The organism is Pontimicrobium sp. MEBiC06410, assembly GCF_053601615.1.
Genome location: NZ_JBSHNT010000146.1, coordinates 1 through 46445, shown reverse-complemented (window position 1 = coordinate 46445; position 46445 = coordinate 1). Strand labels below are relative to the sequence as shown.

Annotated in this window: 46 protein-coding genes and 1 tRNA gene; 27 read left to right on the top strand and 20 right to left on the bottom strand. The window is 31.6% G+C overall.

All coding sequences use genetic code 11. From position 1 onward, the window contains the following. Window positions 1-250 precede the first annotated feature (250 nt). Window positions 251-811 (top strand): hypothetical protein, encoded by a 561-nt coding sequence (locus ACVC08_RS07305; protein WP_452601558.1) that lies wholly within the window; start codon window positions 251-253, stop codon window positions 809-811. Here the strand turns inward: ACVC08_RS07305 and ACVC08_RS07300 are convergent. Together ACVC08_RS07300 and rseP are read right to left on the bottom strand one after the other, a co-directional pair. Then, window positions 777-850: transfer RNA gene (locus tag ACVC08_RS07300), tRNA-Asn, on the bottom strand. The genes ACVC08_RS07305 and ACVC08_RS07300 overlap by 35 nt on opposite strands. Before the next feature lie 117 nt (window positions 851-967). Then, window positions 968-2308, bottom strand: coding sequence for an RIP metalloprotease RseP (gene rseP, locus ACVC08_RS07295; protein ID WP_452601557.1), 1341 nt, complete (start codon window positions 2306-2308; stop codon window positions 968-970). Window positions 2309-2477: 169 nt separating this feature from the next. On the opposite strand from rseP, the gene ACVC08_RS07290 reads away from it, so the two are divergent. The 3 genes from ACVC08_RS07290 to feoB all read left to right on the top strand — a co-directional run bounded on the left by ACVC08_RS07290 (window position 2478) and on the right by feoB (window position 5553). After that, complete coding sequence (locus ACVC08_RS07290) at window positions 2478-3152, top strand: SCO family protein (RefSeq protein WP_452598625.1); 675 nt, start codon at window positions 2478-2480, stop codon at window positions 3150-3152. A 72-nt stretch (window positions 3153-3224) separates the two neighbouring features. After that, the gene (locus ACVC08_RS07285) at window positions 3225-3461 is read left to right on the top strand and encodes a FeoA family protein (protein WP_452598626.1); all 237 of its coding nucleotides are present in this window, start codon (window positions 3225-3227) and stop codon (window positions 3459-3461) included. After that, a complete protein-coding gene (gene feoB, locus ACVC08_RS07280; protein WP_452601556.1) occupies window positions 3454-5553 on the top strand; it encodes a ferrous iron transport protein B in 2100 nt (699 codons plus the stop codon). Before ACVC08_RS07285 ends, feoB begins: the two co-directional genes overlap by 8 nt. A gap of 432 nt (window positions 5554-5985) precedes the next feature. On the opposite strand, the gene ACVC08_RS07275 is transcribed toward feoB, so the two are convergent. Next, window positions 5986-6414: a hypothetical protein gene (locus ACVC08_RS07275; protein ID WP_452598629.1), complete on the bottom strand. Its 429-nt coding sequence runs from the start codon at window positions 6412-6414 to the stop codon at window positions 5986-5988. Window positions 6415-6538: 124 nt separating this feature from the next. On the opposite strand from ACVC08_RS07275, the gene ACVC08_RS07270 reads away from it, so the two are divergent. The 8 genes from ACVC08_RS07270 to ACVC08_RS07235 are packed head-to-tail and all read left to right on the top strand — an operon-like array spanning window position 6539 to window position 13061. Further along, window positions 6539-7195 (top strand): metal-dependent transcriptional regulator, encoded by a 657-nt coding sequence (locus tag ACVC08_RS07270; protein WP_452601555.1) that lies wholly within the window; start codon window positions 6539-6541, stop codon window positions 7193-7195. Then, window positions 7185-7991 carry a transporter gene (locus ACVC08_RS07265; RefSeq protein WP_452601554.1) on the top strand — a complete coding sequence of 269 codons (807 nt, stop codon included), beginning with the start codon at window positions 7185-7187 and terminating at the stop codon, window positions 7989-7991. Before ACVC08_RS07270 ends, ACVC08_RS07265 begins: the two co-directional genes overlap by 11 nt. Before the next feature lie 6 nt (window positions 7992-7997). Beyond that, the gene (locus ACVC08_RS07260) at window positions 7998-8912 is read left to right on the top strand and encodes a metal ABC transporter solute-binding protein, Zn/Mn family (RefSeq protein WP_452601553.1); all 915 of its coding nucleotides are present in this window, start codon (window positions 7998-8000) and stop codon (window positions 8910-8912) included. Between the two features lie 7 nt (window positions 8913-8919). Next, the gene (locus tag ACVC08_RS07255) at window positions 8920-9591 is read left to right on the top strand and encodes a TlpA family protein disulfide reductase (RefSeq protein WP_452601552.1); all 672 of its coding nucleotides are present in this window, start codon (window positions 8920-8922) and stop codon (window positions 9589-9591) included. Window positions 9592-9610: 19 nt separating this feature from the next. Next, window positions 9611-10348 (top strand): metal ABC transporter ATP-binding protein, encoded by a 738-nt coding sequence (locus tag ACVC08_RS07250; RefSeq protein ID WP_452598634.1) that lies wholly within the window; start codon window positions 9611-9613, stop codon window positions 10346-10348. 52 nt (window positions 10349-10400) lie between these two features. Continuing rightward, window positions 10401-10760: a hypothetical protein gene (locus tag ACVC08_RS07245; RefSeq protein ID WP_452598635.1), complete on the top strand. Its 360-nt coding sequence runs from the start codon at window positions 10401-10403 to the stop codon at window positions 10758-10760. Between the two features lie 20 nt (window positions 10761-10780). Further along, entirely contained in the window at window positions 10781-11908 is a 1128-nt protein-coding gene (locus tag ACVC08_RS07240; RefSeq protein ID WP_452601559.1) for a metal ABC transporter permease, read from the top strand. Continuing rightward, window positions 11901-13061, top strand: a complete 1161-nt coding sequence (locus ACVC08_RS07235) for a metal ABC transporter permease (RefSeq protein WP_452601551.1) — start codon at window positions 11901-11903, stop codon at window positions 13059-13061. Before ACVC08_RS07240 ends, ACVC08_RS07235 begins: the two co-directional genes overlap by 8 nt. 15 nt (window positions 13062-13076) lie before the next feature. Here ACVC08_RS07235 and ACVC08_RS07230 read toward each other — a convergent pair whose 3' ends face one another. The 5 genes from ACVC08_RS07230 to ACVC08_RS07210 form a co-directional block, all read right to left on the bottom strand. Beyond that, window positions 13077-13874, bottom strand: coding sequence for a hypothetical protein (locus tag ACVC08_RS07230; RefSeq protein WP_452601550.1), 798 nt, complete (start codon window positions 13872-13874; stop codon window positions 13077-13079). A 100-nt stretch (window positions 13875-13974) separates the two neighbouring features. Then, window positions 13975-14514, bottom strand: coding sequence for a hypothetical protein (locus ACVC08_RS07225; RefSeq protein ID WP_452601549.1), 540 nt, complete (start codon window positions 14512-14514; stop codon window positions 13975-13977). A 174-nt stretch (window positions 14515-14688) separates the two neighbouring features. Beyond that, window positions 14689-16431: an energy transducer TonB gene (locus tag ACVC08_RS07220; RefSeq protein ID WP_452601548.1), complete on the bottom strand. Its 1743-nt coding sequence runs from the start codon at window positions 16429-16431 to the stop codon at window positions 14689-14691. 38 nt (window positions 16432-16469) lie between these two features. Further along, window positions 16470-16721 (bottom strand): hypothetical protein, encoded by a 252-nt coding sequence (locus ACVC08_RS07215; RefSeq protein WP_452601547.1) that lies wholly within the window; start codon window positions 16719-16721, stop codon window positions 16470-16472. 12 nt (window positions 16722-16733) lie between these two features. Next, the gene (locus ACVC08_RS07210; RefSeq protein ID WP_452601546.1) at window positions 16734-17276 is read right to left on the bottom strand and encodes an RNA polymerase sigma factor; all 543 of its coding nucleotides are present in this window, start codon (window positions 17274-17276) and stop codon (window positions 16734-16736) included. 119 nt (window positions 17277-17395) lie between these two features. Between ACVC08_RS07210 and ACVC08_RS07205 the strand changes: the two genes are divergently transcribed. Further along, on the top strand, window positions 17396-18148 hold the full coding sequence (locus ACVC08_RS07205; protein WP_452601545.1) for a UDP-2,3-diacylglucosamine diphosphatase: 753 nt from the start codon (window positions 17396-17398) through the stop codon (window positions 18146-18148). Here ACVC08_RS07205 and ACVC08_RS07200 read toward each other — a convergent pair. From ACVC08_RS07200 to ACVC08_RS07180, 5 genes are all read right to left on the bottom strand, one after another. Then, on the bottom strand, window positions 18145-18804 hold the full coding sequence (locus tag ACVC08_RS07200; RefSeq protein WP_452601544.1) for a peptidoglycan-binding domain-containing protein: 660 nt from the start codon (window positions 18802-18804) through the stop codon (window positions 18145-18147). The genes ACVC08_RS07205 and ACVC08_RS07200 overlap by 4 nt on opposite strands. Window positions 18805-18976: 172 nt before the next feature. After that, window positions 18977-20242, bottom strand: a complete 1266-nt coding sequence (locus ACVC08_RS07195; RefSeq protein WP_452601543.1) for an MFS transporter — start codon at window positions 20240-20242, stop codon at window positions 18977-18979. A gap of 49 nt (window positions 20243-20291) precedes the next feature. Beyond that, window positions 20292-20645, bottom strand: coding sequence for a DUF6686 family protein (locus ACVC08_RS07190; protein ID WP_452601542.1), 354 nt, complete (start codon window positions 20643-20645; stop codon window positions 20292-20294). A gap of 82 nt (window positions 20646-20727) precedes the next feature. Continuing rightward, the gene (gene recJ / locus ACVC08_RS07185; protein WP_452601541.1) at window positions 20728-22419 is read right to left on the bottom strand and encodes a single-stranded-DNA-specific exonuclease RecJ; all 1692 of its coding nucleotides are present in this window, start codon (window positions 22417-22419) and stop codon (window positions 20728-20730) included. A gap of 78 nt (window positions 22420-22497) precedes the next feature. Continuing rightward, window positions 22498-22920 carry an OsmC family protein gene (locus ACVC08_RS07180; RefSeq protein WP_452598646.1) on the bottom strand — a complete coding sequence of 141 codons (423 nt, stop codon included), beginning with the start codon at window positions 22918-22920 and terminating at the stop codon, window positions 22498-22500. 92 nt (window positions 22921-23012) lie between these two features. On the opposite strand from ACVC08_RS07180, the gene ACVC08_RS07175 reads away from it, so the two are divergent. Beyond that, a complete protein-coding gene (locus tag ACVC08_RS07175) occupies window positions 23013-23603 on the top strand; it encodes a carboxymuconolactone decarboxylase family protein (protein ID WP_452598647.1) in 591 nt (196 codons plus the stop codon). Window positions 23604-23695: 92 nt separating this feature from the next. On the opposite strand, the gene ACVC08_RS07170 is transcribed toward ACVC08_RS07175, so the two are convergent. Genes ACVC08_RS07170 through rsmI form a run of 3 tightly spaced genes read right to left on the bottom strand, consistent with a single transcriptional unit; the run spans window position 23696 to window position 26718 of the window. Then, the gene (locus tag ACVC08_RS07170; RefSeq protein WP_452601540.1) at window positions 23696-24277 is read right to left on the bottom strand and encodes a uracil-DNA glycosylase family protein; all 582 of its coding nucleotides are present in this window, start codon (window positions 24275-24277) and stop codon (window positions 23696-23698) included. Continuing rightward, complete coding sequence (locus ACVC08_RS07165; protein WP_452601539.1) at window positions 24277-26016, bottom strand: M28 family metallopeptidase; 1740 nt, start codon at window positions 26014-26016, stop codon at window positions 24277-24279. The genes ACVC08_RS07170 and ACVC08_RS07165 overlap by 1 nt, the downstream gene beginning before the upstream one ends. Window positions 26017-26046: 30 nt before the next feature. Beyond that, window positions 26047-26718 carry a 16S rRNA (cytidine(1402)-2'-O)-methyltransferase gene (gene rsmI, locus ACVC08_RS07160; RefSeq protein WP_452598650.1) on the bottom strand — a complete coding sequence of 224 codons (672 nt, stop codon included), beginning with the start codon at window positions 26716-26718 and terminating at the stop codon, window positions 26047-26049. A 95-nt stretch (window positions 26719-26813) separates the two neighbouring features. On the opposite strand from rsmI, the gene ACVC08_RS07155 reads away from it, so the two are divergent. After that, window positions 26814-30203: a DUF7933 domain-containing protein gene (locus tag ACVC08_RS07155; RefSeq protein WP_452601538.1), complete on the top strand. Its 3390-nt coding sequence runs from the start codon at window positions 26814-26816 to the stop codon at window positions 30201-30203. Here ACVC08_RS07155 and ACVC08_RS07150 read toward each other — a convergent pair. Then, window positions 30200-30937, bottom strand: coding sequence for a hypothetical protein (locus tag ACVC08_RS07150; RefSeq protein ID WP_452598652.1), 738 nt, complete (start codon window positions 30935-30937; stop codon window positions 30200-30202). The two genes, ACVC08_RS07155 and ACVC08_RS07150, sit on opposite strands and share 4 nt — an antisense overlap. A 117-nt stretch (window positions 30938-31054) precedes the next feature. Here ACVC08_RS07150 and ACVC08_RS07145 point away from each other — a divergent pair, with 117 nt between their 5' ends. The 12 genes from ACVC08_RS07145 (at window position 31055) to ACVC08_RS07090 (ending at window position 41944) form a co-directional block, all read left to right on the top strand. Next, window positions 31055-31702, top strand: a complete 648-nt coding sequence (locus tag ACVC08_RS07145; RefSeq protein ID WP_452598653.1) for a thymidine kinase — start codon at window positions 31055-31057, stop codon at window positions 31700-31702. Next, window positions 31695-32801: an alanine racemase gene (gene alr / locus ACVC08_RS07140; protein WP_452601537.1), complete on the top strand. Its 1107-nt coding sequence runs from the start codon at window positions 31695-31697 to the stop codon at window positions 32799-32801. The genes ACVC08_RS07145 and alr overlap by 8 nt, the downstream gene beginning before the upstream one ends. A 98-nt stretch (window positions 32802-32899) precedes the next feature. Continuing rightward, the gene (mscL, locus tag ACVC08_RS07135) at window positions 32900-33301 is read left to right on the top strand and encodes a large conductance mechanosensitive channel protein MscL (RefSeq protein ID WP_452601536.1); all 402 of its coding nucleotides are present in this window, start codon (window positions 32900-32902) and stop codon (window positions 33299-33301) included. A 172-nt stretch (window positions 33302-33473) separates the two neighbouring features. Beyond that, complete coding sequence (locus ACVC08_RS07130) at window positions 33474-34463, top strand: aspartate-semialdehyde dehydrogenase (RefSeq protein ID WP_452598656.1); 990 nt, start codon at window positions 33474-33476, stop codon at window positions 34461-34463. Between the two features lie 138 nt (window positions 34464-34601). Next, the gene (locus tag ACVC08_RS07125) at window positions 34602-36776 is read left to right on the top strand and encodes a prolyl oligopeptidase family serine peptidase (protein WP_452598657.1); all 2175 of its coding nucleotides are present in this window, start codon (window positions 34602-34604) and stop codon (window positions 36774-36776) included. Between the two features lie 81 nt (window positions 36777-36857). Then, a complete protein-coding gene (locus ACVC08_RS07120) occupies window positions 36858-37778 on the top strand; it encodes an ABC transporter ATP-binding protein (RefSeq protein WP_452601535.1) in 921 nt (306 codons plus the stop codon). Window positions 37779-37813: 35 nt separating this feature from the next. Next, window positions 37814-38434 carry a hypothetical protein gene (locus ACVC08_RS07115; RefSeq protein ID WP_452598659.1) on the top strand — a complete coding sequence of 207 codons (621 nt, stop codon included), beginning with the start codon at window positions 37814-37816 and terminating at the stop codon, window positions 38432-38434. Window positions 38435-38466: 32 nt separating this feature from the next. Beyond that, a complete protein-coding gene (locus ACVC08_RS07110) occupies window positions 38467-39063 on the top strand; it encodes a DUF4919 domain-containing protein (protein ID WP_452601534.1) in 597 nt (198 codons plus the stop codon). 116 nt (window positions 39064-39179) lie between these two features. Next, window positions 39180-39476 carry a hypothetical protein gene (locus tag ACVC08_RS07105; RefSeq protein ID WP_452598661.1) on the top strand — a complete coding sequence of 99 codons (297 nt, stop codon included), beginning with the start codon at window positions 39180-39182 and terminating at the stop codon, window positions 39474-39476. 41 nt (window positions 39477-39517) lie between these two features. Next, window positions 39518-40090, top strand: a complete 573-nt coding sequence (locus ACVC08_RS07100) for a Crp/Fnr family transcriptional regulator (RefSeq protein WP_452601533.1) — start codon at window positions 39518-39520, stop codon at window positions 40088-40090. Window positions 40091-40166: 76 nt separating this feature from the next. Beyond that, window positions 40167-40619, top strand: coding sequence for a carboxymuconolactone decarboxylase family protein (locus ACVC08_RS07095; RefSeq protein WP_452601532.1), 453 nt, complete (start codon window positions 40167-40169; stop codon window positions 40617-40619). A gap of 149 nt (window positions 40620-40768) precedes the next feature. After that, a complete protein-coding gene (locus ACVC08_RS07090) occupies window positions 40769-41944 on the top strand; it encodes a C45 family autoproteolytic acyltransferase/hydolase (protein WP_452601531.1) in 1176 nt (391 codons plus the stop codon). On the opposite strand, the gene ACVC08_RS07085 is transcribed toward ACVC08_RS07090, so the two are convergent. The 3 genes from ACVC08_RS07085 to ACVC08_RS07075 form a co-directional block, all read right to left on the bottom strand. Continuing rightward, window positions 41941-42486: an SRPBCC family protein gene (locus tag ACVC08_RS07085; protein ID WP_452601530.1), complete on the bottom strand. Its 546-nt coding sequence runs from the start codon at window positions 42484-42486 to the stop codon at window positions 41941-41943. The two genes, ACVC08_RS07090 and ACVC08_RS07085, sit on opposite strands and share 4 nt — an antisense overlap. 114 nt (window positions 42487-42600) lie before the next feature. Further along, window positions 42601-44322 (bottom strand): phytanoyl-CoA dioxygenase family protein, encoded by a 1722-nt coding sequence (locus tag ACVC08_RS07080; protein WP_452601529.1) that lies wholly within the window; start codon window positions 44320-44322, stop codon window positions 42601-42603. A 1-nt stretch (window position 44323) separates the two neighbouring features. Continuing rightward, a complete protein-coding gene (locus ACVC08_RS07075; RefSeq protein WP_452601528.1) occupies window positions 44324-46258 on the bottom strand; it encodes a CAP domain-containing protein in 1935 nt (644 codons plus the stop codon). Window positions 46259-46445 lie beyond the last annotated feature (187 nt).

Genomic DNA, 46445 nt, shown 5'->3' with positions numbered 1-46445 from the left:
CTTTTGCATAACTAAGCTCTACAGCTTTATGTTTAAATTCTTTGGTGTAAAAATTTCGTGGTTTTGACATTGTTATTTTATTAAAGTTTATAAATATATAAACTCGCTTCTTACTGTCCTGTCAAATATAGCATGTCCATTAACAGGAAGTGCTTCAAAAGGAAGAAATGGGAAGCGTCATTTCTATTATCATTGTCAGCCAAAATGTAAAGAACGGTTTAGAGCAGATGATGCTAATGGCTTATTTGAATTGCTTCTTCAAGAGTTTGTAATAAAAGAAGATGTAAAGAAGCTGTATAAAGAAATTTTAATAGAAACATTCAGTGGAGAAAAACAATCTAGAAAAACTAGATTGAGGCAAATTAAAATAGAGCTTGATAAATTAGATAAAAGAGTAGAATCAGTAGAAGATAAATTTTTCGATAACTTCATTGATGTTTCAACTTATAATTCTGTTAAAAATAAAACCAAGCAAAAAATAAATGATCTTAATGCAGAGGCGGAGAGTTTGAAAGGCTTAAATAATGATATAGAGGAGTATCTAAAATTGGGGATTTCATTACTTAATGGAATAGATAAACTTTATGTCTCCTCTCCAGCGAGTATCAAAAAAAAGATTGTTGGTTCGATATTTCCTGAAAAATTGGTGTTTATGAAAAATAAGTATCGAACCGCTAATTTGAATTCGTTAATGTCTGTAATTATTAGTAAACATAAGCGTTTCAAGTTATTGGAAATAAAAAATCCCACCATTTCTGGTGGGAAGTCTAAGAAAGCTCCTCTTCTTGGGCTCGAACCAAGGACCCTCTGATTAACAGTCAGATGCTCTAACCAACTGAGCTAAAGAGGAGTGTTTTTCGCTGTTGCGAGTGCAAATATAAAAGCTTTTTTCAATTGTACAATAGAAAAATTAATTTTTTTTCTAAGAACTTTACTTTTATTTAAAAGCGAATTGAAAATGAGCTTTTTATCCTGTAATCCATTTAAAAATATCATTACCATTGGCAAACAGTACAAGCCCCATTAAAAGAATAAAACCTACCATTTGTGCATATTCCATAAACTTGTCACCAGGTTTTCTCCCAGAAATCATTTCATAAAGTAAAAACATAACATGTCCACCATCTAAAGCAGGAATAGGTAATAAATTAAGAACTCCTAACATAATTGATAAAAAGGCAGTAATATTCCAAAAAGCTTGCCAGCTCCATGTGTCTGGAAAGATGTCAAAAATAGCCTTAAAACCACCAACACCTTTATAAGCACCAGTACTTGGTGTGAAAATTAATTTTAATTGTGCAAAATACGATGTTATCTGTCCAGTAAACTTTCTGTAACCAACACCAAAACTTTCTCCAAAAGAATACTCTTTGGTTATAATATTGTAATAACCTAATTCAGCAAAACGTTTAGGGTGAGATGCAGCAATGATTCCAAATTTTCCGTCATTATCAATTTTTAGTTGTCGAGAAATAGTTTCGTTGCCTCTTAAAATAGAAGCAGTAACAGTTTCTCCTTTTAAGTTTGTTGCGAGACTTTTTACTTCATCATAATACTTTAGTTCATTTCCATTAATAGCAGTAATAATATCTTTAGGCTGTAAATCTACATTTTTGTTTGCAGAAGAGTCCGCTATTGAACCAACCATAAAAGGAATTCGTAATTGAAATAAGCTCCTGTCTTTGCTATTAGAGAGTTGACCTAAAAAATCTTCTGGAAAACTAACTGTTTTTTCTTCTCCGTTTCTAGAAACAGTAACCGTTTCGGCTCCAATAATATTTTCTCTTATATCTGAATTATTTATAATTTGAGTATCATTTATTTTTAGAACCTTATCACCTGTTTGTAAACCTAAATCTGTAAGTAATTTATTCTCTATCCAATAACCATCCTTAATACTAGAAACAGAAATATCAGAGTCTCCATAAGCAAAAGAAGCTAAAATGTATATAATTAAAGCCAATACAAAGTTTACAAAAACACCACCAAGCATAATAATTAAACGCTGCCAAGCTGGTTTAGAGCGAAATTCCCAGGGTTGTGGGGGCTTAGCCATTTGCTCTTTATCCATGCTTTCATCTATCATTCCAGCAATTTTAACATAACCACCTAAAGGTAACCAACCAATACCGTAAACAGTTTCACCTATTTTCTTTTTAAATAGAGAGTACTTTACATCAAAAAACAAGTAAAACTTTTCTACTCTAGTTTTAAAAAGTCTAGCAGGAATAAAGTGTCCTAACTCGTGTAGTATAATTAGTAGGGAAAGGCTAAGTAAAAATTGACTTATTTTTATTACGAACTCCATGTATTATTGTATTCTAAAATTTTTCAAGAGCCAAAAGTAAGTATTTAGATTAAGTATAAAAAGCTATTAACGTATTGCTTTGTATTTTAATAGTAATTTATGAAAGAAATTAATATGCTGTGTTTCAATTTCATTGTATTTTTGTATTCTATTTTACAAATAGTAATATATGTTATCATTTTTTAAAGACTACAAGAAGTTTGCTGTTGGATTTGCCGTTCTTTCAGCAATTATAATCACAATCTTTTATTCTATTCTAAAACCAGAAGAAAAACCATTGCCTATTTACCAGCCAAGTAATATTGATACAGAATTAGTAGATAGTACAATACAGCATGTTAAAAAATATCATAAGATAGCAGACTTTAGCCTAACAAATCAAAATGGAAAAACTATAACACAGGAAGATTATAAAAACAAAATATATGTTGCCGATTTCTTTTTTACAACCTGTGGAACCATCTGTCCTATTATGACAGACCATATGAGAGATATTCAAAAAGAAATATTAAATGATGATGAAGTTATGCTATTATCTCATTCCGTAACACCAAAAATAGATACAGTAGCTCAGTTAAAACGATATGCTAGAAGAAAAGGAGTAAACGATGCAAAATGGAATCTAGTAACAGGTAATAAAAAACATATTTATGATTTAGCAAGAAAGAGCTACATGGCAGTTAAAGATGGTAATTATGATGATTATAGCATGATACATACCGAAAACTTTATGCTAATTGATAAAAAGAGACAAATACGAGGTTTCTATGATGGTACAGACCCAGAAGCTATTTCTCAACTTTTAAAAGACATTAAAAAGTTAAAAAAAGAATCTAATAAGTAGTTTTCTATCTACAATTTTTTTACCTACCATTTTTCCTTTACTTTTGCCTCTTTAAAATCAATCTAAATAAGCTTGCAACTCACACTAGCACAATTAAAACGAGGAGAGACTGCGGTAATAACCGATGTGTCATCTAAACAAATACCATTAAAACTTTTAGAAATGGGGTGTCTTCCTGGTAATAGTGTAGAATTAGTGCAAATAGCTCCTTTTGCAGACCCAATGTATTTAAATATAAATGGGAGTCATCTTGCAATACGTAAGGAGACAGCACAACATATACTAATTGAAAACATAACCAATGAGTAAACAGTTAAATGTCGCTTTAATTGGAAATCCCAATACAGGAAAAACATCAGTTTTTAATGCACTTACAGGTCTAAACCAAAAAGTAGGAAATTATCCAGGGATAACAGTAGAGAAAAAAGAAGGAACCTGTAAACTAGCAAGAGGCGTAAAAGCACATATTATAGATTTGCCTGGAACCTACAGTTTAAATGCGTCCTCTTTAGATGAAAATGTAGTAATAGAGCTACTTTTAAACAAAAACGATAAAGACTTTCCAGATGTAGCAGTAGTGGTTAGTGATGTAGAAAACTTAAAGCGTAACCTGTTACTATTTACACAAATTAAAGATTTAGAAATTCCTTGTCTATTGGTAATTAATATGGCCGATAGAATGAAATATAAAGGAATTTCTCTTGACATAGATTACCTAGAAGCCAAATTAGAAACAAAAATAGCGTTAATAAGCACCCGTAAAAAAACAGGAATAGACAATTTAAAAGAACTTATAACAAACTATAAAGAATTATCTGTAAAACCCTGTGTAAATGCCTCAGAAATAGATGAGGAATATTTTAACAGGCTCTCTAAAGCTTTTCCTAATCAATTATTATATAAACTTTGGCTAGTTATAACACAAGACGTTAATTTTGGTAAAACAGACCGAAAAGAAATAGATGCAATTACAAGTTTTAAAACAAAATCTAAAAGCGATTTAAAACGACTTCAGCAAAAAGAAACGATAAAACGCTATCAATTTATAAATGAAGTCTTAAAGAAAGGGCAGACTATAGATACATCGCAAGCTAAAGATTTAAGGACCAAGTTCGATCGTGTTTTAACTCATAAAGTATGGGGCTATCTTATATTCTTTTTTATTCTATTAACCATATTCCAAGCCATATATGATTGGTCAGGTTACCCAATGGAATATATAGACGAAACCTTTGCCTCCCTTAGCGATTGGACCAAAAAATCATTGCCAACAGGAGTTTTTACTAATCTACTAGCAGAAGGTATTATTCCAGGGTTAGGAGGTATAGTAATTTTTATTCCACAAATAGCCTTTTTATTTTTCTTTATAGCTATTCTTGAAGAAAGCGGATACATGAGTCGTGTTGTTTTTTTAATGGATCGTATTATGAGGCGTTTTGGATTAAGCGGTAAAAGTGTTGTGCCATTAATCTCTGGAACCGCTTGTGCTATTCCTGCAATTATGGCGACTAGAAATATAGAAAGCTGGAAAGAACGCCTTATTACTATATTAGTAACACCATTTACTACATGCTCGGCACGATTACCAGTTTATTTAATAATTATAGGTTTAGTTATTCCAAAAGGACGTTTTATAGGGTTGAGTTATCAAGCTTTAACGCTAATGCTACTATACTTAATAGGATTTGGAGCAGCAATTCTTTCAGCATACATTTTAAATAAAATACTTAAAATAAAAAGTAAAACTTATTTTGTAGTAGAAATGCCAAACTATAAATTACCAATGTTTAAAAATGTTGGTTTAACAGTTCTAGAAAAAACAAAATCATTCATTTTTGGAGCCGGTAAAATTATTTTAGCAATATCTATTGTATTATGGGTTTTAGCGTCTTATGGCCCAGGAGAGCAGTTTAATAATGCAGAACAAATAGTAACAGAAGAATATGCATCTCAAAACCTACAGGAAGAAGAACTACAACAAAAAATAGCATCACATAAGTTAGAACATTCCTTTATAGGTATTACAGGTAGAGCAATAGAACCAGCTATAAGGCCTTTAGGTTACGATTGGAAAATAGGTATTGCAATTGTGAGCTCTTTTGCAGCGCGAGAAGTTTTTGTGGGAACATTAGCTACCATTTATAGTGTTGGAACAGACGATGAAAAGACAATAACAAAACGAATGGCTGGGGAAATAAACCCAATTACAGGTAAGCCATTATATAATTTTGCCTCAGGTATTTCTTTGCTGTTATTTTATGCATTTGCAATGCAATGTATGAGTACACTAGCTATAGTAAAACGAGAAACAAATAGCTGGAAATGGCCAATGATACAATTAACAGCTATGACGGTATTAGCGTATGTTGTAGCTTTAATAGCTTTTCAGTTTTTAAAATAAACAATTAAGGAGTTATTACAAATTCCGACGAAAGAAATATGAATACAATTATTCAAAATATACTTGTTTTTATAACTTTAGCAGCAGCTATTTCTTTTTTAATAAAGAAATTCTTTTGGAAAAAAACAAAAGCTAAAAAAACATGTGGTAAAGATAGTTGTGGCTGTCACTAAATGCTTATTTTTGGTATAAAATAATATTTGGCAATACTACTTATTTTAATAGCTTTTTACTTTGATTATAAATCTGAAAAAGAGTCTTTTTTTGAAGATTTAAAAGGAGGGTTGTTTGTACTTATAATTTTTATCTTTAGTGGACTGTTTCTAAAATATATAATGGGCCTTAGCCTACTTTATATTGTGTTCTCTATAGGTGTAGAAATTATTTTATTATTTACAATTAAAGGATTTTTAAATAAAAATAAGAACTAAACTATTCTATCTCTTTTATGTCTAATTGAAGGTAGTAGTCCTCAGTTTTAATTTTTTTGCCATACTCTGGATATGGAGATAAAGTGTAACCAGAAATATTAAGCGTTTCTGAAGCAAAAATATTAGCAAGTTTGTCTACAAATTGATTAGACGTATTAAATACAATTTCTTTTTGATCTATTTTTTTGCCAGCTTTATAAATATCCACTAATACCTTTGCCTCTCCAGCCCAAACACAAGAAACACCTTTAGGGCAGCGAGAATCTGTTACAACTTCTACAAACTTAATATCAATATCTTCAAAATGCATTAGTTTACCTAATTGTAATTTGGTAACAATCTTAGGAGTTTCAACTTTTACTTTAGTAGAATCTTGAGCAATTCCAAAAGAAGAAAATAATATGGCAATGACAAAAACGATAGATTTCATTATAACTTAATGTTTTAGATTATAAATATAACGTAAATCGTGCCAAACTTAAAAAAGTATTAATTTTTTAGTTATATTTGAAAAATTTTTAAGCTTGCTTAAATTTTTTTTAAAGCATAATATAATGTCAGTAGCTATAGAAAACTTTGTAAAGGCAATTTACAAGAACGATAAACACGATAATAATAATACTAAGCCAGGTAATATTGCTAAAAAATTAGGGATATCTAATGCCGCTGCAACAGATATGGCTAAGAAACTCGCAGCCAAAGATTTATTGCACTACGAAAAGTATAAAGCACTAAAACTTACAGAAAAAGGTAATAAAATGGCTTTAAATGTGGTCCGTAAACATAGACTATGGGAAGCGTTATTATTTAAAATGTTCGATATGTCTTTACATGAAATACATAGAGAAGCAGAATTATTAGAGCACGAAACTTCAGATTTTTTAGCAAATAAAATAAGTGCTTACCTAGGGAATCCTAAGTTCGATCCTCATGGAGACCCCATTCCAAATGCAGAAGGAGAAATAACAACAACAGATACATCAATAGCACTTTCATTTGCCAAAGAAGGACAACAATATATTATTTCTAGGCTGATGAGTGATGATAAAGAGTTTTTCGATTTTTGTGCACAACATGGCTTAAAGTATGGCAACTCGGTTACAGTTACTAAGCAGTTTACCAATAATAAAATGACTCAAATTTTAATTAATAATAACACGATTCTATTAAACGAAGATTTTACAAACATAATTTACATCAATGAAATTTAATAACTACTCAAAGTATATTCTAAGTGTTGCACTAGGAATAATTACTGCAACAACAGTATTAGCTCAAGAACAAGAAGCTCCTTTAGGCGCTTTAATTACAGATAGACCAGATGCAACAGAATCTCCAACAGCTGTGCCAAAAGGGTTTATACAAGTAGAAACAGGAGCCTTTCTAGAAACCTTTGAAAAAAACGATTTTAAAACAGAAGACTTTACCTTAAATACAATGCTAATTCGTTATGGGTTACTAGATAATCTAGAACTGCGTTTAGGTTGGGATTATACAGACAGTAAAACAAAATTTAAAGGAACAGAGATAACTTCAGCTAGCAGTTTTTCACCATTATTATTGGGGTTTAAAGTAGGAATTACCGAAGAAAATGGAGCAATGCCAGAGATTGGATTTCTTGGGCATTTAAACTTGCCGTTTTCAGTAAAAAAAGATTTTAGACCTCAAAATACAGGTGTAGATTTTAGGTTTTCGTTTGCACATACATTAAGTGAGAAATCAAGCCTATCCTATAATCTGGGAGCAGCATGGGAAAACGATTCTCCAGAAGCTGCTTATTTGTATACAATAGCATATGGGTATAGTATATGCGATAAATGGGGAGCTTATGTAGAATTGTATGGCGATATGCCAGAAAATAATAAAGCAAACCATTTATGGGATGCAGGAGTTACATATTTAGTATCTAATAATGTTCAATTAGATGCTACAGTAGGAACAAGCATAACAGAAGGTCAAGATTTATTAGTAAGTGCAGGAATAAGCTTTAGATTACCAAAAAAATAATTTTTTATGAAAAAGTATACAATAATACTTAGCATAGCTTTAGTTATACTAAGCTGTGAAAGCGAAACAAAAAAAGAAAACGGAAAACTAAATGTGGTAACAACTACGACCATGATAACCGATTTGGTTAAAAATATAGGTGGAGACTATATAGAATTACAAGGGCTAATGGGGAGTGGCGTAGACCCGCACCTGTACAAAGCAAGTGCGGGAGATGTCTCTAAACTAACAAATGCTGACATTATATTCTATAACGGGTTACACTTAGAAGGTAAACTTGTTGAGGTATTTGAAAAAATGGGAAATCAAGCAAAGTCTCAAATAGCTTTAGCCGAAGCATTAGATAAAAGCACTTTAATAGGCTCTGAGTATTTTGCGTCTAATTACGATCCGCATGTATGGTTCGATATCGATTACTTTAAAACATTTGCAAAAGAAGTTACTAAGGTGTTATCTAAAAAAGACCCAAAAAATGCAGCTAATTATGCTGAAAATGAAAAGCAATATCTTGAAAAACTAGAAGCCTTAAAAGCTAAGTTAAGTAGCGTTATAGACAAACTACCTAAAGAGAAACGCATATTAGTTACAGCCCATGATGCGTTTAATTATTTCGGAAAAGCATTTCAATTCGAGGTCGTAGGGTTACAAGGATTATCCACTGCAACAGAAGCAGGCGTTCAAGACGTTCAGAAATTAGCAGCTTTTATTATAGAAAAAAATGTAAAAGCTATTTTTGTAGAAAGCTCTGTACCAAAACGAACCATAGAAGCATTACAAGCAGCAGTAAAATCTAAAGATCATGAAGTAGCAATTGGAGGAACACTATACTCCGATGCTTTAGGAGATGCAGGAACTATTGAAGGAACTTATATTGGAATGTTCGAGTATAATGTAAATACAATTATAGAGGCGCTTAAATAATTAATTTATGAAGATTTTAAAGCGATATATTTTAGGGCTTTTTGTTTTTTATACTGTAATTATAATTTTGTTTTTAGTAAAACAGAATAGTAGTAAATATGATAAAAATATACAATTAGATGATATTGTTTTAAAAAATCAGTTTGGAGAGTTAAAATCAATATCAGATTATAAAGGAAAAGTTATTTTAATGGATTTTTGGTTTGCTGGATGTACACCTTGTTTAAAAGATATGAAATATTTTCCTCAATTATTGAATAAGTATAAAGAGGACCTGGTAATAATGAGTGTAACTATCGATCCAGAATCTGTAACTCAAAAATTATTATCTAATAAAAAGAAACCATGGGATTTTTTAATAGCAAATAACCCTAATTGGACATTTTATAATAATAAGCATGGAGAAAACTTTATAAAACGACTTAATATAACAAATTATCCAACGTATTTATTGTTTAATAAAAAAGGAGAATTAATAAGTACGCCCATTAGTGCAATATATGGAGTTGAGAACGAATTAAGTGGTTTGTTTAGTCTTAAAATAACTATAGAAAAGAATATAAAAACAATAGCTTTAAGAGCTTTTAAATTTCTGTTTATCTATACTTTTCTTTTTGGTATTGCTTTTTTTATTAGTAAATATATAAAAGGAAAATACAATAAAACAAAGGCTTTGTAATTAAAAGATAAAAACTATTATGAGTAAAAACATAGCAGTAAAAGTAGACGATTTGACAGTGGCATATAATTATAAGCCAGTGCTTTGGGATATCGATTTAGAAATTCCAGAAGGAGTGCTTATGGCTATAGTTGGACCAAATGGCGCAGGAAAATCTACACTTATAAAATCTATTTTAGGAATTTTAAAGCCGATAGCGGGAAGCGTTAGTATCTACGGTAAATCTTACGAAAAACAACGGTCTTTAGTAGCCTACGTACCACAAAAAGGAAGTGTAGATTGGGATTTTCCAACCACAGCCCTAGATGTTGTCATGATGGGAACTTATGGAAGCTTAGGTTGGATAAAACGCCCTAAACAAAAAGAGAAGAAATTAGCACTAGAAGCTTTAGAAAAAGTAGGAATGTTACCCTTTAAAGGCAGACAAATAAGTCAATTATCTGGAGGGCAACAACAACGTATATTTTTGGCAAGAGCCTTAGTGCAAAATGCCTCCATTTATTTTATGGACGAACCTTTTCAGGGCGTGGATGCTACAACAGAAATAGCTATTATAAATATCTTAAAAGAATTACGAAAAGCAGGAAAAACAGTAATAGTAGTACACCATGATTTGCAAACTGTTCCAGAATACTTTGATTGGGTAACCTTTTTAAATGTAAAGAAAATTGCAACAGGACCAGTAAAAGATATTTTTAACGACGATAACCTAACAAAAACCTACGGAATAAATTATAAAGTGAGCATACAAGAATAGCTATCATTCCTGCGAAGGCAGGAATCTTAATAATTGAAAAGAAACGTAATAAATGGAATCTAAAACGTCAATAACCAAAGTAATTAATAGAGGTCATATAATGGTAAATATACCAGTATTTATCGCTATGATTATTTTACCTAGTTTGACATATATTTTAAATTTAGAATTAAAAATTGTTTTAGTAACATGCGTTATAGGTTTTATTTTAGCTTGGGGTATTTGGAGTATTATGATAACTAAATGGAAAATATGGGCTTACGAAAAAGTTGAAGATATAGATTTACTAAAAAGAAGGGCGATAAAAGAAAAGTTAATTTGGCCAGATGGACATTTTTTTGAAAGAACAGAAATTAGAAGTAAACAAGACAAATTAAAGCTTGAAAAGCTAGAGGAAAGAAAATATAAATAACTGTTAAAAAACCAAAACTCATCGACATAAAAGAATACATATCGCTCGTTTTTTCCGATTATACACTTAGAACCATAACATTAGGAACAGCCATACTTGGTGCTGTTTGTGGTATGTTAGGTAGCTTTGCTGTATTGCGAAAACAAAGTCTGCTTGGAGATGCAATTTCTCATGCAGCGTTACCAGGCATCGCAATAGCCTTTTTAATTACTGGAGCAAAAGATAGCAATGTATTGCTATTAGGAGCTTTAGTAAGTGGTTTAATAGGAACGTTTTGGATTAGAGGAATCATTACTAAAACACATTTAAAATCCGATACAGCCTTAGGCCTTATCCTATCTCTATTTTTTGGATTCGGAATGTTGTTGCTAACCTTTATCCAAAAACAACTAAACGCTAATCAAGCAGGTTTAGATAAATACCTTTTTGGGCAAGCAGCAACATTAGTAGAAAGCGATGTCTGGTTAATGGCAACCGTTACAGGAATTTGTTTATTAGTACTTTTATTGTTTTGGAAAGAATTTAAAATATTATTATTTGATGCAGATTATACTAAAACACTAGGATTTAATACAAAAATAATTGATATTTTAATTACCAGCTTCATTGTATTAGCTATAGTATTAGGTTTACAAACAGTAGGAGTAGTGTTAATGAGTGCTATGCTATTAGCGCCAGCAGCAGCAGCACGACAATGGACAAATAGTTTAGGTGTTATGGTACTTTTAGCAGCTATTTTTGGTGCATTTTCTGGAGTGTTTGGAACTGCAATTAGCGCGTCTCAAAATAACCTGTCTACAGGGCCAGTAATTGTATTAGTAGCTTCAGTATTTGTATTGTTTTCTTTTGTGTTTTCACCTAGTCGTGGATTATTATTTAAGCAAATACGTTTTATTAAAAACAGACGAGACTTAAAATTACATAAAACATTAGCCTTTATGTATAATATAGCAGAAACACATGAAGATATTTCGCACCCACATACCATTAAAATTTTAAATAACTTTCAAGGCTATACAAGAGGGACGCTTCAAAAATTAGTAGATAAAAACTATGTAAAACTAGAAGGGACTATGTGGAGTTTAACCGAGGAAGGATTTAAAACAGCTTCTAATTTGTATAATCAACAAACCAATACCAATGAGTAGTGCACAAATAGAAATACAACTTATTGCTAGTTTAGTAGCCATTGCTTGTGCTATACCAGGAACCTTTTTAGTATTACGTAAAATGGCGATGATTAGCGATGCTATAAGCCACTCCATACTACCAGGTATAGTGATAGGGTTTTTTATTACACAAAATTTAAACTCACCCATACTTATTTTGTTAGCAGCCTTAACAGGTATAATTACAGTAATTTTAGTAGAGTGGATTCAAAAAACAGGATTGGTAAAAGAAGATACAGCAATAGGTTTAGTTTTTCCAGCGCTTTTTAGCATAGGTGTTATTTTAATAGCAAAAAATGCAAACGATGTACATTTAGATGTAGATGCAGTGTTATTAGGAGAATTAGCTTTTGCTCCTTTCGATAGATTGTTAATAGCTGGTACAGATATAGGACCAAAGTCTATGTGGGTAGTTGGCGTTATTTTGTTAGTCACCATTAGTTTATTAATAGCCTTTTTTAAAGAATTAAAAGTAAGTACGTTCGATGCCGGATTATCGGCGTCTTTAGGGTTTTCTCCAGTAATTATTCATTACGGATTAATGACGGTATCGTCTGTAACTACTGTTGGGGCGTTCGATGCCGTAGGAGCTATTTTAGTAGTTGCTTTAATGATTGCACCAGCAGCAAGTGCCTATTTATTAACAACAGATTTAAAAAAAATGTTGATGTTGGCCGTTAGTTTTGGGGTGTTCAGTGCCATTTCTGGTTATTGGTTTGCACATTGGTTAGATGCCTCTATATCTGGATCTATAACAACCATGTTGGGGCTTCTATTTTTAATGGTGTATTTGTTTGCACCTACAAAAGGGTTAATAGCTGTTATTTATAGAGAAAAACAACAACGAACAGAAGTATCTCTTTTAACCTTTTTATTACACCTTAAAAACCATAACGAAGCAGAAGAACGCCACGTTAACCATTTAAGAGAACATATAAATTGGCAAAAAGTAAGAGCCAAAACCGTGTTGGAATTAGCTCTTAAAAACAATATGATTGTGATTGATGAAAGTATCGTATCTCTAACTAAAAAAGGAGATGCATTTACCTCTAAAGCGATTAATTATATTATTACAAATGAAGATTCGCAGATAGAAGATATGAAAGACGATTTCTTTTTATTTAGAGGGTAGTTATTGTATTCATGATTAATCTTTCTTATATTTATTATACACAATAGTTATCGCTTCTTCAATACCTTTACTGTAAAGAAGCTCGTTTTCGTCTAATAATTTGTTTTTTGAATCTGGAGATAGCTTGCCGTTACAAATTAAATTTTGGATGCCAGTTTTAAAGATGCTTTCTCCTCTTAAATATGTATTTAATAATAAGTTGAATGCCCCATAAGGTTCTATTCTGTTTTTACCTTTTATATACAAATATCCTATTTTTTGTTCTCCAGGAAAGCCTTTAGATAGTACTATGTCGTTTAATTCATTTAAAATTGAGTAGGCATCATCTATCATTTGTTGTAATGTTAAAGATCTTTTCCCTAAGTTAAACTCAATATGTTTATTCGTTATAGTTTGTTCTTTTAGTATTAAAGCTATCCAGCGTTCTTTCAGTTTAATATCAAAGTTATCTAGATAATATTTACGATAATTTTTAAAATTAGATTTAAATGTTTTATGCCAATTAAAGGTGTAGTAGTTATTAAAATATTTTAATGGAATGCCACCTTTAGCTAATGTTATAGCAATACTCTCCATCCATTGCTCATCTTTTATCTCTTTAGCAGCTACTAAAGCAAAACTAAGGTCGTGACCAAGAGGGAAGTCTACACTAGAAAAGGCTTTTTTAAAATGTTTACTAGCTTTTGTATAGTTTCTTTTATTGTACTCTTTTTTTGCTAAATCAACTTGATTATAATAGTCTTCATAATAGCAATCTTGTGCATTTAAAAAGAGATTAGATACTATGAAAAATAATATTATTAATGGTTTCATTTGTTATTTTTAAAATTAATGGAACGTTTTAATTGAATATTAAAACGCTTATTCGAAGGTTGTATTGTAATAGATTTAATGATGTTTCCTGCTTTAAAAACTAGAAGAATCGCATTTCGAAAATTAAATAATGTTTTATATTAAATTTTTTGCCCCATTTTTCAATGTCTTTACCATCCTTACCGACATCACACCAAGATTTTGAACCATCACTTTTTTCGTATGGTAAAATGTATGCGAGTAAATAAAATGTATCATTATATTTTAATTCTAAATTACTTTCTTCAGCGATATTCCTTAAGCTATAATCATTAGATTTAATCGCTTTAAATTCTTTGTTTATTGAAAATCTAGGGAATTTAAAACTCATTTTTAAAGTGTTATTTTCTGAAAATTTAGACATAACTTTCATCTTAAATACAGTGTCATTGATTTTTTGATGCACTTTAAAAGGAAGATTAGAACTGTTAACAATTGTAGTATCTGAAACTATTTTGCCATTCCAAATGTCTTTTACTGTTAACTGATAATGTTTAGATTTTAGATCTTTTCCAGAGAATTGTAAATTGTAATATTCAATACCTTCAAATTGAAAAATATCACTTAGTTCTTCATTGTTTGAAGAATAGTTTGAGGTCATTTTTAAATCAGATTTGTCTTGTTGAGCAAAACATATGGTGCTAACTATAGTTAACAAATAAATTATAATAGATTTATTCATTGTATTGGAGTTTTAAGTTGAGTTTTGTGTTATTCTAAAGCTTGTAATTGTTTATCTAAATAGCTAAAGCTTATTGGGAATTTGTTTCTTGCATTAAAAGCCATCATTGTACTTGTTTAATGCACCTTTTAACTCTTTTATAGTCACTTCTTTAAATTCTAAGTCGACTTCTGTAAGTTGCTTCGTTTCTGTTTCCTTTATACCAAGATATATTTTATCTCTTATCTTTTTAATGGCAACTAAAATAACTTTTTCGTCTGCTGGGACTGTGCCAAAATCAAAACTGTTTTTATACTTTTTGCTAGGTAAAACGGCACTTATACTTCTAAACACTAATTTTAAATTGGCATTGCCTGCGTTTTTTATTTTTAATCTAAAACGTACTCTTTTACCAGTTATTCTTGCAAAACGATCACAGTTAATCCAGCCTAATTTTGAAGTCGCAAATGTGTAGCGTTCTAGGTTAGATTGTTTTATGTTTCCAATTACAGAATCAGTAACTATTATATTTTCAATTTCTCCAATAATATCTCCTTCATCTCTTACAGTAATGGGTGGCGTAGCTCTTGTCACGCCTTCAAGTGTTATGTTTATAGGTAAATAATATGGTACTGTAACCGCTCTGCCGCGTTGTGTAGCAGGTTTCATTTTTGGTAATAAATTTATAAATCGAATAGCTTCATCTGCTAACTGCTTATGTGGTGCTCTAGCTTCAACATCAATAATGTTACCTTCTTTATCAATTTTAAAGAATATTCTAACTTTTATTTTTCCTGTCAAATTTAAATCTGAAGCGATATCATTATTAAACTCTTTTGCTAATAATGCATTTATTTTTTCTTTAAAACATTTTCGTCTACTAGTATTATTAGTCTCATTTTCACAGCCTGGAAAAATTGGTGCTTTTTCAACAACATTAAACGCGACTTCTACGTCTTCTTCTATAAAGTGTACAAATTTACTGCTTGTAGGGCTTCCTTTAGTAGATTTATTTAATTTCCAATTAATCTCGTTATTATGTTCCTCTCCAGAGAATAATTGCATCCCTTGTTTATCCTTATCAGGAAAACTGATAATCATTGTTTTAGAATCTGCTAACTTTAATGCTTTACCATTTTTACTTGCTTTAATAAATAACATACCGCCAGTTTCTAGTAGATTATCATCGCATTTTGTACTTAAATTAGCTAATAGTATATCGGACAATTTGTAGTATTCTGTAACGTCCAGTTTAATCTTACCGCGAGCAATTCTATTAGTCTTTTTATAAGCTAGAGATTTAGGAGCAATAGTTAATTGAGTGCCTTCTTTAAGAGCAATTGTCGCTCCTTTTTCCATATCTACAGTAATCGTTTGTGGTTCTTTTTTAACGGATTTATAAAAACTAATAAGTTCTGGAGACAGCGGTTCAGGTATTTCTGTTATAATAGAGTCTTTTATAATGCTGCTCTGTTTTACAGCTGAGACAGTATTTATAGCGTCTTCTTCGGTATCACTTACATTATTTTCTTTGTTGTTACTTTGTTTAGAAGTTTCAATAACTGCATCAATTTTAGTTTTAAGCATTTGGTACGTATACTTTTTATAATGCCTAATCGTATCGTTTACTGGCGTTACACTTTTAATGTCTGGAAAATCTGCTTTTACAGCTTCAATGCTTGAATATTCTAAATAAGAAATAAGTTCAGTGTCTTTAAAAGTTGTTATATATCCATGATTTTTATCAACAACAAGTGAGTCTCTTTTGTAGACAAGTATGTACTTTTTAGTTGAATCTATAGTTACGCCATTTTCGCTTTCTAGCGTATTGTTAATTATTGTTTTTTGTTCGGGCAAATTAACTGGAGTATCTGTACCGAAAACAGAATAATATGCTACTCTAAAATTATAGCGGCAATGGTAATGCCTATAAATTTCAACCAACGCATTATAATAAAGTGTTTTTTGGCAGCAAGAATATCGGTCTTTAAATCTACTCGTTTTATACCTTCTAAAAGCACTACATGTTCTTTGTAGAGTGTATTAAAAGCATCATCGGTTTTTAGTTGTTTTTCAAAAGCTAATCTTTCTGTTTTTGTAAGTGTATTGTTTATATAATTGTCTATGCGTTCTATAGTATTTTCCATGTGTTTCAAGAATTAAGAGTTAATGGTATTAGCCTGAGCATTGTAAATACCTTTAGCTTTTTGTAAGCATTTATACTTTTGGTTTTTTGCAATTTTTTCAGATTTAAATTGCATCTGCTTTGCAATGTCTTTAAACGACATTTTTTTTACATAAAACCATTGTAATAATTGCTGGCAGCGTTCGCCTAATTCGCGAAAAGATTGTTCTGCTAATTGGTACTTTTTCTCTTCTAAAACACTATGGAATATAGAAACGTCTTCGGTGTTTAAATCATGTAATTCTTGTTTAGAAAATTGTTTTTGTTGATCCTTCCATATAAACCTTGAAACCGAATAAAGATATGTGTAAAAGGATGCTGTAAGTGAGAAATCCGATTTTTCAAGATTCCTGTTTAATACAATTAATGCTTCCTGAAACACATCGGTTGCATCTGCTTTTGTACCACCTTTAGATAAAATTAATTTTTCTATTCTAGGATAGAGTTTATATAATTCTCGAAACGCTTTATCTCGATGACCATTTTTAAAAAGTGTTATTATTTTTTGATCGCTCATACTTGGGCTTTTACTTATTAATGGTCATTTTATTAAAAGGTCTCCTAATTATTTTTAATTATTTGAAAACTAAGGTAGGAAAATTGAAATCATATAACTCAACTTTTTTATATTTACACATGCAAATTCCAGAAGGAAAAAAAATATACTTTGCTTCCGATAATCATTTAGGAGCACCCACCAAAGCACAATCTATTCCCAGAGAAAAGAAGTTTGTAGCTTGGTTGGATGAAGTTAAAAAAGATGCTGCTGCTATCTTTTTACTAGGAGACTTATTCGACTTTTGGGCCGAATATAAAACAGTAATACCTAAAGGATTTACAAGAACGCTTGGAAAGCTAGCAGAAATTAGTGACTCTGGAATTCCTATCTACTATTTTGTTGGAAATCATGACCTTTGGATGAATGGCTATTTTGAAGAAGAATTAGGAATTCCTGTTTACCATAAACCAAAAGAATTTATCTTTAATGATAAAGTCTTTTTTATTGGTCATGGTGATGGTTTAGGGCCTGGAGACAAAGGTTATAAGCGCATGAAAAAAGTGTTTACTAATCCTGTGGCTCAATGGTTTTTTAGGTGGCTGCATCCCGATTTAGGAGTAAGATTAGCACAATATTTATCGGTGAAAAATAAGTTGATTTCGGGAGATGAAGATGTTACCTTTTTAGGAGAAGATAATGAATGGTTAGTACAATATTGCAAACGTAAACTAGAAACTAAACATCGCGATTTTTTTGTTTTTGGACACAGACATTTACCACTAGATATTAAACTAAATGAGAATTCTAAGTACTTAAATTTAGGGGACTGGATTAGCTATTATACCTATGGTGTGTTTAATGGAGAAACGCTAGAGTTAAAAGAATATTAGTTTAATAAAGCTTCCAGAGTCATTACATCTATTTTTCCATCAGGGAATAATTGATTTTTCTCTTCAAATGCTTTCAATGCATCCGAAGTGATGTTTTTATAAACCCCATCTACAGGAATATTAAACCCTTTTTTTACTAGAAGTTTTTGAATTTGGTATACAAAAGCATTCTTTTCACCATCAACTAAGTTGTTTTTTGGAAGTTCTTGTAGCATTAAACGTCTAAATTTTTCGGTCTCTATAGAATGCGTATACGCTTCTTTTGTTATACCTTTTTCTTCAATATATTTAATATCTGTGTTGCTTAGTCCTTCATTTTTAAGTTTTAAAGATTGCTCTAACTTAGCTTCGTAAAACTTTACTTTTGCTAACTTTTTAGCATAAGTATTTACTGCATACTCTGTTTCTGTATCATCGTTTTCAGGATTACGTACATCTATTTCGTTAGTGCTCCATTGTGTAATTGTGTACCCATTTAAAGTTGCAATAGCTTCATTATATTTATAAACAACAGTTTGATCGTGATAATTTAAATCTATAGAATTACTTGCTTTGTAATTTAGGTTTTTAGGATGAAAACGCTGGTACTCTTTATATTGGTTATAAGCGAAAATCGAAATAATTACAATAAGAATAAGGATAAGTATCTTTTTCATTTGTTCTAGGCTTTACAAAACAAAATGTAAGATAAATATTTTGAATGTAATTATAAGATTTTACCCATAAAGAAATTAAAAAAAGCAAAAATATTCTTTTAGTCTAGATAGGTTAAATGATAGAGAATATGAAATTGCCGAAAGATATATTTCGATTTTCAGAATGCTTATTTTACCCTTTTTCATGCGCTTCGATATCTTTTCTTAAATCTAACTTTCTAAAAGAAGGAAGGGCTATTCCAGTAGTAATTACAGTAATTAAGGTCATTGTGCCGCCAAAAACAACTGCGGTTACTGTACCCATTAATTTTGCGGTTAAACCACTTTCAAAAGCACCAAGCTCGTTTGAAGAGCCAACAAACATAGAGTTAACCGATGCCACACGACCTCTCATATTATCGGGGGTTTTTAGTTGTAAAATGGTTTGCCTAATCACCATGGAAACCCCATCGGTTACACCACTAAAAAATAAAGCAAGAACCGATACCCAGAAAATAGAAGATAAACCAAAGACTATAATACAAACCCCAAAACCAAAAATGGCAGCTAGTAATTTTAAACCAGCATTTTTACTAATAGGAATATAGGCTGTAATTAACATTGTTAAAAAAGCCCCAATAGCTGGAGCTGCACGTAATACACCAAAACCTTCTGGTCCTACTTTTAAAATGTCTTGAGCAAAAACAGGTAATAAGGCAATAGCTCCTCCAAATAAAACAGCAATCATATCTAGAGTTAGAGCTCCTAAAATGGCTTTGGTTTTATAAACAAATTTTACTCCTTCTTTTAAACTTTGCATTACGGGTTCTCCAATTTTTGGGTTTAAAATGGGTTTCCTTTCTATTTTAAAAACAACTAGTAATGAGAATAAAACTAAACCAAAGACGCAACATAACGTCCAGTGTACACCAAACCAACGTATAGAGAAACCAGCAAAAGCAGGCCCTAATACAGAGGCCATTTGCCAAGTAGAACTACTCCAAGTAGCAGCATTTGGGTATATTTTTTTAGGAACAATTAATGAAATTAATGAGAATATCGTTGGCCCAAAAAAGGAGCGTAAAAACCCTCCAAAAAATACTAAAGCATAAATACCATACAACACTGTTTTTGTAGACCAATCTGCAATAACCTTGGGCGAAGTTAAAAGGAATAAACCTAAACTAATTAAAGAGAATGCTGCAATGCAAAGGGCTAGCAGATTTCGTTTTTCCTTCTGGTCTACTATATGGCCTGCAAATAAAGCCATACTTAATGCGGGTATAATTTCCATTAAGCCTATCATACCAAGAGACCATGGATCTTTAGTAATAGTATATACTTGCCACTCTATAACAATAAACTGCATGGTCCATGCAAATACTAAAGCAAAGCGCATTAATAGAAAAATATTGAATTCTTTAAATCTTAACGCAGCATACGGATCATTTTTTTGCATAAATTAAATTGCTATGAGTTGCTAAAGTGATTACAATACAATAACAAAATTAATGCTTACAAATGTTATTTAGGTAGTTATTTAAATCTAATTGAAATAAAGTTCCTTTAATTAAATCATGTACATCTGCTAATTCTTCCTTATTAACTGCTAAGTCGATCTTACTACTTGGTGTTCTTAATAAAATGGTTCTTGCGTTGCATTCTACATTACAACAGCTACAGTTTTTAGGTTGTTGCGCTTCAGTAACATGTTTGTAAAATGCTCTTATCTCATTAGGTGTAAGATAAAATCCCATATTTCTAAATACAATTTGAATTTTACCTTGTTTAGAGCTGGTATGTTTCCATTGAAATGCTATTCCAAAGGCGTTATGATATATTTTAGTGATTTCATTATCCATTTTTAGTTGCTTTTACAAGACCAAATATAACATTATTTATAATGAATCTAAATAACTAAATAGATAAATTGTAAAAAAACAATTAAGGTTTTATATCTTTTAGTTTTAATTGCAAAGACGTTATCCCTTGCCAATGGTTTTCATCTATAGAATAAACGGCCTTAAACTCTTTTTTATTTTCAATTAGGTTTAGTTTATCTCCTAACCCAAAACCAATACAAACTATTTTAGGTGCTCCGTTTTGTGTAACTGTTATACGTAAATGTTTGTTGTCTTCTCCAACACATTTACCATATCCAGTATCTTTAAGATGAGCGCTCATAAAAACTGGAGACATATTACTAGGCCCAAAAGGAGCAAATTGACTTAATATTCTGTAGAATTTAGGCGTAATATCACTTAAATTTAATTGCGTATCTATTGTAACTTCTGGGGTTAATAGGCGTGTATCTATAGTATTTTTTACAACGTTTTCAAATTGTTGTTTAAAAGCATTATAGTTTTCTTCTTTTAAAGTTAGTCCGGCAGCATATTTATGACCTCCAAACTGTTCTATATAATCAGAGCAAGCTTCTAAAGCATTATAAACATCAAAGCCTTTTACAGATCTAGCAGAGGCTGCTAGTTTATCGCCACTTTTAGTAAATACTAGTGTTGGTCTGTAATAAGTTTCTATTAATCTAGAAGCCACAATACCAATAACGCCTTTATGCCAAGTTTCATTGTAAACAACAGTAGTAAAGCGTTCCTGCTCTTTTTGTTCTTCAATTTGTTTAAGAGCTTCTTCTGTAATCTGTTTATCTGTTTCACGTCTATCGGTATTAAAGGTTTCAATTTCTTCAGCATAACTAGTGGCAATAGTTATGTCGTTTTGTGTTAATAAGTCCACAGCATATTGACCATGTTTCATACGTCCAGCAGCATTAATTCTTGGAGCAATAGTAAAAACAACATCTGTTATGGTTAATATGTCTTTTTTTAATTGACTTATAATGGCTTTAAAACCAGCTCTTGGATTGCTATTTATAACCTGTAAACCATAATAGGCTAAAATTCTATTTTCTCCAATAATTGGCACAATATCTGCACCAATTGCAGTAGCAACAAGATCTAAATAAGGTATTAAATCTTGTATTGTTTTATTTTCTTTTAATGCTAAAGCTTGAATGAGTTTAAACCCTACACCACAACCACAAAGCTCATCAAAAGGATAGTTGCAATCTTCTTGTTTAGGATCTAAAACAGCAACAGCATCAGGAATACTATCACCTGGTCTGTGGTGATCGCAAATGATAAAATCGATATTTTTATCTTTAGCATAAGCAACTTTATCTATGGCTTTTATGCCACAATCTAATGCAATTATTAATGAGATATCGTTATCTGATGCATAGTCAATACCTTGGTAGGAAACACCATAACCTTCATTATAACGATCAGGAATGTAAGTTGCAATATTAGGATAAATACTTAATAAATATGAAGACATTAAAGAGACCGCTGTTGTACCATCTACATCATAATCGCCATAAACTAATATGTTTTCATTATTAGTAATAGCAGTTTCTATTCTGGAGACTGCTTTATCCATATCTTTCATTAAAAAGGGATCATGTAAATCGTCTAGAGATGGTCTGAAAAAATCTTTGGCAGCTTCAAAAGTTTCAATACCACGTTGTACAAGTAGAGAGGCTATAGAAGTATCTACTTGTAATGCTTTTGAAAGCTGTTGTACAGTTTGCGGATTAGGTTTAGCCTTTAATGTCCAGCGCATTTATTGAATTAATTTTTGTTTTAATAAAACAATATTGTCTTCTAATAGATAATTTATGGTAAAGTCAAAAATCATATATTATGCATTATGAAAATGTATTGCTGTTTTTACATCAGCGAATTTTCTGAACATTTCCATAACACCACAGTATTTTTCGACAGATAGGTTTACTGCTTTATTAATTTTAGATTCATCTAAATTAGTACCATAAAAATGATAATCTACAGTTACTGTATGGTAGTATTTAGGGTGTTCGTCTGTTAATAAGCCTTCTACTTCCATTTTAAAGTCGTCTATTTCGGTTTTCATTTTTGCTAAAATAGAAACAACATCTAATCCAGAGCAACCAGCCAAAGAAGATAGCATCATGGCTTTAGGTCCTAAACCTTTATTGGTTCCACCATTGTCTTCAGAAGTATCCATTAAAACGGTATGACCACTAGGATTATCAGATTCAAAAAGCATTTTACCTTTCCATTGCGTTGTTATTTTATGTGCCATTATTAAAGTTTTTTATCGTTATTTGTAATACGTATTAGCAAAATACGACTTAACTTTAATGCAACAAAATACAACTCTATAAATTAAAATTTATGCCATTAATAACACCATTAACTCCAGAGCATGATTTGGAGACTAAAAAACTAGCCGAGTTCTTTAATGAGACTTTAGGATTTTGCCCAAATTCTGTATTAACAATGCAACGAAGGCCAGCCATTAGTAAAGCTTTTATAAATTTAAATATGGCCGTAATGGCTAACGAAGGACGTGTAACATCTGCATTAAAAAGAATGATTGCATGGGTAAGTAGTAATGCTACTGGTTGTCGTTATTGTCAAGCACATGCTATTCGTGCAGCAGAACGTTATGGAGCAGAACAAGAACAATTAGATAATATTTGGGAATATAGAACACATCCAGCTTTTAGTGATGCTGAGCGTGCTGCGTTAGATTTTTCTTTAGCGGCTTCTCAAGTACCAAATGCAGTTGACGAGGATATAAAAACACGTTTACACGAACACTGGGATGAAGGAGAAATTGTTGAAATGTTAGGTGTTATTTCTTTGTTTGGATATTTAAACCGTTGGAATGACTCTATGGGAACAACGCTTGAAGGAGATGCTATAGAAAGCGGAAACCAATATTTAGGAAAACATGGTTTTGAGGTAGGAAAGCACGTGTGATTAAGTTTGTAATTTTCTGTCTGTAGATAACAGTCTGTTTATTACAATAAAAAAATAAATATAGAGAACCTTGCTAGAAATAGTGAGGTTTTTTATTTATTAATAATGTGGTGAACCTTTTGTTGTAAAATGGGAACAATCTGTTCTTCAAACCAAGGGTTTTTTGCTCTCCAAAATCTATTGGTAGGAGACGGGTGAGGTATTGGGAAATATTTTGGTAAATAACTTTTATATTCACTTACCGTTTCAGTTAATGTTTTTTTAGCCTGTTCTTTTAAATAATACTTTTGGGCATAAGCACCTATTAAAAGTACAAGTTTTACATTGGGCATATTTTTAAATAGAGTCTCATGCCATTGTGGGGCACATTCTTTTCTTGGGGGTAAATCTCCTGTTTTTGCTTTTCCAGGGTAACAAAACCCCATAGGTACAATAGCAAACTTAGTAGTGTTATAGAATTCCTCATCACTAACATTTAACCATTGCCTTAATTTTTTACCGCTTTGATCATCCCACGGAATTCCAGAAGCATGAACTTTAGTGCCTGGAGCTTGCCCAATAATTACAATTTTTGAGTTGCTATGAGCAGTTACTACAGGACGAGGGCCTAAAGGGAGATGAAATTTGCAAATATCGCACTGGCTTATATTATGTAATACATTATCTAGTTGCATTAGTTGCTTAAAATATTAATACAATCGTTCGTTTTTGTTTTTATAGTGTTTTTAGCATTTTCTATTGTTGTATTAATAAGAGAAACATTACTAACCATATCTTTAGTGGTTTCTATAGCTTTACTGTACCAATCTTTCCAGGCATTTAGTATTTCAATTTGTGTTTTTAAATGGTCTCCATTCTGTAACGCAATTTTACTTTGCTTTAATTCCTCGTTTAATCGTGCAATAGCTGCATGTTCTATACTTTTAATTATTTTTTTTGCGGTATGTTCATCGGCATTTAATAGCTCGTAAGCAGAAACAAGAGAAGCAATACCTACATTTTTAAGTGTGGTTTTAGATACTTTGTCTAAACGGTCATTATCGGTATGGTAAAATTGATCTGTAAAATGCCAAAATAAAACGCTAGGAATATCTGCGCTTAAAAATGGAACATGATCGCTACCACCTTCAAAAGGATTAGTGTTAACTTCCCAGTTCGCTCGTTTCCCTTGTGCTTTAAATTTATCAATTAAAAAGTCGTTTAAATAGTGTGGTTTCATTTGGCTTAAACTCATTTTCATGCCGCCCCATTCTGTGTGTTTATCATTACCTCGTGTCCAAATAGCACTTGGGTCGGGCATTTTTTCAATTAAAAAAGAACCACCTGTAATGGCTGTATTTTCTCCAACCATATCTAGACTAATCCCCCATTTAATATTTTTTGCTCTAGCTTTGTCTTCTTGAACATAGCGTCTAGTAGATATAATTTCGTCTCCCCAAAGGAAGGTTAGCGTACGTTTAGGGCTAAACGTTTTATTCTTAACCAAATTAGCTGTAATAGCTGCCATTTCTAGAGCTACACCAACACCAGTTGCATTGTCATTAGCGCCCGGTTCTTGTACATGGGCGCTAAATACTAAACGCTCTTCGGGTAATGTACTGCCTTTAATATCGGCAACGATGGTTAGCTCTTCCGAGTCATAAATTTTAGTGTCTATTGTAACATTTAGGGTAACTTTGCCTTTACTCAGTTTATTTTTTAAACGTTCTTTTGCTTCATAAGACATAGCAATGGCCCAACCCTTTATGTCTTTATTTAAAGGGATAGAACGAAATTGTATAGAGGTTGTATTTTTTTCTGGTTGAAGGTATTTAGGATTGCTATACGATAAAACTCCAACAGCACCACCTTGTACAACTGCTGTTTTAAACACTCTTGAAGGACTAGTTTCTACAAAAACGATTTTTCCTTTTACATCTGTGTTTTTTAATTTTTTAAGATCCTTAATATGTATTACTTCAGCAGTAACTCCTTCTTTAGGTGTGCTATAAGAATTAATAGCTAGCATGTTTCTATTAGTAGCATGTTGTAATAGCGGAGAAGTTTCTCCTTCTATAGTAATTTTAGCATCTACAGGCTCCCAAGTAGGTTGTTTTAAATCTCTTTTTTCTATTCTGTAAGTTAAAATATCTTTAGCCGTTGCTTTTTCTTCTAATACATATCCAGCTTTTTTAAGTTGCTCTGCAATATTATAGATGCTTTTATTAAAACCAGTATTACCAACTATTCTCCAATATTGTTCCACAAAAGCAGTCGTGTTATATGCTATGTCTGCTGTAAAATTTTTATTAACAACATCATAATAATTTGATGTTGTAGAAGTCGTTTTTAATACCTTGTTATTAGGTTTTGTGGTACCACAAGCAATTAAAATAATTGCTGATATATATAGTAATAGGTGTTTTTTTAACATGATGTTTTTTTTGATTGATGATTGATAGTTCTATTTTTTTCCTCCTACAATAATTACAATTTCTCCTTTTGGAGGTTTATTTGTGTAATGCTCAAGCACTTCTTTAGCGGTTCCTCTTACAGTTTCTTCGTACAATTTAGTTAATTCTCTAGAAACAGAAACGGGTCTGTGTTCTCCAAAGTATTCGCAAAAATGACCTAAGGTTTTTACAAGCTTATGTGGCGACTCGTAAAAAATAATAGTTCTTGTTTCTTCTGCTAATAATAATAAACGCGTTTGCCTTCCTTTTTTAACAGGCAAGAAGCCTTCAAAAACAAATTTGTCGTTTGGTAATCCACTATTTACTAGAGCAGGAACAAAAGCAGTAGCCCCAGGTAAACAATCTACCTCAATACCATTCTCGATACAAGCCCTAGTTAATAAAAAACCAGGATCGGAAATTGCAGGTGTACCAGCATCACTTATTAAGGCTATAGTTTCTCCATTTTTAATACGCTGTACTACATTAGCGACAGTTTTATGCTCGTTATGCATGTGGTGACTTTGCATAGGTGTGGTAATTTCAAAATGCTTTAAAAGTTTACCAGATGTTCGGGTATCTTCTGCTAAAATTCCATCTACACTTTTTAAAACGGTAATGGCTCTTAAAGTAATATCTTCTAGGTTACCTATTGGTGTTGGTACTATATAGAGTTTGCTCATTAAATTAGGATATTATAAGTTCAAATTTAAGTTTTTTAATAACGATATAACGCAACCTTTTTATTTTTTCGCCATCTTATGTTTAAAACCAACTAATGCAAAAAATCGCTATAACCTTACTTATATTTTGTTTCTCTGTTTTTAATAGTGCAGCACAAACTACTGATTTAGCAACTACAGTTGTTGCAGAGACATTAACAGGAGCTCCTATTTCTCAGGTAAATATTTATGGCGAGTTTCAATACATAGTAACAATAATAAACTCTGGAAATGAAGTTAATAATGTTACCTTTTCGCAGACTTTAAGCCCTAGTATATTTTATCAAAATGCTACAAGCCAAAATCCAATAGGAGGAGCAACTAATGTAACTAATTTAAGTTTTGTAAATAATATGCTTACAGGAAATGTTGCTAATATGCCTGCTAATTCTAGTGTAGAGGTTCGTGTATTGGTAAATGCAACAATAGCACCTGGAGGTATTGCTACTACTGTAATAGTGTCTCCTCCAGAAGGAATAACAGATGTTAATTTGTCTAATAACACTTCTATAATTTCAATAGATGTTATAGATGTACCTTTAGATTTTACTGTAGAGTATTCTCAAGTCTCTCCAAGTGAGGGAACTGGTATTTCTAATTGGGGAGACGCAGTGATGTATAATTTTACAATTACTAATAATAGTAGCGTTACCTTTCCCTTAAGTGCATTTTATGGATTTATAGAACTAGAATCTAGTCTTGTTAATGGTAGACCAGTAGTAGAATTTGAATCGTTAACTTGCCTTGGAGGTACTAATGGTACAGATTGCCCTAGCTTAGGAAATATTCCTGCTAATACAGAAATCATATCGAGTACTCATGAAATGTTTGAGAATACGCAATCTATAGAATTTAGTGCGGGAGGAACATTAACGTTTCAAATTGTTTATAGATATGTAACGCCAATATGCGGACTAGAGGTTGGGCAGCTAGAAGTTAACAGTTTTATAGAGTTAGCGTTTGGAGTTGATTTAACTGCAGAGTCTAATATGGTATTAACTCCTTTATTAGAAGGTGAGCTATGTCCGCTTACAGATATATGCATAGAAACCATACAAACAGACCCTGTTCCGAGTCAAATGGTAAATTGGAGCGAGGAAGTTACCTTTGTTACTACTGTATGTAATAATGGTCCAGAAGATGCAACCATTCGTTTTTTTCTTCAAAATTTAAACGTTTCATTAGAATGGAATATTATATCTATAACCTGCAATAGTACAACAGGTAATATTAGTTGTAACGATTTTACTATAACCGATGGCGGACAGTTTTGGGGAACAAATAATTTTTATATGCCTGCTAATACAACTATTGAGGTGACTACCGTAGTTGTTTTTCCAGACCCTGAGTTGTGTAAAATTCTAGAACAACAAAACTCTATTGCTAATATAAAAAGTGGTACAAATATTTTAACTCCAGCGTTAACAGATATCGATTTTACTAATAATGTAGATTACGACGCTGTTATTTTGCCTCCTTTTCCTGTTTGTGATCCCGAGGATATTACTAATATATCTATAACGAAAACACAAATAGGCCCAGCATTACCAGAAGGAGGAGCAGAAGATAATACTACAGATTGGGGGGAAATAACATACGAAATTGTGGTTACTAACTCAGGAAATGCAGATGTAGATATTACGTTGCAAGATTATATGCCAGAGAATTCAATAGGGATAATGCAAGGGACTCTCGTATCTGTAGATTGTATAGGTACAACAGGAACAGCTGTATGCCAAACCATTAATAATACTAATATAGGTGTGCCAATGGATGGTATTCCTGAAGATGGAGCAGAAGATGTATTTTGGGAAATTGTGTCAGACGATAATTGGACTTTACCAGCAATGAGCTCCATAACATTTCATGTGGTCGTTAATTGGGAGCCAGAGTGCTCCGAAGTACCAATAAAAGCAAAGAATGGAGCTAGGGTGGTAAGTTTATCTAATAACCCTGAGTTTAATGAAGATGATAATATTGCAATAGAAACGACTTACTTTGCTGATTGTATAGATTTATTAGTACAGACCTATCCTGAGACAACACAAGTGTCAGTTAATCAAAGTTTTAATTGGGTAATAGATATTACAAATAGTAATACAAGCTCTAGTGCAATTAACATTGATTTTGAAGATATTATAGGTAATCAGTTTGCAATTACTGGTCCGCCAATTTGTACTGTAATTTCGGGTAATGCAACTTGCCCTACACTTACTGTAAATGGGAATACAGTAACGGGAGAGATTCCTAATATGGATGGTAATACAACGATGCAAATAATAATACCAGTTACAGCACCTAGTTATGGAGGGGCTTTTACAAATATGGCAGAAGCTATACCTAATCCAGATGATAATGAAGAGCAAACGCCTGAAACCAATATTTCTATAAGTAGTGTACAAGTAATAGCACCAACCATTGTTAAAACCTTTACACCAACAGAAATTATACAAGGAAATATAAGTGTTTTAGAGTTTACTGTGACTAATTTACCAGGAAACCCTGCACAAACGGAAATTAACTTTACAGATAATTTACCTACAGGATTAGAATTAGCTGGGGAAATAATGTGGGTGCAGGATAATGGATGTTCAGCTACATTTATTGGACAATCTGGCGATATTGCTGTAGGTGTTTCTAATTTATCTTTCCCAGAAGGAGTAGCAAGTTGTATTTTTTCGGTTCCAGTAACTTCTAATATAGTTGGTAATTATGTAAATAATAGTACTAATTTTACAGATGTAAATAATCTAGATACAACTCAAGCCAATGCAACATTAGACGTTTTATTGGATACTTCGGATGTAGATATAGAAGTTTTAAAGGCAGTAAGCCCAGTAGAAGCATCTATTGGAGATGAGGTTGTTTTTACAATTACGGTAACAAATTTAGGGACAACAAGCGCTACAGATATTATGCTTTATGAGAGTTTGCCTGAAGGTTATAGCTATATCGAAGCATATGTTAGTGAAGGAATTTACAGTACATCATCGTATTTTTGGGATATTGAAATGTTGGCAGCTGGACAATCAGAAACTTTAACGATTACAGCTTTAGTGGTTTCTGCAAATAATTTATTAAATACAGCAAGTTTAGAGAGTTTAAATGAAGTAGATAGAGACGACACTAATAATGAAGATTCTGCAGAGGTTATTGTAGACAACTGTTTACAAATACCTGAAGGGTTTTCTCCTAACGGCGATGGTTTAAATGATGTATTAATAGTGCCATGTATTGAAGACTACCCTGTAAATAATATAAAAATTTATAGTAGGTACGGTAACTTAGTTTTCGAGACTAATAATTATAAAAACAATTGGAATGGTATCCCTAACCGTGGATTACCAAAAACATCTAAAGTATTGCCAGCAGGAACCTATTATTATGTGCTATCAATCGACTCTATAAAGAATCCTTTTGTAAGTTGGATTTATTTAAATCGTTAATTAAATTTAGCCTCTAAAATTTGCATGAAACGCTCCTCGTAATCCTCTTTGCCTTCCCAGTTATTATAATCGGGTTTAATTATAGTATTAATTAAGCTTGAAGCTTCATCGTAAGAACTTGATGTGTTTAATTGAGATAAAACGCGGTCATAATCTTCACTTTTACCTTCAAATAAGTGTTTTATAAAAGCTAACTTATCATTTAAACCAATAGATAAACCAGATTTAAGCTTATCATTAAGTGATTTTTTTTCTTCTTCAGCTTTTTTTACATCAGATAGTTTTTCAAAAACAGGAGTTTCTTTAAAATCTGCAGTAATATCTTCAAAATCATTTTTATGCAGCTCAACCTTAGGTGTAACAGCTTCAAATAACTCGTCTACTTTACTCGTTTCTTCGGGCATTTGTGCAACGATGTCTTTTATTTTCTCCATTACAGGTTCAGAAATCTCATCATTTTCATTATCATCTACATTTATATAAACCTTATTTTCTACTTCTATATTATCACTTACTTTATTATTAAAGGCAGTATCTAACATTCCAAAGAAAGAAGAATCATTACCAATAGTTGGTAAATCGTCATCAAAGTTCTCTTGAGCAAATTTTAAAACAGTAAGTTTTTCGTATAAAGCAGCAACTTCAGCGTGCATTTTATTGATGTCTTCTTTACCGCGTAACTTTAGAATCTTGTGTGCAATACTCATTAATTCTGATTCTAACTTCTTCTTCATAAATTAAAATTTTATAATTTTTAAATTTAATGCAATTTAGCCTTTTGATTTTTAATAAATTTGAACCACCTTTATAAACCCTATAAAGAGATTTCATTATAGTGCTAAAATTACAAAATGTTTCTTGAAAATACAGTAAATCAAAAAGAACAATTTGGTTGGATCGAAGTTATTTGTGGATCAATGTTCTCTGGAAAAACCGAAGAATTAATTCGTAGGCTAAAACGTGCGCAGTTTGCAAAGCAAAGAGTAGAGATTTTTAAACCTGCAATAGATGTACGTTATGATGACGAAATGGTAGTGTCTCATGATGCCAACGAAATTAGGTCTACACCAGTACCAGCCGCCGCTAATATACCTATTTTGGCAGACGGTTGTGACGTGGTAGGAATAGATGAAGCTCAGTTTTTTGATGATGAGATTGTGCGCGTATGTAATGATCTGGCAAATAAAGGTGTTCGTGTTATTGTAGCTGGTTTAGATATGGATTTTAAAGGAAATCCATTTGGGCCTATGCCAAATTTAATGGCCACAGCAGAATATGTAACTAAAGTACATGCGGTATGTACAAGAACAGGAAACTTAGCACAATTTAGTTACAGAAAAACAAATAGCGAAGATTTAGTATTGTTAGGGGAAACAGAGGAGTACGAACCTCTAAGCCGAGCAGCTTACTATAAGGCAACTTTACGTGAAAAAATAAAGAACATGAAAGTGAATAATGCAGAAGAACTAACAAAAAAAACGAAAGAAAAAGATGCCTAAAGCGCAAGAAACAATTCTAGAAATAGATTTAAAAGCGCTTAAACACAATTTTGAGTTTATTAAATCTAAACTTAAAAACAACACCAAATGTTTAGCAGTTGTTAAAGCATTTGCTTACGGTAGCGACGCTGTAGAAGTCGCTAAATATTTGGAAAGCTTAACTATAGACTATTTTGCTGTAGCTTATACAGATGAAGGCGTAGCGCTAAGAGATGCAGGAGTAACAACACCCATTTTAGTATTACACCCACAAGAACTTAATTTTAAAACTATTATAGAACGTTGTTTAGAACCAAGTTTATATTCTAACCGCATTTTAGATGCATTTATTAAAATAGCTAAGGCTAAAAAGCAAAAAGACTACCCTGTACACATAAAGTTTAATACAGGACTAAATCGATTAGGATTTGTAGAAAAAGAGATAGCAGCAGTTGTTTCAAAATTAAAGACTAATGATTCTATTAAGGTAAAGTCTTTGTTTTCGCATTTAGCAGCAAGCGAAGACGAAGATGAAGTAGACTTTACAACACAACAAATTAGAAGTTTTAAAACCATAGCAAATAGAATGATTGGAGAACTAGGCTATAAACCTATGTTACACCAATGTAATACTTCAGGAATTATTAATTATCCAGAAGCGCATTTAGATATGGTAAGAACAGGTATAGGCTTATACGGCTTTGGAAATAACACAGAAGTAAACCAACATTTAAAACCAATAGCAACACTAAAAACTATTATCTCTCAAATACATACCTTAAAGTCAGGAGAAAGTCTAGGCTATAATCGTGCTTTTAAAGCAACAGAAACCACTAAAACAGCAACATTACCAATTGGGCATGCCGATGGTATAAGTAGGCAATTAGGAAACGGAAAAGGATTTGTAATTATAAATAATCAAAAAGCAGCTATTTTAGGAAATGTCTGTATGGATATGATTATGGTAGATGTAACAAGTATTAATTGTAAAGAGGGAGATGAAGTTGTTATTTTCAATTCTAAACAGACAGCTGAAGCATTAGCAGAAAAAATGAATTCTATATCATACGAATTATTAACTGCGGTATCTCAGCGCGTAAAAAGAGTATTTTATCGATAATTTTAGCTTTATTCTTACATTAAATTTTATAGAATGTTAAAATTTTAAGTAAATTAGAATAATTTTATAATTAACTAACTTAAAAAATAATTAAAATTATGGGCATGCTAAAAGAGTTTAAAGAGTTTGCAATGAAAGGCAATCTTGTAGATATTGCTGTCGGTTTTGTAATGGGAGCAGCTTTTAAAGAAGTTGTATCTTCATTTACAGGAGGAATTGTATCTCCGTTAATTGGATTAATTTTCGATTCAGACTTCAAATCATTAAGGCATAAATTAAAAGACGGTACTTTAGACGACTCAGGGAACATGGTAGGAGAAGTCTACTTAGAATACGGAACATTTTTAACTAATGTTATAGACTTTATCATTGTTGCATTTGTAATGTTTATGGTTGTAAAAGGAGTTAATAAAATGAAAAAACCTGAGCCGCCAGCTGCACCAGCTGGACCATCAGATAACGATTTATTAAAAGAAATTAGAGATGCTTTAAAAAAGTAATCTAACATTTTAAAACGTTTAAAAATCGATTTTGTATTACACAAAATCGATTTTTTTATGCTTACTTTTTTATACTTTAATATTTACTAAAAAATAAAGAATTTTATAACATAAAGAAACATAAATAGTATAGTTTTGTGTTGGTTATATAATTAAAAAGAAAAATTAAAAAATGAAAGTAGCAGTAGTTGGTGTCACTGGTATGGTTGGAGAGGTGATGCGTACCGTTCTTGAAGAACGTAATTTTCCAATAACAGAATTTATTCCTGTAGCTTCAGAACGTTCTGTAGGTAAACAAATCTCATTTAAAAATAAAGAGTATACCGTAGTAAGCATGCAGGATGCGGTAAATAAACGCCCAGATATAGCGTTATTTTCTGCAGGAGGAAATACCTCTTTAGAGTGGGCTCCTAAATTTGCAGAAGTAGGTACAACGGTAATAGATAATTCATCGGCGTGGCGTATGGATCACAGTAAAAAATTAGTGGTTCCAGAAATTAACGCAAATGCACTATCTAAAGACGATAAAATTATAGCAAACCCTAATTGCTCTACCATACAAATGGTAATGGCGTTAGCACCGTTACATAAAAAATACAAAGCTAAGCGTATTGTAGTGTCAACCTACCAGTCTATTTCTGGAACAGGAGTAAAAGCAATGCAGCAATTAGAAAATGAATTAGCAGGAGTAAAAGGAGAAATGGCATATCCATACCCAATACATAAAAATGCAATACCACATTGCGATGTATTCGAAGAAAATGGTTATACCAAGGAAGAAATGAAGCTAGTTAGAGAAACACAAAAAATACTAGACGATAAAACCATTGCAGTAACAGCAACAGCAGTGCGCATTCCAACCTCTGGAGGACATAGTGAAGCTGTAAATGTAGAGTTCGAAAATGATTTCGATTTAAACGAAGTACGTCAATTACTAAACCAAACAGACGGTGTTGTTGTACAAGATAACGTAGACGTAAACACTTACCCAATGCCAATTTATGCCAATGGTAAAGATGAGGTTTTTGTAGGGCGTATTCGTAGAGATGGTTCTCAGCCAAATACACTTAACCTTTGGATTGTAAGTGATAATTTACGTAAAGGAGCAGCAACAAATACAGTACAAATAGCAGAATATTTAGTAGAAAATAAACTAGTTTAAACTAGACTAACATGTTAAAGGAAGAGCTTGTATATTTATATAAGCTCTTTTTTGTTTATTTTTATATGGTTTTACCCATAAAACAGTAAAACTATCTAATAGATAGATGAATATAAATTTCATAAAATTATAATCAATATGAAAAAAGTAGCACTTTGCTTATTAACCCTTTCAATAATAATGTCCTGTAAAGAAGAGGAGAAAGAAAGTATGAAAAGAAAAGAAATAACAGTAACCTATCCAGAAACAAAAAAAGTAGATACAGTAACTAATTATTTTGGAACAGAAGTAAAAGATCCTTACAGATGGCTTGAAGACGATAAAAGTAAAGAAACAGGAGATTGGGTAAAAGAACAAAATGTAACTACTTACGGGTATTTAGATAATATTCCATACCGTGATGAACTAAAAGAAAGACTCTCTAAAATATGGAATTACGAAAAAGTAGGAGCGCCGTTTAAAGAAGGAGATTATACCTATTTTTATAAAAATGATGGATTACAAAATCAATATGTAATATACCGTTATAAAACAGGGGACAACCCAGAAACAGCAACCGTATTTTTAGACCCAAATACCTTTAAAAAAGATGGAACCATTTCGTTGGGAGGAACAAGTTTTTCTAAAGATGGGAAAACTTTAGCTTATAGTATTTCAGAAGGAGGAAGCGATTGGCGAAAGGTATTAATCATGGATGTAGAAACTAAAGAACTTATAGAGGACACAATAGTAGATGTAAAGTTTAGCGGTATGTCTTGGTATAAAAATGAAGGCTTTTATTATTCAAGCTACGATAAACCAAAAGGAAGCGAGTTATCTGCAAAAACAGATCAGCACAAAGTATACTATCATAAATTAGGAACATCGCAAAAAGACGATAAATTAATATATGGAGGGACAGAAGACGAAAAACATAGATATATTAATGGAGGAGTAACAGAAGATAACAGATATCTTATAATTACACCACGAGTATCTACATCTGGAAATAAATTATATATAAAAGATTTAACCAAACCAAATGCACCACTAGTGGAAATTATAGGTAATACTGATAGTGATACCTATGTTATAGAAAACGTGGGAAGTAAGTTATATTTAGTTACAAATTTAAATGCACCAAATAGAAAAGTTGTAACAGTAGATGCATCAAACCCAACGCCAGAGCACTGGGTAGACTTTATACCAGAAACAGAACAAGTACTGAGTCCATCAACAGGAGGAGGTTATTTTTTTGCTAATTACATGGTAGACGCTATTTCAAAAGTATTACAATACGATTATTCAGGTAAATTAATTAGAGAAGTAGAGTTACCTGGAGTTGGTAGTGCCGGAGGATTTGGAGCGAAAAAAGAAGCTAAAGAATTATATTATTCGTTTACAAATTATGTTACAGCAGGAAATATTTATAAGTACGATATTAAAAGCGGAACATCAGAATTATTTAGGAAATCTAAAATAGATTTTAATTCAGAAGATTACGAGAGTAAGCAAATATTTTACACCTCTAAAGATGGTACAAAAGTACCTATGATTATTACACATAAAAAAGGAATAAAATTAAACGGTAAAAACCCAACCATATTATATGGTTATGGCGGGTTTAATGTTAGCTTAACACCTTCATTTAGTATTGCAAATGCAGTTTGGATGGAGCAAGGTGGAATTTATGCAGTACCAAACTTACGTGGAGGTGGAGAATACGGAAAAGAATGGCACGATGCAGGAACGCAACTTAAAAAGCAAAATGTATTCGACGACTTTATAGCTGCTGCCGAATATTTAATTGAAAATAACTACACCTCTTCAGATTATCTAGCAATTCGTGGAGGCTCTAATGGTGGGCTTTTAGTAGGTGCAACCATGACGCAACGACCAGATTTAATGAAGGTAGCATTACCAGCCGTAGGTGTTTTAGATATGTTACGTTATCATACCTTTACAGCGGGTGCTGGTTGGGCTTACGATTATGGAACAGCAGAACAAAGTAAAGAGATGTTCGAGTATTTAAAAGGGTATTCGCCAGTACATAATGTAAAACCAGGAGTAGAGTACCCAGCAACAATGGTAACTACAGGAGACCATGACGATCGTGTAGTACCAGCACATAGTTTTAAATTTGCTGCCGAATTACAAGACAAGCAAACAGGAAACAACCCAACACTTATTCGCATAGAAACAGATGCAGGACATGGTGCAGGAACACCAGTAAGTAAAACTATAGAGCAATACGCAGATATTTACGGATTTACATTATTTAATATGGGATTCGATGTCTTGCCAAGTAAAATGAAAGATGAGTTTAAAGACTAATATAAAGAACCTATAAAATGAAGAAAGTCACCTTACATAAGGTGGCTTTTTTTATGTTATTTTTGTACTTCAAACAAATACATGCTTCAAGTAAACAATATTAGCTTTAGTTACAATAAAATCAAGGTTTTAAATAACCTTTCCTTTCAAGTTGAAGCAGGAGAATACTTAGCTATTATTGGCGAAAGTGGCTCAGGTAAGAGTACACTTTTAAATATATTATATGGCGAGTACGACTTAGATGAAGGGCAATTATTTTGGAAAGCAGAAGAAATACTAGGACCAAAATTTAATCTGGTAGTGGGTTACGATTTTATGAAATACGTCACCCAAGAATTCGACTTAATGCCTTTTATTTCAGTAGAAGAAAATATAGGCAAATACATGTCTAATTTTTTTCCTGAAGAAAAACAACAACGTGTTGCAGAATTAATAAAAGTTGTAGAACTTGAAGCTTTCGCAAAAACCAAAGTAAAACTATTAAGTGGTGGGCAAAAACAGCGTGTAGCATTAGCACGAGCATTAGCAAAACAACCCGAGATTATATTGTTAGATGAGCCGTTTAGCCATATAGATAATTTTAAAAAACAATCCTTACGGCGTAATATATTTAGTTATTTAAAAACTAAAAATATAGCCTGTATTGTAGCTACACACGACAAAGAAGATGTGTTAGGGTATGCCGATACACTTATCGTTTTAGACGATAATAAAATAGTAGCAAAAGATACTCCTAAAGCGTTGTATAAAAACCCAAAATTACCTCTAGTAGCTTCTTTTTTCGAAGAGTTTAACATTATAAACGACCAGATTGTTTATGCTAACCAACTACAAGTTGTAGAACATTCAGATTTAAAAGTAACAGTGAAGCAATCGTATTTTAAAGGTCATTATTATTTAATTGAAAGTGTTTTTAAAACTAAAACTATCTTTTTTGAAAGCACATTGAAAATTGAAAATAATACCGAGGTATTTTTAGAGCGAAAAGTAAGTAAAAGTTAGAATTTGTTTAATAACCAAAAATAATCAGATTAATTATGGCTAAAAAATATACAGCTAGTGATATACAAGCACTTTCTGCTGGAGAGCATATAAGAATGAGACCAAAAATGTACTTCGAAAAGTGTTTTGAGGAAAATTCTCTTAATGCATTATCTTTTGAGGTTCTATGCCATGCTTTTGATGAATATTTTGATGGAAAATGTAATGATATTAAAATAACATTTTGGAGTCACGCGTTTAAAGTAAGATATAATGTTGGAGTACCTTTAAGAACGATAAAATATGAAAATTATACGTATGCAGAAATGATTATGACTAGAATTGCAGCTTGCTCTAATTTAAAAAAGCATCTAGCTGTTGGACGAGAATTCTGTAACTTAGGAATGGCAACCATTAACTTTGCAGCAGAAAGTTGTGGGCTTACAACAGTATGGGAAAACCAAAAAGGGACATTTTTATTCGAAAACGGAGAAACGAAAACAAGTGTAATTGAACCTTTTGAAAATAACGATTCATGGACTGAAATAACAGTAAAACCCAACCTTGCGCTTTTCGAAAACCTGAGTTTTACTTCTAAAGGAATGCAAGATAGAACTAAAATAATCACTGAAAAATTAGTAGATTTAAATATAATAATTGAAGACAAGATTGAATAAGCTACAGACCAATACCTACAAATATATAAACTATGACAGAAGAATTTTTCAACTTTATATCAGAAACCACAAAGGAGAATTTTGTTAACGCTCAAAACGCTGTAAAATTACATCCAGCATACAATCCGTATTCTGAAGATTTAAGTATAATGGAAGATTTGTTAGATGAGAAAAAGTTTCAAGAAGCAGCAGATTATAGTTCTATTAATGTTCTTTTATCTCCAAGGGCACACTTATATAAAAACTATGCTCTTGGGCAATTAAATAATGTAAAGGATGCTGAATCTGAATTATTTTTTGCTCAAAAAATTATGGAAGGCATTGAAACAACTGGAGATGGATCGGAAGAATATCCATATATAGTAACACGAGTTTCGGATGAAAGAGACTTGTTGATTTATCTTCAAGAGAAATTTATAAGTCAAAGACTTGTAAATAAAAACAATCAATATTTCGATTTAATTAATTGTGAATCGGGTACAGAACTATATTTTGATATAACGGAACCATATTTGAAAATGCAACAATTAATGAATGATGGAGAGATAAAGACACCATTTAATATTAAACAAGAAAGTAATAAGAATACTGTTAGTAAGCCTAAAAAATGGTGGAAGTTTTGGGGTTAAAGAACTGTTGTCTCTATTATTTTATATCTTTACCACAGTTCATTGAAACACTTTTGAAAAATTTTGAAGGCTATGTAAGTTAATAATGACTTACATAATGTTTAAAATTAAAAATTATGAATTGGAAAATTCAAAAACTACAAAATGGGGAAACCATTATTTCAAAAGAACCCGGTAATTCTATGTTACCAATACTAAAATCCAAACAACCAGTAAAGCTTAAGCCCATTGCATGGGAAGATTGCAACACAGGAGATATTGTGTATTGTAAAGTAAGAGGTAATTGTTTTACACACCTTGTAAAAGGTAAAAACAATAAACGCGGATTATTAATAGGTAATAATCGCGGTAGAATTAACGGATGGACAAAACATGTTTATGGAATAGTAATAGAGATATTACCAATGTCATAGACATTACCTTACAAATAAAAACTTCAGGATTATAAATTATAATGAAAAACCAAATTAGAACATACTTCAATCGTTATGTTGCTTTTAGTGATGCCGAAATTGATTTATTTTACTCTAAATTATTGGTAAAAACGATTAATAAAAAGGACTATCTTTTAAAAGAGCAGACCATTTGTAAATACAATTATTTTATAATAAGGGGAGTTGTTCGTTCATTTTATATTGATGTAAAAGGAAACGAGAAAATTACACAGTTTGCTATAGATAATTGGTGGGTAACCAATATGGAAAGTTTTATTAAACAAACACCTTCTACACAATATATTCAAGCATTAGAAGAAACAACAGTACTATATTTATCTAAAGATACATTAGAACAGTTGTATAAAGAGCTTCCAAAACTAGAGCGATTATTTAGAATTATTACTGAGAATATGTTAATTGCTAATATTCGAAAAAAAGATATATTTCTTCAAATGAAAAGCAAAGAACGATATACAGATTTTGTAAAAAAATTACCTGATTTTATTCAAAGAGTACCCCAATACATGATTGCTTCTTATTTAGAAATTACTCCAGAATATTTAAGCGAATTAAGGAGACAATCAAAATAACACGTTTCTTAAGATATCTTAAGTTATAACTAATTAAAGCGTTTTAGATTTGTTTCATAATTATAAAATAAAAATTATGGAACGCATTACATACCAAGATATTCCTAAAGGAATGTTTGAAAGTTTAAGAGCTATTGAAGATTTAATAGTCAATTCTTCTTTAGATAGTAATTTACTAGAATTAATTAAATTAAGAACAGCTCAAAAAAACAGCTGTGCCTTTTGTGTAGATATGCATTATAAGGAATTAAAACATTTAGGAGAATCAGAATTACGTTTGTCCTCACTATGTGTTTGGGAAGACACGCCGTATTTTTCGGAAAAAGAAAGAGCAGTACTTTATTTTACCGAAGCATTAACAATGTTAAGTAACAAACCAATTTCTGATGAAGTATATAATCCATTAGTATCTTTTTTTTCAAAAGAAGAGATTTGTTTTTTAGCATTAACAATTTCACAAAGTAATACCTGGAATCGATTAATGAAAACTTTTAGATTTATACCAGGACACCATAAGGTAGAAGGCTAGATGTTTTATTATTAGGTGTTTTTATGCTGTTTTTGCTATGCCTTATTAAATGTGAAAATTTTCATAACATAAGCTAACTGTTTTGAAATGAGCACCTTTTTTAACTAAGTTTGTTTATGCCTATAACAATAAAACTAAAACCGATAGCTATGAAACACCTAATACTTTTATTTACGTTACTTATATCTACATTGAGTTTTGGGCAGCAAGAAAAATCAAGAACTATAAAAACAGTTACATTTTCAGGAAGTGGTTATGCGCTAGGAGTTCAACATGGTAAAACATTGAAGAAAGAAATAGGAGAAGTTGTTAAAGCTTGGAAAGAAAATACAACAGCACAGTTAGGAAAAGATGCCAATGTAGTATTAAAGGAGTTTTTTGAATATGCTAAATTTGATGAAGCGATTAAGAAATGGACCCCAGAATTATATGAGGAAATAGAAGGCATAGCAGAAGGGTCTGGCCAGAAATTAAACGATATTTTGGTGTTAAATCTTCTCGATGAGTTTTGGGTTTATATTGTCGATTTACAAATCAATCATCATTGTAGTGGCCTTGGAGTCCCTGCTAGAAACGGAAATCCGGGTTATATCTCACAAAATATGGATCTTGAAAATTATACCGATGGATTTCAGGTGCTTATGCGTTTAGAGAAAACTAAAGCACGTCCAGAACAATTAATACTAACGCACCCTGGATTAATAGCTTTAAATGGAATGAATGAAGAAGGAATAGGTGTATGTGTTAATACAATCATGCAGTTAAAAGCATCTTCAAAAGGCTTGCCAGTTGCTTTTGTAATTAGGCGTATTATTAATTCTACAGAAAAAGAAGAATTACTATCTTTTATTCAAACCATAGACCATGCCTCTGGGCAAAATTATATTATAGGAATTAGAGGAGAAGTCTTCGATTTTGAAGCATCTGCAAATAAAGTTGTTCAATTTAAGCCAGAAAATAAAAACGGAACAGTTTATCATACAAATCACCCAATCGCTAACGATGACATTAAAAAAGGATTTGAAAAATTTAATCCTAATTTAAAAGAAGCACAAAAACCAGTAAACTCAAATAGCTACCTGCGTTTAAAAGCCGTAGAAAAAAGAATGACTCCTAATATAGATATTAATGAAGGAATGATAAAAAACGCTCTACGCTCTAAAGACAACAAGTACAACCCTGTATGCAGAGCAAATAATAAAGACGGACAAGGGTTTACATTTGCCTCTATTATTATGACGTTTTCAGAACAGCCAAACATTCAAATTCTTGCTGGTCCACCAGATGAATCTGAGTATAAAAAAATCTATTTTAATACACACTAATTATAACTAGTAGTGTTGTTTTCAATCACTCTTTTTAATGCCTCAATATTTTTAGTTTCCTGAGCTGTAAAAGAACCAGTAATCATTTCCATAATAGCAAACAAGGAGCGAGATACTATGTTTTTTCCAATAACTTTAGAGTCTGTTGTAATCGTTGTTTTACCATTGTTTTCTTTAAAAGTAATGATTTGTTCAAAGTCCATGACATCACTATCAAAACTCATTTTTACGTGATCAAATTCTTTTATAGAAGTCACTGTTTCTATCATTTCAAAATCTTGTTGGCCTTCTCCAGGATTAACAATAACTTTGTATGTACTACCAACAGTACCTTTTTGCCCGCTTAATAACTCCATACTTTTATAACCCTCTAGCCAAAGCTTATATTTAGACTCATCTTGTGTAACTGCCCATGCCTCTTCAATAGGCTTGTCTACTGTAATTTCATGACCGTAACCAACAGAAGGACTCATTAAACCTGTTGCAAAAAATAGAATGACTAGAACAATAACAACATAAAGACTGTATTTTAGAATTTTCATTTGTATATAGTATTAGTTAGTGAATTCAATAAAAATAAGATAAATAAATTTTATTCTTTCAGTTTTTTAGAGAATTAAATCTTTAAATACTAATGTGTTATAATGAAAAATAATCTAAAAAATTTCCTTCTCAGCATACTCCAAACCATTAGGCAATGCAATAGATGAAAATTCTAAGTGTAAAACACGGCGTCTTTTTTGTGATTTCGATTTAGAAGAGGCGTGTAATAATAACGGTTTTAAAACCTGTACGCCACCAGAATTAACCTCGCAAATAAAAGGAATAGAATGTTCCGAAATTAGTTTTATTTCCTCATTGTTTAAACGCTTTTTATGCGATCCACTAATAACCTTTAAAGCACCATTACTTTCTGTAGTATCATCTAAATGAATACGAATAGAAAATGTGTTTTTAGTAATGTTCTCTGGAGGCCTTACCCCAATAATACTATCTTTAGTCGTCCAAGATTTAAAACCCTCTGTTTCTACTCTATTAGTAACATTAATAGGGATATCTTGATGCCAAGTTACATACCAATTATCTTCAGGTTGCTTATCAAAATAAATGGCTTTCGTTAAAAACGCATGTTTATCTATAGCTTTAACCAATTTCTTTAAATTTCTATTAAACAAAATGTCTTTTAATTCTGGTATTTTCTGTAAAACAGCACGCATACCAAAACACTTTTCGTTGTTTTGTTTTATGTAAGCATCTAATCTCGCTTTTAGTTTTTTAATATCTCGTTTGGTATATAAATGATTTAAAATAGTAAATCCTTTATATTCTAATTGCTTTTCTATAGCCTTTAATCCTCTTTCAGTAATCTCCGTTTCGTAAGTGTCAATAGCGTGATATAAACGATCTTTTATATTACGTTTTAAACGCTCTGGAGCAATGACTTTAATATGTTCCCCAAGACTAAGCATCTCTTTTTCTAATTCAAAATTATGTTGCACATCTAAAGCAAAAGTAACGCCGTAATTATCTCTATCTATAACGCGTTGCGAATAATGAAACGGCTTCGTTTCTACATAAGGCGCATGTTTATGTATAACATAAAATATAACCTGTTCTGTTTGTAATTTAGGGCTTACCGAAACACCAATAACATCTTTGTAATACGTTTCGGAGTCGAATGAGGCATCAAAAACATACGGTTTTTCGCTTTTTTTAATGCTAATAATACGGTCTAAAGCTAAATTTAAAATGCCTTCAGCTTTTGTTTTTTTACCAATAATAAACCATCGGTTTCTAAACTCTTTTAATAAATACGGATGGAATGTAAATGTGTTTTCAGAACGTGCTTTAAACGAACGATACGTTAATTCTATAGCTTGCTTTTTTAGAATAAATTGATACAATTCATCCAGAAAATCAAGACCCTTTAAATTGTCATTCTTTTCGAAAGCAATTAATGATTTCTCATGAGTTTTCTGCGTGTAAACATGGTCTTCAAGCTTTTGTACCATACTACCCAACGCTGCAAAATGCGAAAACCCTTGAAACTGCTTTAAAAAAGAAACCGCTTCCGATAGTTTTGCCAAATCCTGATTAGAAATAGGGCTATTTGTAATGCTATAATCGGCATCTTCATACTTATAAAACTTTCTATTATAAACCACTATAGGTGCATTATAACCTAACTTATCGCTACGCATCATTTGTATGTCTAACTGCACCGTGCGTTTACTAACATCTACGTCTTTACCTTCGTACTCGTAAAGCGCATCCGAGCAAGCTTCAATTAAATCATCAAGCGTCCATTGGCGAAAGTTGTTTTGCAAACATTTATCTATGGTTTTATAACGAATTAATGCATTTTTATTTACTGCCATTTTAATCTGTTGTTTTACAAGTTTTACAAAAAAGGTTTTTCACACCTTCATTACTAAGGTTTTGAAAGTCTTTATCAATCCATTTACACCATCTATTTTTATTAAATTTTATAGCCAGTTTATTTAAGTTAAATAGAATCTCTGGATTAGAATCCTCATTGTCTGCTATATAAGTTTGCAATAATAAAAAAGAAGCCTCTTCATTTAGTGTTTTATTATGATAACGGTGTAGTAAAGACTCTTTGGTTAAGTGATACATACTCCAACTATTAAAAAATAAAGCCAAATCAATATCATCTTGTATGGTAAGCGAAACACTTCTAAAATAGTCGGTAATAAAATCGAAAGATTTATCAATTTTAGAACTGTAATTTATTTGCGCATAATATTCTATACTTGCCATGTGAAAGTTTAAAAACAAAGGATTAACAGTGTCTTCAGATTTATAGCTTTCAAATAAAGGTTCTACCTTTTTGGGATGTAAAACTTTCGAGAAATCTTCGATGCTAGTATCCCAATACCTCAATAATTGTCTGCTAGTAATAGCATATAAATTCAATAAGTTTTTTTGAGCATCCTTAGATAATAGCTCGGGTTGCGATAACCAGTTTCTAACAAAAAAGACGACATTATCTAAGTCGTAATAACCAATGTTTTTAAGTAATAAAGCAGATACGTTTTGCACCAATTCTTTTTTATCAAATAATTTATTAATGATGAACTCTTCATTTAAAAAGAGGTTACTTTGTTTGCTATCGTACATTGTGGCTAACGCCTTGTTTGCTAAATCAAAATTATTATTAAGCAAAGCATCCATTAAATTATAATTTAAATAATTTGAATGTGATGTGTCCCAAGTACCATATTGGTATAAAATGGCTTTAGATTGGCGTTGCTTTTGTAAAGCGTCTTTCCAAGTATTGGAAGCATTTCTTTTAACATAATTCCGAATATCTTTTTGAGAATTAAAAGTGTTTTCTAAGCCCAAAAGTTCAACTTGATAATTGCATAAATCCCAGTTTTCTTTGGTCTCAATAACAATAGGTATATGTTCTGTTTTAATGTTTCTTGCTAAGTAAGAATTAATATATTCGGCTCTTTTTTTATGTAAAATGGCATTTGCAGATGCAGTACCATCTACAGAAGTAAAACTTTTAATATCTATAGAATGTAATTTGCCAATGTTGAAGTCTATAATAGGGTCTTTTATAGGGGTAGTTTTTCCTGTTTCAAAATCGAAATGAATTTGATGAATACTATTAACGCCTTCGGTTTTTAAAGCAATATTTGGTCTATTTATAATAGGGGCTATGGCACGTAAATCGTACCGACCAGAAGGAATATATGCAGGTTGCGTATAGCTGCATTTTTTACCGTCTTTAATAACAATAATATTAGGACTTATTTTTTTAGACTTTAAATGTTCTGGAATTTTGCCTAAGGAAACAATAAGGCGTCTGTTGTTTTTTGCCATATTATTAGAAAAAACAGCATCTCTATATATTGGTTCTAGCATAACCCCATCGTAAATCTCTGAAGCATCCAATCTATTATCTTCTCCACACTCCATTCGGTCTCTAGCAATTAAATCTACAGCGATGCCGTCATTTTCATTTTTTAAAATTCGTTTTATGGTTTCAATTTTATGACCACCATAAATAACCTCTCCATTTTCAACACTAATTCTATTGCCGATATTTACAATAATATTACTGTTATTTCCTATAAGACTAGCACAGGTATTGTCTCCTTTCTTTACCGAAAAAGCATTATCGGACAATTGATTTGGGATAATATATCCCTTTTTACCAAAAACTTGAGTCGCAAAAATACGTTTAGATTTTGGGTGTAATGTAAAGGCGAAATCGGCATAAGTAAAGGCATCCGAAATCATGTTTGCATAATGACCAGGAGAACCTTTCCAAGCCCTAAACATATCGAAAGCCAATTTTTCAAGAGCCTTTTTATTTAAAGGATACCGTACTGGACATGCTATATTTGACAGGACAGTAAGAAGCGAGTTTATATATTTATAAACTTTAATAAAATAACAATGTCAAAACCACGAAATTTTTACACCAAAGAATTTAAACATAAAGCTGTAGAGCTTAGTTATGCAAAAG

Excerpts from the sequence above, each read along its gene's own strand:
- ACVC08_RS07180 (WP_452598646.1), bottom strand. The coding sequence starts at position 22,920 with ATGGCACATAAAATAACAACGCAATGGAAAGGTAAAATGCTTTTTGAA.
- ACVC08_RS07130 (WP_452598656.1), top strand. The coding sequence starts at position 33,474 with ATGAAAGTAGCAGTAGTTGGTGTCACTGGTATGGTTGGAGAGGTGATG.
- ACVC08_RS07175 (WP_452598647.1), top strand. The coding sequence starts at position 23,013 with ATGCCATTAATAACACCATTAACTCCAGAGCATGATTTGGAGACTAAA.
- ACVC08_RS07165 (WP_452601539.1), bottom strand. The coding sequence starts at position 26,016 with ATGTTAAAAAAACACCTATTACTATATATATCAGCAATTATTTTAATT.
- ACVC08_RS07145 (WP_452598653.1), top strand. The coding sequence starts at position 31,055 with ATGTTTCTTGAAAATACAGTAAATCAAAAAGAACAATTTGGTTGGATC.
- ACVC08_RS07195 (WP_452601543.1), bottom strand. The coding sequence starts at position 20,242 with ATGCAAAAAAATGATCCGTATGCTGCGTTAAGATTTAAAGAATTCAAT.
- ACVC08_RS07075 (WP_452601528.1), bottom strand. The coding sequence starts at position 46,258 with ATGTTTAGGGCTTGGAAAGGTTCTCCTGGTCATTATGCAAACATGATT.
- ACVC08_RS07255 (WP_452601552.1), top strand. The coding sequence starts at position 8,920 with ATGAAGATTTTAAAGCGATATATTTTAGGGCTTTTTGTTTTTTATACT.
- ACVC08_RS07230 (WP_452601550.1), bottom strand. The coding sequence starts at position 13,874 with ATGAAACCATTAATAATATTATTTTTCATAGTATCTAATCTCTTTTTA.
- ACVC08_RS07210 (WP_452601546.1), bottom strand. The coding sequence starts at position 17,276 with ATGAGCGATCAAAAAATAATAACACTTTTTAAAAATGGTCATCGAGAT.
- ACVC08_RS07085 (WP_452601530.1), bottom strand. The coding sequence starts at position 42,486 with ATGAAAATTCTAAAATACAGTCTTTATGTTGTTATTGTTCTAGTCATT.
- ACVC08_RS07250 (WP_452598634.1), top strand. The coding sequence starts at position 9,611 with ATGAGTAAAAACATAGCAGTAAAAGTAGACGATTTGACAGTGGCATAT.
- ACVC08_RS07190 (WP_452601542.1), bottom strand. The coding sequence starts at position 20,645 with ATGGATAATGAAATCACTAAAATATATCATAACGCCTTTGGAATAGCA.
- ACVC08_RS07205 (WP_452601545.1), top strand. The coding sequence starts at position 17,396 with ATGCAAATTCCAGAAGGAAAAAAAATATACTTTGCTTCCGATAATCAT.
- mscL (WP_452601536.1), top strand. The coding sequence starts at position 32,900 with ATGGGCATGCTAAAAGAGTTTAAAGAGTTTGCAATGAAAGGCAATCTT.
- ACVC08_RS07100 (WP_452601533.1), top strand. The coding sequence starts at position 39,518 with ATGAAAAACCAAATTAGAACATACTTCAATCGTTATGTTGCTTTTAGT.
- ACVC08_RS07200 (WP_452601544.1), bottom strand. The coding sequence starts at position 18,804 with ATGAAAAAGATACTTATCCTTATTCTTATTGTAATTATTTCGATTTTC.
- ACVC08_RS07275 (WP_452598629.1), bottom strand. The coding sequence starts at position 6,414 with ATGAAATCTATCGTTTTTGTCATTGCCATATTATTTTCTTCTTTTGGA.
- ACVC08_RS07215 (WP_452601547.1), bottom strand. The coding sequence starts at position 16,721 with ATGGAAAATACTATAGAACGCATAGACAATTATATAAACAATACACTT.
- alr (WP_452601537.1), top strand. The coding sequence starts at position 31,695 with ATGCCTAAAGCGCAAGAAACAATTCTAGAAATAGATTTAAAAGCGCTT.
- feoB (WP_452601556.1), top strand. The coding sequence starts at position 3,454 with ATGAGTAAACAGTTAAATGTCGCTTTAATTGGAAATCCCAATACAGGA.
- rseP (WP_452601557.1), bottom strand. The coding sequence starts at position 2,308 with ATGGAGTTCGTAATAAAAATAAGTCAATTTTTACTTAGCCTTTCCCTA.
- ACVC08_RS07245 (WP_452598635.1), top strand. The coding sequence starts at position 10,401 with ATGGAATCTAAAACGTCAATAACCAAAGTAATTAATAGAGGTCATATA.
- ACVC08_RS07235 (WP_452601551.1), top strand. The coding sequence starts at position 11,901 with ATGAGTAGTGCACAAATAGAAATACAACTTATTGCTAGTTTAGTAGCC.
- recJ (WP_452601541.1), bottom strand. The coding sequence starts at position 22,419 with ATGCGCTGGACATTAAAGGCTAAACCTAATCCGCAAACTGTACAACAG.
- ACVC08_RS07090 (WP_452601531.1), top strand. The coding sequence starts at position 40,769 with ATGAAACACCTAATACTTTTATTTACGTTACTTATATCTACATTGAGT.
- rsmI (WP_452598650.1), bottom strand. The coding sequence starts at position 26,718 with ATGAGCAAACTCTATATAGTACCAACACCAATAGGTAACCTAGAAGAT.
- ACVC08_RS07270 (WP_452601555.1), top strand. The coding sequence starts at position 6,539 with ATGTCAGTAGCTATAGAAAACTTTGTAAAGGCAATTTACAAGAACGAT.
- ACVC08_RS07105 (WP_452598661.1), top strand. The coding sequence starts at position 39,180 with ATGAATTGGAAAATTCAAAAACTACAAAATGGGGAAACCATTATTTCA.
- ACVC08_RS07095 (WP_452601532.1), top strand. The coding sequence starts at position 40,167 with ATGGAACGCATTACATACCAAGATATTCCTAAAGGAATGTTTGAAAGT.
- ACVC08_RS07170 (WP_452601540.1), bottom strand. The coding sequence starts at position 24,277 with ATGCAACTAGATAATGTATTACATAATATAAGCCAGTGCGATATTTGC.
- ACVC08_RS07110 (WP_452601534.1), top strand. The coding sequence starts at position 38,467 with ATGACAGAAGAATTTTTCAACTTTATATCAGAAACCACAAAGGAGAAT.
- ACVC08_RS07115 (WP_452598659.1), top strand. The coding sequence starts at position 37,814 with ATGGCTAAAAAATATACAGCTAGTGATATACAAGCACTTTCTGCTGGA.
- ACVC08_RS07150 (WP_452598652.1), bottom strand. The coding sequence starts at position 30,937 with ATGAAGAAGAAGTTAGAATCAGAATTAATGAGTATTGCACACAAGATT.
- ACVC08_RS07125 (WP_452598657.1), top strand. The coding sequence starts at position 34,602 with ATGAAAAAAGTAGCACTTTGCTTATTAACCCTTTCAATAATAATGTCC.
- ACVC08_RS07080 (WP_452601529.1), bottom strand. The coding sequence starts at position 44,322 with ATGGCAGTAAATAAAAATGCATTAATTCGTTATAAAACCATAGATAAA.
- ACVC08_RS07265 (WP_452601554.1), top strand. The coding sequence starts at position 7,185 with ATGAAATTTAATAACTACTCAAAGTATATTCTAAGTGTTGCACTAGGA.
- ACVC08_RS07290 (WP_452598625.1), top strand. The coding sequence starts at position 2,478 with ATGTTATCATTTTTTAAAGACTACAAGAAGTTTGCTGTTGGATTTGCC.
- ACVC08_RS07260 (WP_452601553.1), top strand. The coding sequence starts at position 7,998 with ATGAAAAAGTATACAATAATACTTAGCATAGCTTTAGTTATACTAAGC.
- ACVC08_RS07120 (WP_452601535.1), top strand. The coding sequence starts at position 36,858 with ATGCTTCAAGTAAACAATATTAGCTTTAGTTACAATAAAATCAAGGTT.
- ACVC08_RS07155 (WP_452601538.1), top strand. The coding sequence starts at position 26,814 with ATGCAAAAAATCGCTATAACCTTACTTATATTTTGTTTCTCTGTTTTT.
- ACVC08_RS07225 (WP_452601549.1), bottom strand. The coding sequence starts at position 14,514 with ATGACCTCAAACTATTCTTCAAACAATGAAGAACTAAGTGATATTTTT.